The organism is Streptomyces sp. NPDC004788, assembly GCF_053601115.1.
This window is the reverse complement of sequence record NZ_JBSGBF010000021.1, coordinates 1-57,671: the sequence shown is the minus strand read 5'-3', so window position 1 is coordinate 57,671 and position 57,671 is coordinate 1. Positions and strand designations below refer to the sequence as shown.

The window sequence follows — 57,671 nt, the reverse complement described above, 5'->3', positions numbered from 1 at the left end:
CCCGGCACACCTAGCTCACGGCCCGGCCGCATGGAGCGAGCGGCAACTCGCCCGCGCCGGACCGTACCAATCGCCCACCCCGGCTGCCGCGCCCTTCCGACACGCCTCGCGCACGCGGCACACCGGACACCGCACCCCGAAGGACACGTCCATGACGTCTCGCTATCCACCCCTGCCCGAAACCGCTGACCCGCGAGCCATCCGAACCGGTTGAAGGCGCTCGCCGCCGGTATCGGCGCCGTCTTCCTCTCCCCGCTCCTGATCGCCGGCACCGGCATGACGCTGGCCGCCTCCGCCGAAGCCGCGCAGACCACCCGCTCCGTCAGCAACTGCCTGACGGACATCGACGCCGGCAAGGTCGCCGACCAGGTCACCAAGATCCTCGACGGGGCGTCCGGCGAGGATGTCCACGTCGAGGGCCTGGACCTGCCAACCGAGCAAATCCCCCACGCCCAGACGATCGTGGCCACCGGCATCAGCCTCGACGTCCCGAAGAAGGGGCAGATCATCGCGCTCGCCACGGCGATGCAGGAGTCGCGGCTGCGCAACCTCAACTACGGGGACCGCGACTCGCTCGGCCTGTTCCAGCAGCGCCCTTCGCAGGGCTGGGGCACCGCCCAGCAGATCCGTGACCCGGTCTACGCGAGCGAGCGCTTCTACAAGGCTCTTCTCGCCGTGGACGGCTGGCAGCAGATGACCGTCACCCAGGCAGCCCAAGCCGTCCAGAAGTCCGGCTTCCCGGACGCATACGCGCAGTGGGAGCCGTTGGCGACCGCCCTGCAGAAAGCCATCGCCGCCACCTTCCCCGGTAACTCGGAGGGCCCCGGCGACGAGACCGGTGACACCGCCTCCTCGAGCTGCAGCACGCAGGACGGGTCCCAGTACGGGCCGATCCCCGAGGGTGCCGTCCCGAAGGGCTACTCGATCCCGAAGGACGCCGACCCGCGCGCCCGAACAGCGATCGACTGGGCGATGCACCAGCTCGGCACGATGTACCAGTGGGGCGGCTCGTGCACGGCCGCACACGGTCCTGATCCGATGGGCCGCTGCGACTGCTCCAGCCTGATGCAGCAGGCGTACGCCAAGGCCGGCATCCAGCTCACTCGTACCACGTACACGCAGGTCAACGAGGGCAAGGCCGTCTCCGTCAAGGCGCTCAAGCCCGGCGACCTGATTTTCAGCCGCGGCACCGCGGCCCGTCCGGAACACGTCGGCATGTACATGGGCGAGGGGCTCGCGATCGAGGCCCCGCGCACCGGCAAGCCGGTGCGGATCACGCCGCTCAAGGACTGGGACGTCCTCGCCGCCCGCCGCGTCGTCTGACGCCGGCCCCTTCTCACGCCGCTCGCGCGCGCCCCCTCCCCTTTCTCTTCACCTCCGCCCGGGCCCGCTCGGCCTGCGCACGCAAGGAGCCCCGCCACACCCATGCCCCTCCCCCTCGCAGACCACGTCATCCAGCTCGCCTTCGACCCTGGGATCTCGCCCAAGGGCGGCGGCCTGCCCGGACTCTCCGTGCTGAAGAACGTCGTCAACTCGATCAACATGTTCGGGATCATCGCCGTCGTCGGTGCCCTCGCCGTCTCGCTCGGCGTGTGGGCCTGGGGCCACCACACCGGTGGCCACCAGGCCGAGGCCAACGGCAAGAAGGGCGCTGTCGTTGCGGCCGGCGCCGCCCTCGGCCTCGGCGCAGCCAACGGGATCGTGAGCTTCTTCTCGGCCCTCGGGTCGCAGGTCCAGTGATGCAGAAACGATTCCCCTCCCTTTCGCTGTCCTCGTACGGCGCCGGCTGGTCCGCCAACCGGCGCATCGCGATCGTCGCCGCCACCGTCGCCGTCCTCCTGGCTGTCGCCACGGTCGTCGCCTGGCTGTCCGGCGGCAACAACGGCCACCAGGTGCCGGACTCCGCCGCTCCGGCCCCGGCGTCGAGCACGTCCTCCTCGGAGGCCGCCCCGAAGCCCGCGGCCGGATCCGGGTCCGTTCCGCATCCCCCGCGGATCGCCGAGCCGGTCGCCTACGCCAAGGCCGCGGCCCAGATGCTGTGGTCCTACGACACCCGGGCCACCAGCCGCGACCAGCAGCTCGCCGGGATGCGGGCGTGGATGACCAGCGAGACCAAGTACGCCGACTGGGCCTCCGTCCTCGGACAGGTGCCCGATCCGGTGCTGTGGTCGCGGATGGCCGACCAGGACCAGAACGCCACCGGAACGGCCCTCGAAGGCCACTACCCCGGCGCGTTCAAGCAGGCTCTGACCGAGGACCCCTCCGCGATCACGAAGGCGTACATCTACGTCGTCACCGTCAACGGCAAGCAGCAGATCGCCTGGAAGAACGGCGGCGCCGGGGCCGAGGCGCGCGCCGTGACCCTCGCCGTGCAGTGCCGGCCCAGCCACGACTGCTCTCTCGCCGCCATCGCTCCGAGCGTCACGCAGTGACCCGCGCCTGACATAAGAAAGGAGGAGTAACTCCTCGTGGGTTTCTGTGACTTCCCCCTGGCGGACAAGCTGTGCGCCGTCGGCGACGCGGTGGACTTCGCCTCCAACCCCGGCAAGGCGATCGGCGACTGGATGGCGAAGTCGGCAGGCGAGCTCGCCGCTGCTGCCGCCGACCTGGCCGCCGAGGCCGTCGACACCACCACCAAGGTGGACCTGAACGCCGGATGGTTCCGCGACAACTACGAGATGCTGCTGCCGCTGGGCCTGGTCCTGCTGGTCGCCACGTTCTGCGCGCAGCTGGTCCGGGCCGCCGTCCGCCGCGACGGACAAGCCCTGACCCAGGCGTTCACCGGCACCATGGGCGGCGTCCTGTTCGCCTTCTGCGCCATCGCCTTCACCACGGTCGCCGTCGAAGTCGTCGACGCGATCTCCGACGGCCTGTTCAAGGCCGCGAAGCTGGACATCGCCTCAGCCGTGCGGCGCATCGTGAAGGTCAACCAGATCGGCGCCCTCGCCGGACTGGGCTGGCTCGTACCGGTCGTCGCCGGCCTCGGTGCCGCGATCGGCGCGATCCTCTACTGGTGCGTGATGATGGTCCGCAAGGTGGGCATCCTGGTCATGGTCACCCTGGCGATCTTCGCCTCCGCCGGAGGCGGCTGGGAGGTCGCTCGGCGCTGGCGCCGGGGCTGGATCGAGGCCACCGCCACCCTCGTGGTCAGCAAGCTGCTGATGACCGTGATCTTCGTGCTCGGCATCGCCGCCATGGGCCGGACGGAGGCCAAGGACGGTGTGGCCGCTCTCGCCGACGTCATGGCCGGCATCGTCATCATGGTCCTCGTGCTGCTGTGCCCGTACGCCGTTTTCAAGTTCGTGCACTGGGCGGCCGAGGGCACGGACGGCGAGTCCATCCACCGGGCCGGCGGCGCCGGAGCCCAGATCGCCAAGGCACATGCCGAGAAGGCCGCCCGGAAGGCCGCCGCAGCGGCGGCCACCGCCGGAACCGGTGGTGCGGCAGCCGGAGCGAGCGCCGCCCCGCAGGGCCCGTCCGCGGCTGGTGGCGGTGGTTTCCCCGGCGACATCGCCTCCCACCCGACCGGCGCAGGTGGAGAAGGCAAGGAAGGCTCGTCGAGCGGCGGAACGGGCGTCTCGCCCGGTGGTGATGCCATCAAGTCCGGTCTGGAGAAGGCCGTCCAGCCCGCGCCGACGAGCGTGTCCGCCGACACCAGCGGCCAGGTGGGCGGCAGCCCGGGGCAGGGCGGTTCCGGAACGAACCGCGCCTCCGGCCAGGGCGGCGGATGGCAGTCCACTCCGCCGACCACGACCCCACCGCCGCAGGGCGCATCCCCGTCCTTCGGCCCACAGAACGCCACGTACGGCGGGGCGGCCTCACCGCCGCCGCCTCCGGCCGGCCTCTGATCCCCTGCCCGACTACCGGGGGCGGGACGTGCACGCCACCTCCCGCCCCCGGGTTCCACCCGCGTCCCCAGGACCCGTCCCTTGACTGATCTCTCCGTCGCCCCGGTCACGGTGAAGTTCCCGCACCGGTCCCGCCGCGGCATCCTCCTCGGCCTCTCCCTGCCCCAACTGGTCCTCGTCTCCGCCACCCTGGCCCTGCTGCTGATGACGGTGGTCTCCACCGGACTGCTCGGCGCCGTCGCCCTGACTCCCCTGTGGGCGGCCTCCGGTGCGCTCGTCGCGATCCGCCGGCACGGCCGCTCCCTCATCGACTGGATGCCGATCGTCGCCCGCCACGCCCACCGCCGCCGCACCGGCCAGACTCTCTGGCTCGCCCGTCCCGTCACCCGCCCCCGGCAGGACGGCGTCCTGCACCTGCCCGGCAGCGCTGCCTCCCTCAAGGTGGTCACCCCCGGCGACTCCGCCAACGGCGCCGCGGCCGTGCACGACCCCCACCAGCAGACGCTGACCGCCATCGCCCGCGTCACCTCCCGCGCCTTCGCCCTCCTCGACCCCGCCACCCAGAACCACAACGTGACCAGCTGGGGACGCGCGCTGGCGAGCATCGCCCGCAGCGGGCACATCGCCACCGTGCAGGTCCTGGAACGCACCGTCCCCGACAGCGGCGACACCCTCACGCGCCACTGGACCCAGAACGGACAGCCCCAGGCCCCGGTCGCTGGCCAGATCTACTCCGAGCTGGTCGCCTCCGCCGGTCCCGCCGCCGCCCCGCACGAGACGTACCTCGCCATCTCCCTCGACCTGAAGGCCGCCAAGCGGCTCATCGCTCAGGCCGGCGGGGGCTTGCCCGGAGCGTTCACCGTCATGGAGCAGACCACCGCCTCCATCGCCCAGGCCGCCCGCACCGCCGGCCTCCAGGTGACCGGATGGCTCAGCTCGCGGGAGATCGCCGCCGTCATCCGTACCGCCTACGACCCGAAGGCCCTCGGCGCACTCCAGCAGTGGTCCGAGACGGGCCGCGCCGAGGCCGACCCGGCCGCCGCCGGGCCCGTCGTCCAGGTCGAGGAGTACGACCGGATCGCCACCGACAGCGCACGGCATGCGACGTACTGGGTGGAGAACTGGCCGCGCACCGAGATCGGGGCCGGATTCCTGCACGGGCTGATGTTCACGGCCGGCGTGCGGCGCAGCCTCTCCCTTATATACGTGCCGCAGGGGCTCGAGTCCGCGCTGCGGGACGTCCAGCGGAAGAAGGCCGCGATCATCGCCGACGCCAACGAACGCGCCCGCCGGGGACAGGTCGACAGCGAGGAAGACTCCGTCGAGTACGCCGACGTCAAAACCCGCGAACGCCAGCTCATCGCCGGTCACGCCGACGTGGCGCTCACGGGTCTGATCACCGTCACCGCCGAGACCGACGCCCTCCTGGACGCCGCCTGCGCGCAGATCGAAACCCACGCCGTCACCTCGGGCGTCGACCTGCGCCGGCTCAACTACCAGCAGCCGGACGCCTTCGCCCTCAGCGCGCTCCCGCTCGCCCGGACCGCCCTGTGACCCAGGCCCGCCCCGGTCCTGCTGGCCCCCTCCGATCGTCTGCGGCGGACCCCCCGTCGCCACCCCTGCCTTCCGGCAGGAAGGACCACCTTTGACTTCCCCCGCCCACCCGGCCGACGCCCACCCCTATCTCCGCGCCGCGAACGCCGGAGTACGCCACCACACCCGCGCACTGGCACCGTCGGACACGGGCCCGCCCCCGCCGGCGGACCGCCTGCACCTCGACGTGCTCCACGCCCACCTCACCACCGTGCTCCAGCTCCTCGACCGCCTCGCCGAGACCACCCGGCCACCGCACCCGGCAGCCGGCCGTCATCTGGCCGCCGCTCACACCCACCTGTGGCAGTCCGCCAGCGAAGTCCACGCCGCGTTCCACCTGCTGCCCAGCAGCACGACGGCGGGCACCGAGTCGAGCATGTGCCGTCCAGAGCGGCTGCCCGAGGGACCGCCCGTGCTGACCATCTGCCAGCGCCACCTCGCCGCCGGCCACGTCGTCCGGCGCAAGACCACCCCCACCGACCTCCGCGCGCACACCACGGCCTGCGCGCGATGAGCACGACCCGCAGAAACGAGGGCCTCCGATGAGTCACCGGCCCGCCCGCCGCGCCCGCCGCGCCTCCGCCTCTCCTCTGTTCACCCCCCACGGCACCGACCGGGCCAGCCGAAAGGCCGCTCGCCGGCAGCTCGCCGAAGCCGCCGCCAAGGCCCGCGCGGAAGCCAGCGCCCACGAGGCCGAGACCACATCGGCCGACCACGAGACACCGGCCCCGCTCTACCCTCCGGGCGGACGCCCCGGCCCCGCCTCCGCCCGCCACAACCGGCTCAAACTCCCCGCCCACCGCATGACCACCGCCGTGGCCGCCGGCGCGTATCCGTTCCTCGCCGAAGGCGGCCTCGGCGCAGAAGGCATCTACATCGGGCGCGACGTCCACGCCGAGGCGTCCTTCGTCTTCGACCCGTTCGCGCTGTACGGCAAGGTCGAGGGCTTCACCAACCCGAACCTCCTCCTGGCCGGCGTCATCGGCCAGGGCAAGAGCGCGCTGGCCAAGTCCTTCGCGCTGCGCTCGATCGCCTTCGGGTACCGCGTCTACGTCCCGTGTGACCCGAAGGGCGAGTGGACACCGGTGGCAGAGGCCCTCGGCGGACGGTCAGTGGCCCTCGGGCCCGGACTGCCCGGCCGGCTGAACCCGCTCGACGCGGCCCCGCGCCCCGCGGGCGTCTCGGAGGCCGACTGGGTCGGCGAGATCCGCAAGCGGCGCCTGCTCCTGCTCGGCTCCCTCGCCCGAACCGTCCTGGGCCGGGACCTGATGCCCATGGAGCACACCGCCCTGGACATCGCCCTGGACGCCGTCGTCAGCCACGCTGCCGCCACCGGCCGCACCCCGCTCCTAGGCGACATCGCCGCGACCCTCAACGATCCCCGGGCGCTCGACGAGGCCGCCGGGATCATGTCGGGGCAGCTCGGCGACGCGGCCCGAGACCTGGCCCACGCGATGCGGCGCCTGGTCCACGGTGACCTCGCCGGGATGTTCGACGCCCCCTCCACCGTCGCCTTCGACCCGAACGCGCCGATGCTCACCATCGACCTCTCCCGGCTCGGCGGCTCCGGAGACGACACGGCCCTCGTCCTGGCCATGACCTGTGCGTCCGCCTGGATGGAGTCCGCCCTCTCCGACCCGAACGGCGGCCGGCGCTGGATCGTGTACGACGAGGCATGGCGCCTGATGCGGCACGTTGGCCTGCTGCAGCGGATGCAGGCCCAGTGGAAGCTCTCCCGCGGCCTCGGTATCGCCAACGTCCTGGTGATCCACCGGCTCTCCGACCTGCTCACCGCCGGCGACGCCGGATCACAGGGCCGCGCGCTCGCCGAGGGCCTCCTCGCCGACTGCTCCACCCGCATCATCTACCGCCAGGAGAACGACCAGCTCCAGGCCGCGGCCTCCCTGCTCGGCCTCACCTCGGTCGAGATGGACGCCATCGCACACCTGAACCGCGGCCGGGGCCTGTGGAAGGTCGCCGGACGATCATTCATCGTTCAACACCTTCTGCACAGCCACGAGCTGACGCTCTTCGACACCGACGCCCGAATGCACTGAGCCCTCCGCGTGCTCACGCCAGCCGACCAGCACCTTCTGGGCAGCTCGTCCACCGTTCTGGGGATACGTCCTGCGCCCGTCCGGCGTCGAGGTGTTCCCCACGATGTACGCCACGTCCGGCCCCGTCGTCGACTGGGACGCCAACCCTCTCACTGACTTCGGCAACCCCGCCTCCTGGCCCATCGTCACGCCGGCCCGCTCCCCAGCGCCGTCCACAGCCTCCCCCCTTCCCGCAACGCCGGGCACGTCCCGTACGGCCGCCCGTCGCTGACCGCCCCGCCCCCACTCCGAACACAGGAGCCCTTCGCTGTCCGTCCCGCAGATCACCGTCGTCATCGCCACCCAGCTCCGCCCCGAGCGCCTGCCCTACCTGGAGGAGATGCACGCCAGCCTTGCCCGGCAGACCGTGCCGTGGGAAGCCGTCCTCGTCCTTGACGGGGCCGACCCGCAGCTGCTCCCCAGTTCGGTTGCAGCCGACCCGCGCATCCGGCCCCTCGTTCTGCCGCGTCCGGTCGGTGCCGCCTGCGCCCGCAACCTCGGCCTGACCCAGGTCCGTACGGAGTTCGTGAACTGGGCCGATGACGATGACCTCTTCCCCGACTGGAGCCTGGGCCTGCGTCTGGAAGCCTTCACCGACCGGCTCGGGTGGGTCGCGGGATACAGCGAAGACTGGCTGCCGGACGGTACGACTCGCCTGTGGAAGTGCCCCACCCCGCCCGGCTACCACGCGGCCGGCGACGTGATCACTTACTGGCCGCGCCCCGAGGACACCATCCCGATCGGACCGACCACGATCCTCGCCCGCACCCGCCTCGTACGCGCAGCCGGCGGCATGGGCGGACTCGTCCAGGGCGAGGACTACATGGCGGCCGTGGGCACCTCGAACCTCGCTCCCGGAGTCCTGCTCCCGGTCCCCGTGTACCGGTACCGGAAGTGGGGCGGGCAGATGACGGCCCAGCGCGGGTACGACCAGCTGGAGGCGGCGGCCCGCAATCACGCCTGGCAGTACGGCCGCAGCCTTCGCTCCATCCTGGACAGCCGCGCGGATCCGGTCCACGGCTGACACGCGGGACGCCCCGTTGCCCCAGCGGGGCACGGGCGTCGTCGGCATCACCACGGACGAGAGCACCCGGGCGGGGACGGACTTCCTGCCGGACGAAGGCGGCGTCGGACGCCTGTCGACAGGTGTCCGACGAGGCCGCCGTCGTCGCCCTCATCCGCCGTACGGCCCACCGGCAACGAGCCCTCCCTCCGCCATGCCGGCCTGCGCGCGCCATCGTCACCGGCTCTCGCTCCTCCCGCCCCGCTGAGCCCTTCGCGCTGCCCGTTCTGCGCAACAGCCGCTGATCAGCTCCACCACCGACCTGTGAGGAGAATCCCGCCCCTTTGCAACCCGGCACCCACTTCGCCTTCGGTACCCACAAGGACTACGGCTTCGTCGCCTCCTTTACCGCCTCCATGCCCGCGCACCTCGCCCACTGGTTCCTGGAGCGCGAGCAGTTCGAGCCCGTCCCCGGGCAACCGCGGCTGTTCCGGCTCGTCGAACCCGAGAACGACGGCCCCCGCCGCACCCGTCAGGCCGTCCACGACCTGCGGCGACAGGGCTACACAGTGCACGCCGACATCGCTCTCGACCCCGCCGCATCGGCCGGCCCGCCGCGCCCGGTCCACCCGAACGGACTGCAGGAGCGGCGCAGCAGGCTCGCGCAGGCCGCCGCCGGCCGAACCACACAGCGCGCCGCGCCACCCACCACCTCCCCGCCGACCACCCGGCCGATCCCGCCAAGGCCCACCTACGCGCCCACCGTCCACCTGACGGCCGCAGGCGGCGGGCGATCCCGATGACACCCGGAAGCAGCCTCGCCGACGGGGCCCGCAACTTCCGGCTGCGGATGGCGGTCATCGACCGCGAGACCGAGACCGCGCTGGACATGACCCGCGACCGCTACGGACGCACCGTCCACCCAGACGCCGCCGCAGATGTACGGGCCCACCGCGACAAGGCGGCCGTCGAGGCGTACACCACGTACCTTGCGCCGTGCGCCGACGCCCTGCTCGACACTGCCCGCCGTACGCTCGACGAGCTGCCGCCCGCCCGCCACCTGGCGGGGTGGCGGACCGTGCTGGACAGCCTGGCCGCCTCCACTGCCTCGATCCGCCGAGTGATCGACCGGCCGACCGCCCCCGGCCCCGGGGGCGAGCGCGTCCAGTACAAGGCTCTGTGGCCGCACCTCACCGCCTGGGCTGACCACGGCTTCATCGCCAGTCACCTCGCCGACCTCGACCAGCGCCAACAGCACAAGGCCCCGCTGACCGGCGAAGAGCAGCAGATGTGGACCGAGCTGGCCCGAGCAGCGCAGAGGCGGGGCGAACTGCAGCTCACCGAGTCCTGGTACGCCGCGGACGGACAGCCGATCACCCTCGCCTACCTGGTCGAGAACGACGACTCGACGGTGGTCGCGCTGAGAGGCGACCCGGACACACCGGGCTGGCAGGTGATCGGCCACTACGCCCATGAATACGAAGCCGGACAGATCCTGCCCGCCGCAGTTCCGCCCGGTGTACTGCGGGCCGATGTCTCCGAGTTCAACCGGGCCGCGCCCGCGCCCGAGGTGACGCTGCAGGAACTCATCCGGGACATCGTCGAGGCCCAGCACGCCGGTGACGCGTCCAACGCGCTCCTCACCGCCACCCAACGCGGCCACGACGCGGGCCCGATGGCCCGCCTCCAGGAACTCCTGGAAACCGGCGCCCAGTTCGCCGGTGCGCTGGAGACCGTGCAGGGCCGTCAGATCGCCGCCCGGCTCGCCGCACTCGGCCGCCAGGTCGAGTTCCTCACCCGCGAAGTCGAGGAGGCAGCCGAGGACCTCGGCGCGACCGTCGCCGTCCTGCCGCCGCACCGCACTCCCGTACCGCGCTTCCGCCCCGGCCCTGCCGTGGACACCGCACCGCCCACGCCGCCACCTCGCAGCAGCACGGCCGCCCACCACCGCTGAGGCGTCGCCTCCTCCGAGAGAAAGCCCTTCTTGTCCCTGACCGCACCCCCGGCCCCGGCACCGCGCATCACCTACGGCGCGGTGCTGGGCAGCCCGCACGTCGCCCGCCTGCTCGGCGGCACCCTCGTCGGCCGCCTCCCCAACGGCATGGCGCCCGTCGCCATCGTCCTGTGGGCCACTACGAGCGGCGGCAGCATCGCCTTCGGCGGGCTGCTCAGCGCCCTGTACGGGCTCGCGTCCGCGCTGGCCCAGCCGGTCAAGGGGCGCCTCATGGACCGCTTCGGCCAGACCGCGGTACATCTTCCAGCCGCCCTGCTGAACTCGGCTCTCCTGGTGGCCCTCCCGCTGGCCGGACCGTACGGCGGACCGGGCCTGGCCACCGCCATCGTCGTCGCCGGCGGCCTGACCACGCCCGCTTTGGAGGCAGGGCTTCGGGCGCTGTGGCCGAGCGTGCTGCCCGACTCGCGGCTGCGGCACGCCGCGCTCGCCCTCGACACCGGCACGCAGGGCCTGCTGTACATCGCCGGCCCCCTGCTCGTCGCCGCGCTCGCCGCTTCGTACACCCCGCCCATCGCGCTTGCCGTCACCGCCGCCCTCGGTCTGGTCGGCACCGTCGTGGTCGCCTTCGCGCCGCCGTCCCGGCGCTGGCGTCCGACACCGTCCGCGCAGGCACAGACCGGGGTGGCACACCGGTTGGCCAGCCCCGGCCTGGTGATGCTGTTCGTCTCCCTCACCGGCATCGGGTTCGCGATCGGGGCCATGAACGTGTGGGCGGTCGCCATGGCCGAGCGCCACGGGCAGGAGCTGCTCTCCGGGATCCTGCCCGCCGCGTTCTCGACCGGCAGCTTCCTCGGCGGCCTCCTCTACGGACGCCGCCGCTGGAGAAGTACCACCACGGATCGGCTGATCGGCGGCGGAGCCTTCTTCCTGGCCGGCTGGCTCCCGCTCGTCGCTCTCCCCGGCCCGTACGCGACTCCCGCCGCGGTAGCCGTGCCCGGTGTGTTCCTGACCGTCGTGGTCGCGTGCGCCTACGTGACCACCGACGCCCTGACCCCCGCCGGTCGCACAAGCGAGGCGTACGCGTGGCTGATCCTGTCGATCGGCGCCGGGCAGTCCGCCGGCACCGCCCTGGCCGGGCGCCTCGCCGAGCAGCCCCTCACCACCGCCGTGCTCCCTGCCGCCGGCGCGGCCTTCGCGCTCGTCGTCCTGCTCGCCGCACGCCGACGCCTCGGCCACGCCGGACACCAGGACCGCCGCGGCCGGCACCGCCGCCCGCCCGGAGGCCGGCACAAGACGCCCTGATCCAGCACCGATAGGAGATCCTCCATGCCCGAAGCACCAGCAGAGCCGTTCATGACGATCCGGCACACCATCACCGGCGAGATCACCACTACCAGCTACAACGCCGCCGCCCGGCGGATCCTGCTCCAGGACGGCTTCGAAGAGGCACCAGTCTGCGCCTGCCGCGCGACGGAACCTGGTACGGAGCGGACGCACGGACCTGCTCGGCAGCCGGCGCACTGCTCGTCGCCGGACACCCCGTGCACCTGGACTCAGTCCTCGGTCGGCCGGTGAGCGCCGACGGTACGCCCCGGTCGGCCCGGTCCCCGATGGCGGCACAGTCCGTGATCACGTCCCGGATCGGTCAGCCTCTCCAGCGCATCGCCAACCCCACCCGCACCTGTTGAAGGAATCTCGTTTTGACCACACCCGTAACGCCTACGCGCACCAAGGGCGGCGAGCTGCGGGCCAAGGTGGCCCGGTTGCTGGCCGACCGGCCGGCGGACGCGCTCACCATCGGGGAGATGGCCAGGCAGCTGGGCCACTCCCACGGCGCCGTCCGCAACGCGGCCCTGACCTTGGTGACACGCGGGGAGGCCGACCAAGGCGGAACCGGACAACCGGAGTTCCGAGCAAACGCGAAGACCGCCGCAGCCGCGCAGACCGCTGTGATCAGTCCGCCGGGCACCCACTCTCCCCGCGCCCAGGCGGCCACGGCCCGCACGACCATTCTCGCGGCAGCCACGCCCAGGCAGACCGGCCCGATCCGCCGTGCGGGGGGCCAGCTCTACCACCCCCGGGAGCTGGCCGATCTGCCCGACGTCGAGGCGTTGAATCGCTTGCGCGATGCCGACGTGCCGGTGCTGCTCTACGGCCCTCCGGGCACCGGCAAGACGTCGCTGGTGGAGGCGGCGTTCCCGGACCTGCTCACCGTCGCCGGTGACGGCGACACCACGGTCGGCGACTTGATCGGCGAGTACACACAGGATGACGGCGGCAACTACGTCTTCCAGTACGGTCCGCTGGTCACGGCGATGACCGAGGGCCGCGCCCTGCTGATCGACGATGCCACCTTGATCTCGCCGAAGGTCCTGGCGGCGCTGTATCCCGCGATGGACGGGCGCAGGCAGATCCAGGTCAAGGCCCACAAGGGCGAGACCATCAAGGCCGAGCCGGGCTTCTACGTGGTGGCGGGCCACAATCCCGGCGTCCACGGCGCGGTGTTGACGGAGGCGCTCGCGAGCCGGTTCAGCGTGCAGATCCAGATCGGCACGGACTACGACCTCGCCCTGGCGCTGAAGATCGATGCCCGGGTGGTCCGGGTCGCCCGGCACCTCGCCCGCCAGGTCGAACTCGGCGAGCTGGGCTGGGCCCCCCAGCTGCGGGAGCTGCTGAGCTACCAGAAGACCGAGGCCGTCCTCGGCACCAAGGCCGCGCTCGCGAACCTGGTCGGCATCGCTCCTGTGGAGGATCGCGACGCCGTCGCCGCCGCCATCATCAAGGCTGTCGGCGTCAAGGAGGTCGCGCCCCTCACCCTCGGCAAGCAGCTGTCCGCCTCGGCCGTCCGGCAGCCCCCGGGCAGCGCCGGCTCCGCGCACCGGGGCCGCTCGCGATGAGCGCCCACCGCCACGTCCAGGCCCCCGCCACTACGCCGGATGACGACGCCGACCTCGCGCGATGGGACGACGACGGCGCCCCGCCCGCGCAGCCCCGTTCCTCCCCGGCCGCATGGCTGCGCGTAGGAGCCGAACTCGGCGATCGGCTGGTCACCCTCTCCGGCCGCCAGGACCTCCTCGTCACCTGCCGCCCCGGCACGCGCAGCGGCGCACCGGCCGCCTACTTCCCGACTCTGGGCGAGGTCGAGTTCGACGCCGGCCTGTTCGCCCCGCTTAAGCCCCACGAGATCCATCCGCGGATCGTGGGCGACGAGGAGCGGTATCCCGCCGCCTGGGGCGTGTTCGTCCACGAGGCCGCACACGCGGCCCACTCCGTCTGGACGGCGCCTGCCGGAGCGAACCCCCGCGTCGTCGAGGCCGCGCTCCTGCTGGAGGAGAGCCGTGTCGAAGGCGCACACCTGATCACGCGGCCCACGGACCGCACGTACCTGCGCACCAGTGCCCGAACCCTGGTCATGCCCGACATCGCCCAGCCGACCCTCCAAGGCATCGAGCACGCCGCCGCCGTGGCGGCCCTGATCCTCGGCCGCCGTGACGTCGGCATCCTGGACGCCGGCGAGACCCAGGCCGTCGCCGATCTGTGCGAAAAGGTGCTGGGCGCAGACCTGCTGGCCACGCTCATCCGCATCTGGACCGCAGCCCACCAGTGCGCCGACCACGACGCCACGACCATGCTCGCGCACGCTCAAGAATGGTGCGACGCTCTGGACACTGCGGCCCCCGCCCTGCCCGTGCCGGAGAACCTCACCGATCTGCTGTCCGGCGCCGTGGGGGTCGTCATGGACAGCACGGCAGCCACCGACACCGCCGACCTCGCGGCACAGGCCGCAGCGGCCAACGCCATGGCCGCCCGGTCCAAGGCGCAGGCTCAGGACCGCGCCCAGCGGGCCGGCCAACGGCGCAAAGCCGCCGCCACCGCCAAGTCGGTCTTCAACCCCCGTGGCACCACCGTCGCCCCCGACGGCACACCGGCGCCCTACAGCAACCCGGTCACCGGCACCCGCAGGCCCACCGCCGCCGAGCAGAGTGCCGCCGCACGCCTGAGCCGCGCCCTGCGTGCCGCCGCCTACCGCGAGCGGACCGAGGAACGGACCACCAGCCCCACCCCGCCCGGCCGCCTCAACATGCGCGCGGCCCTCGCCCGCGACGCCCAGCGCGCGGCCGGGTCGGTCCCCACCGCGGAGCCGTTCAGCCACACCCGCCGCCGGAACTCCCCCACCCCACCGCTGCGCGTGGGTATCGCCGTCGACGTCTCCGGCTCCATGCGTGCCGCCTGCGCGCCCGTCGCGTCCGCTGCCTGGATCGTGGCACGCGCAGCAGCCCTGACCGACCCCGACTCCCGTACCGCCACCATCGCCTATGACAGGCACCTGACCGCACTGACCCGACCCACCCACAGAGCACCAGAGCGCGTGACGACGTTCGATGCCACCGGCGGCCACCACAACCTCGGCGACGCCATCGACGCACTCGACCACGGCCTCGAACTCAGCCGCCCCGGCGCCGGCCGCCTCCTCGTGATCGTCACCGACGCCCACTACGGCAGCGACGAAACCGCTCAAGCCGTCACCCGCGTCAAGCGGCTCACGACCGCCGGCTGCGCCGTACTCCAGCTCACCCTCACCGCAGAGTCCCGCCACTTGCCGGGGACCACCTTGCTGCACCTGCCCCGGCCCTCCAGCGCTCCCGCCGCCATCGCCACGGCGGCCACAGACGCCATCCGCAGGACGCGCTGAGACGACGCAGAAGGCGGAAGCGTCCCCGAGACCACCACCAGGCGTTCCGGACCTACTCCGTTCGCCGCATGAATCGCGCATCTGATGCACGACCCTCCGCAGCGACGCAGGTCATCACCCCAACCGCCAACGAAAGGAACTCGATTTGAAGCCCCAGACCAGCAGCCCGACCTCGAACGTAACGCCCATCAAGCGGAACTCGCCGGGGGTACCCACGTCCTTCGAGGTCCTCCACAACTGTGGACACACCGTCACCCACGATCTGTCCAACCGGTCGGCCGACCGGCGGGCCGGCTTCGCCCGCTGGCTCGCCGGCCGGGACTGCACCGACTGCTGGAAGGCGGCCCGTGACGCCGACACGCAGTCCAAGGAGGAGTGGCTCGCAGCCAAGCGAGCTGCGGAACAGGAGGCTGCCGCCGCGTGGGCGAAGCAGTTCGACATGCCGCAGCTGGAGGGACCGGAGAAGGCTCTGGACTGGGGCGAGCGATCCCGCCACCAGCTGATGACCTCGGCCTACGCCGCCCTGGTCGTCGAGGGTTCCTGGGACGAGGCGGACTGGGCAGAGTTGGAAGAGAAGGCCCGCTCGATCACCCGCGCCGGGTGGTGGATCGACCAGCGTGAAGCCGAGGGCTCTGACCTGCTCGAACTCCTGGATGCCGCCGGTGAGGGCGACCGCGGGACAGAGAACCCGTTCCGCTGACGGCGGCCAGCACACAGTCGGGCTCGTACGTCAGGCAGGCCCTCCTGCGTACAGGCCACCGTCACGTTGCCTCGCCCTCTGGGATCGGCTCCATCACCTGCCCGAGGCGGGTTCGTACGACCCTCATGCGCGACGGCGGGGGCGGCTTCGGCCAACCTTCCTCACGGGCCTTCTCTACGCGGCTCGAAATCCAGCCACGCCAGAGATAGACCGGATCGTTCTTCCCGAGAAACCAATAGCGGTCAAGGAACCAGTCCCTGCGCGCCTCGTCGTCCAACTCCGACTTGACCCCCTCGACGCGAGCCATGACCTCGTCGAATTCGCGCTCGATTCTCTCCCGCATCCACCACAGGCCCTTGTCCCCGTATGGCCAGGTGCTGGCTTCCGCCCTGTAGCGCTGATACGTCAGCTCAGCAACCCACGCCAACAGTCCCTTTGCGCTCTTGCCCTGGTTGCACGGCTCACAGGCCGGGACCAGATTGGACCAGTGGTCCCGGCCCCCGTGCTTCACAGGAATGACGTGGTCGATCTCCTGTGATTCTGCGAAATCGCAGTAGACGCAGCGCCCCATGTTGGTGAACAGCACCATCAGCCTGATCCACATGTCCTGCTTCTTGCGGCCCAATGCGCCCTCCCCGCGCTCGGGAGGAACTTAGCGGGCACCGCTGACAACGGGTGGCGGACTGGTGCAAGGTCGACCGCGTCAGCGAGTTACAGGCGCCCCGTCGCCTACCACCGGATCGGTCGATGCGTTCAGGTTCGGCGCCGATCCGTTTGTTCGCGGCGCAACATAGCCGACGATCGCCGGTTAGCCAAACCGGCGATCCTCCGGACCATTGTTCCTCCCACCGCATCCGCCCCGCGTGGAAGGAATCGCATGTCCCAGCTCCCGCCCGACCCCGTGGTCGCGCTCACTCCCGACCCGCTCACTCCCGACCGGGACGTCACCCACGCCCACTTCCAGGCCGGTGACACGGTCGTCGTCCTGAAGGGCGTAGCCGGTGGCGAGCTGTGGGGCGACGCGATGCGCGTGGTCGCACCGTCCTGGCATCTGCCGACCGACGAGGACGGCTGGCGCCTGCGCGACGCGACCGGCGGGCAACAGTCCTACGTCACCGCCCACCCCCGCTACCTCGTGCATCTCTCGCGCCGCTGCCCGGACTGCCTGATCCACCTGCGGGCCATGGAGGACGCCCTCCTGCCGAAGTACCGCGGCGACGACGCCCTGATCGACTGCGGCTGGTACACCACCACCGCCGTGGGCCAGCTCGTGCACGTCGCCGACGTCCGGGCCGGCCGGTGATCCCGCGTCTGCACGAGCGGACCCCTACTCCGTACGGTCCGCTCTCCAAGGCACTCGGACGCCCGGTCTCACCCCACGAGAGCCTGCCCGAGCACACGGTCGTCGCTCACTGGCCGGGACTGGACGGCTACACGTCCGGTGACGAGCAGAAGACCTGGACCACCATCCAGTGGGCCGCGCATCTCGAAGACCCTTACCTGGAGCACTTGTTCAGCGTCAGTCCGGACGACGACCGGCGGGCGATCCTCCACCTCGATGTCCGGCTCCATCCCGACGACCGGGATCTGACCGGCCCCGAGTGGACCGAGGTCGCCCACCGACTCGCCCGCGCCGCGGGCATCGAGATCCCGGGCAAGGGGCACGGCTGCCGGTGGATCGCCGTCCACGCCCAGCCCCGGCGTCTGGACCTCATCGCCAACCTGATCCACCTCGACGGTGCATGGCACGCCCCGCCCGCCAATGTCCTGCGGCGGCTCGCGGCAGAAGCCCGCCGCATCGAACAGGACCTGCTGCTGATCCCGGTACCGGCCGCAGCGTCCGCGCGGGCCGACTCCCGGCTCGCGCAGACGGCGTCGGCTCAGCTCGCGAGCGTGCTCGCGCAGCTCGCCGACGAGCAGGCCGGCGCCCTGGCGGTGGTCCGCAAACTCGTCGAGCACGTCGCGTACCTGATCGCCTCCCCGCCCGGCAGCGACACCGCGCACCGCCTGGAGCTGATTGCGCGCCGCCTGCACACCATCCAGCAGGACCTGGACGCCACCGCCGACCACCTGGTCCAGCCCCGGGCCGCCACCTTTCCCTGCACCGTCCAGCGCCCCGTCCACCGAACCTTGTAGGAGAAACGTCTTTTTGCCCCTTGTCGCCCGCTTCCTGAACATCCGCCGACGAAGTCCTCGCGGGTGGCGGTGACCCCGAAGCGCACAGCCTCCTCCAGCGCGCCGGGTTCGTTGCCGTCGTCCGTCTCCACGAGACCTACCACCGTGCCCCCACGGCCTGGCCGAGCCACACGAGAACCGCCTCGCCAGCGACGCCGTCGCACGGCTTCGCGCCGCCGGGTACCACGTCGACTGTCACGAGGACTTCGACTCCGACTCCCGTCCTGCGAGTTACCTACCGCTGGGCTCCTCCGTCACTCACCTCGCCCAGAGAATCCGCGAACCACCACGACCGACGAAGTGGCCGATGCTCTGACCGAGCTGACCGCCGCTCGCGACGGCATCGTGACCGCTCTGGGTGAGGTGCTGGTTGCCACCGCCGACTTCCATGACGGGCTCGGCCAGGCGTCCGACCCGTACACCGCCCGGCGGCTGCGCTACCTCGCCGACGAGCACCTCCGCGTCCTCCGCAGCGACCTCACCCACAGCCGCGACGCGCCCGCCGACCGGCACGCCCCTCACCCCGGCCGCAGCACCTGCACCGAAGAGGTCCCCGCCACCGAACGCGAACGCTCCGCCGTGTGTGCCTGCCCGCCCCCCGCCACGCACGCTTCCGGCGCCGCCGCCCCCGGTCGCCGCCGGCCTGCGCCGTTGACCCTCACCTCGCCCAAGGACACCATGCACGACCATGACACCTCCGAGCGGCTCGCCTCGTACGCCGACGTCCTCGCCGGAGAACTTCCCGATACCTGGACCAGCTCCTACGTCCCGCCGGACGCCAAGGACGATCTCGCCGAACTCGCTGATCGCATCTGGGACCTGGACCTGGTCGCCGCCTCCCTCACCGAGCATCCTCTGCGGCAGGCAGCCGTCCTGAGCCGCCCGGACGGCGCCCAGCTCGTCCTCCTTGAGCGGCATGACGAGCGCGACGGCTTCCTCGTCGCCGCCGTCGCCCCGCCCGCCCTGCCCGACGAGGCGTACCGCGCCGTCCCCGAGCCCAACGGCATCGCCCTGGCGGACGACCCGTTCCTGGGTGCCGAGCAGGTCGCCAGCGACCTCCTTGTCCGTTACGACAGCGCCCTCGCCCAGGTCCGGGACAACGCCCTGGGCGGCATCCAGCCCTCCCAGCCGGACCGTCTCGTCCTGACCTGGCAGCCGGACGGCAGCGTCGCCACCGCCCCTATCGGCGACCGGGCTGGTGCCGTCCTGGAAGCGAACGGCTTCATGCAGGATCCGCGCAGCGGTGTCTACCGCCTCGGCGCGGACGACACCCAGGCGCAGGCCCGTGCCCTGCGCGCACTCGGACCGCAGCTCGAAGCGCTCGGCATCGGCACGGCGCTCCAGCATCCGGCAGGCCGGACCGTGCCCACCTCGGCCCCGGCGTCCGTGCCCCCGGTCACGGCCGGCACCCGAGCCCCGGCCGTCCGGGCTCGATGAGCCCGAAGGCACCAGCCCAACGCACCCCGTAAGACCGTTCGGGCGGCCCCGGCCTCGGCTGGGGCCGCCTGCCCCGCCCCGCTCGACCTCCGGAGAAACCCGTAGCACCCCGTACACCCACACCGATCACCGCCCTGCTCAAGCCCCGTCTCGCGACGGCCCTGTTCCGCCGCTATCTGCGCGCCTGCATCCCGACCGGCCCCGACCAGGTCTCCCCGCTGGCCGGCGCCCGCCCGGAGGCGGTCCTCGCCGAGACCCAGCGCGTACACCACCAGCACCACTGACCGCCCACCGACCCGGAGGAGCATGTCCCACCCCGCCCCCCACCCCGTGCGACTGGCCGACGAGATCGCCCGGATGCTCGGCCTGCTGACCGACCACCTCGCCCAGCTCCCTCCCCACGAAGCGGTGCAGGTCATCGCTCACGTACTCGACCCGGAGGACGGCCTGCTCGACGGCGTCACCGGCCTCGTGTCCGTCAGCAGCACGTTCGCGAAGGCGCAGGCCGAGAGGGGCGTGCTGCCAGCCGAGGTGTGGCTCGCTCTCGGCCGGGCCGCCAACGACCTCGACGCCATCGGCGGAGACCTGGACGAGCACCGTGCCACCCTCCGGCGGGTCGGTGCCCAGCCCGCCGCAACAGCGGCGAAGCCGCCGGTGCCCGCCCCGCTCGTCATCCGGCGGCACCGATGAAGAGGACGTGGCAGGGCTGGGGGCCGGGCGAACAGGCCGAGCAGCACTACCTCGTCCATCCCCGCGGCCTCGCCGGCGGCGGCGACGTCCGCCACGTCTCCGAGTTCCTGCGGGCCTCAGGATGGCGGGACCACTCCAAGACCGGCGGTCCCCTGGCCATGGAGAGCCCGGACCGCACGGTCCGCATCTCTTACGACCCCTACGTCCTGCCCGGCGGATGGACCGTCCACGGCGCTGCGAGCGCTCACGGCGACGAGTGGTCGGCGCACCTGGGCCGGCAGACCCCGGTGGAGATCGTCGCCGGCCTCACCGACGCCCTCACCCGGCCGCGCTCCGCGCACGCCCCCAACGTCTGGGCGCCGCTGCAGGAGCAGAACTGGCACACGCGGTTCGAGGGCGAGCACTACACCGCGACCAGTCCCGACGGCACTGCGTGGATGCAGTATCACCAGGGCCCCGGAGGCGAGGCGATGTGGTGGATCGGGGCGAAGGACCGCCAGGGCAACGGCTGGACCGCGAACTTCTCGCCGAGCACGCCGATGCACCTGGTGCAAGCCTTCTCGGCCGAACTCGCCAACCCCGACCCCGTGATGCGTCCGCGCGGACGCGTTCCGCTGAGCGCGCAGATCCGCACCTGGTCGGTCTCCGTCAAGCCCTCCCAGCTCAGCGCGTGGCAGCAGGCCCGGATCACGGCCGCCCGCGCCGCCACCTGGGCCCGTAACAGCGCCCGCACTTCCCGGCCGCGCGCCACCGCCCGCCCTTACACCCCCGCCGGCGGCGCCCGGACCCGCCGCTGACCCCGACACCTACCGTCCCGAGGACCCCATGCCCCCGCTCACCCCGGACACCGTCCGCACCGCGACCGAAACCCTCTCCCGCCTCACCGACTACCTCCGCGAGAACCCGGACCTGGAAGAGGCGTTCGCGCTCGCCGAGCCCCTCCTGGATGAGTACACCGGCCTGCCCGTCCAGTTCGCCGACACCCTGCGCGCTCTCGCCCGCGCCCTCCAGAACCACCCGGACGCCCCGCGGACCCTGGCCGGCGACCTGCTGATCAACGAGCTGCGCACCGCCGCATGGGAGCAGGCCGACCAGCACTCCCTCCACGGCGTACTCGACGGCCTCCGTGAGCTGTACGGCAGTGCCGCCGAGGGCGGGCAGGGGTGCGGCCGGTGCCGCTGAGCGAACGGCAGCTCGCCGCGTTCGCCGATCAGCACCTGGCATATCCCGTTCGACACCAGCCCGCAGCCGCTGACCACCGCCTTCGACACAAGGAAACACCCTGACCACACCGTCCACCACCTTCCCGTCCGACCGGCACGCCCTCCTGCTGCGGCGGCTGGAGGTGTTCCTGGCCGAGAGCGAGGCGATCCTCGCCGCCTGGGACGCCTACTCCGACGAGCACACCGACGCCGACGGCTGGCCGTACGACGAGGTGTCGTACGGCTGGCGCATGGTCCAGCGGGACTCCGAGACCTGGAGAGCGTTCCAGGAGGTCCGCAACGCGGCCCGCGAGCTGCTCGCCACGGCCGCCGTCCAGCTCCAGCACATCAACGCCGTAGACATCGAGCCCCGCTGGGCGTGGCAGCTCGCCGAGCTCGCCCGCGCCATGGAGAAGCTGGAGACGCTCCGGCGCGGACATGCCGAAGTCCGCGAAGCCCGGAGGGACTTGCCACCGGTGTCGCAGGAGGAGTTCGTCGACTCTCTTGCCGAGCGCAACGAGGAGGCATGGGACTCCCTGGACACCTGGGCCACCCAGGGCCGGGCCCTCCTCGACATCCACGCCGTCGCCCTCAAGGCACCGACACGGATCCTGGGTGCCGTACCGGCGCCGGCGGCGTCGCCGGTACGGCGCCCGGCGGGGAGGCGCGGGTGAACGTCAAGGTCGAGCAGGCGCTCATCTCCCCCCGCTACCTCGCCGGCCCCGGCGACCCGGCCTGGGTCACCGCCGCCCTGCACGCCGGCGCCGGGTGGAGCCACGGCCACGACCCGCTCATGCCCCGGGTCATCCTGACCAGCCCCGACCAGAAGTCGATGCTCCGCCTCGAGCCACATCCGAACGAGCCGTGGTGGCACCTCTCGCATCGCGACGGCCGCACCGGATCGGTCTGGAACGCCTCCTTCGACGGCGGGACGCCCGTCGAGCTGATCGCCTCGGTCACCGACGCGCTCACCGACTCCGGCTACAACGCGCGAGCGATATCCGCCCCGTACCAGCCGCTGTGGGACGCCGGATGGAACTCCATTCGCAACGGGGAGTTCCGCTCGCCGGACGGCCGTGTGAGGGGCGAGCGCTTCAATCTCTCCGGCAGCCGCAACTGGCGTATCACGGCCAGCCTCGACGAGGACGACCCCGTGTGGAAAGCCTGGTTCAGCAGCGGCACGCCCCGAGTCCTCGTGGCCGCGTTCATGCAGGCACTCGCCGATCCGGAGCCGGTACGCCGCTCCCACGAGCAGACCGTCGGCCTCTCCCGCCGAAGGATCACCCTGCACTGGCAGGAGTGGCCGGCCGAGAGCGTCGCCCGCACGCTGCCGGAGCGGATCGAGCGCCTCGCCGCCCGCCGCGTCAGCCCGCCACCGCCCGCGCCTCCCACCCCGCCGCCGGCGCCCCGCCGCGCCCGCTGACGCTCCTCGCCCCACCAAGGGTCCGCACCGTTCAAGGAACCACCGCTTGCGCTCCGCTCCCTCCTCCAGTTCCGACGGCTACGACATAGCCCTGAAGGTCCTCCTCGGCGCCTTCGCCGTCGGCCTTCCCCTCGCCTCCGTCGCCTGGCTCGGCGGCAACCTCGCCGCCTGGGCCACTGGCACCGGCACCTGGGCTCCCTACCGGCCGGCCGATGCTCTCCTGCGCCCCGAGCAGCTGTGGCCGCAGGCCGGAGAAACGTTTCTGCTCCTGACCACCCGCGTCATCCCCGTGCTGGTGACGCTGCTGCTCGCCGCCGCTGGCGGAGCCGTGTGGCTGCGGTACAAGAACCGAGGTGGCGGCCGGAAGAAGAAGGTCGACGGGATGGCCAAGGCCCGCGACATCGAGCCGTTGCTCGCCAAGGCCATCGAGTCGAAGGCGCGCTCGCTGCGGCCGAGCCTGAAGGCCGCCAAGCACATCGAGCCGCGCGACGCCGGCGTCCTCCTCGGCAACCTCGCCGGGACCCGTCACGAGGTCCGCATGGGCTTCGAGGATGTGGCCGTCGCGATCATGGCCCCGCGCTCCGGTAAGACCACCAGCCTGGCGATCCCCTCCATCCTCGCCGCGCCCGGCCCGGTCCTGCTGACTTCGAACAAGGCGGCCGGCGACGCCTACACCGCGTGCCTCGACGCGCGCGCCGCCGTGGGACGGGTGTGGTCGATGGACCCGCAGCAGATCGCCCACGCCGAGCGGACCATGTGGTGGAACCCGCTCGCCGACGCCAAGACCCTCGACGGCGCCGGACGGCTCGCCGGGCACTTCCTCGCCGCGAGCGTCGATGCCTCCCAGCAGGGCGACTTCTGGTCGAAGGCCGGCAGCAACGTCCTGTCCCAGCTGCTCCTGGCCGCAGCCCTGGACGAGCGGCCGATCACCGACATCATGCAGTGGCTGGCCTTCCCGGCCGACCGTACCCCGCTCGACATCCTCCGCGATCACGGCTTCGCCGCAGTCGCAGCCCAGCTCAAGGGCACCGTCGAGGGGCCGCCCGAGACGCGCGACGGCATCTACGAGACCGCCCGCCAGTACGCCTCCGCCCTCCTCAACAGCGAGGTCGCCGCCTGGGTCACCCCGCAGAAGGACGTACCCGAGTTCCGGCCGACCGACTTCGTGACCTCCACGGACACCCTGTTCCTTCTGTCAAAGGACGGCGGAGGCGGCGCGAGCGCGCTGATCGCGGCGTGCGCGGACTCCGTGATGCGGGCCGCGACCGCCCAGGCCGAACGCGCCAGCGGACGACTCGACCCGCCGATGCTCGCGATCCTCGACGAGGCCGCCAACGTGTGCAAGATCAGCGACCTGCCCGACCTGTACTCCCACCTCGGCAGCCGCGGCATCATCCCGATCACCATCCTGCAGAGCTACCGCCAGGGCCAGAAAGTCTGGGGCGACGCCGGCATGGACGCCATGTGGTCCGCGGCCACGGTGAAGGTGATCGGCTCCGGCATCGACGACCCGGACTTCGCCGACAAGCTCTCGCGGATGATCGGCGACCACGACGTGGAAACCACCTCCACCTCGGTCTCCGAGTCCGGCAAGTCGACCTCGATCAGCATGCGGCAGGAGCGGATCCTGCCCGCCGACGCCATCCGCGCCCTGCCCAAGGGCAGCGCGTTGTGCCTGGCCACCGGCATGCGCGTCGCCATGCTCGACCTGCGCCCCTGGTACGCCGAGCCCGGTGCCGAAGAGCTCGCCGCCGCCTCCGCCCGCGCCTCACAGGCCATCACCGCCCGCGCCGTCGCCAAACAGCGACCGTCCAAGGGCGACTTCGAGCAGACCGCGTAACGGCCCTCTTCCCACGCGACCCGCGCGTACGCGCCGGTGACGCCCCTGCCCGCGCTCGCGGCGCAGCCCAATAGGGCCCGTGTCCGCTGAACTCCGAGGAACACCCCATGCACCCCTTTCACCTGTTCGCTCACCAGGCCGCCGAACGCCTCCCCGGCACCTGGGCGGCGCAGCCGCGGTCCTACGACCGTCGTCTCGACCAGTCCATGGACACCGGCCGCATCTGGACCCCCTGGGACGACCGCCCGGGTCTCGCGCCCCGCCTGCGCGCAGCGCTCCTTCTGGGGGCCGACGGTCTGCTGCTCTACCTCGTCGAGCACCGCCAAGACCGCGCTCTGGTCTGCCCGGTCGTGCCGCTCGATCTGCACGAGGACATCACCGACCACCTCCCCGCGCCGCCGTCCGTCGCCGTCCCGCTCGATCCGATCCGCGCCGCCTGGCGGATCACCGACCGCGTCCTTCCCCACTACACCGCCGCCGTGGCCGACGCCCGCGAGGCCGCCGCCTACCTGGCCGCCCGCCGCGCCCACAGCCCCGCACCGCTCCCGGCCCCGCTCCCGTCGCCGCCGGCACGCACCCGCTGAAGCCGGCCCTCGCCGCCCAGGCCAGAAAGCCCTTCCGATGACCCCAAACCTGCCCCAGGCACCGCACTTCACCATCTGCCTGCGGACGCTGTCCCTCGCGACCGTGTACACGCGGTGCCTCGACGCGCTCAACGACCCCACCCTCGGCACGCCGGAGGCGACCGAACGGATCAACCGCCTGCGCACCACGATCGAATCGCTCGTCGAGACGACCGCCGAAGTACGTGCGTCCCACCAAGACCTGCCGATGTCCCTCATCGACCACACCGACCGCACCGTCCGCTCCAGGCTCGCGCAGCTCCAGGTCGTCACCCGGGCTGCGGTCGACGCGCTCACCGGGGCCGTCGAGGAGTTCGACCCCGCCTCGTTCGCTTCGGTCGACGTCAGGCAGGCCAGCGTGGATGAAGCCCGGTACTTGCTCGCCACCGCCGCCACCGACCTCGTCGCCGTCGCTGAGCGGGTCGCCGCCGAGATGCACCGGTACAGCAGCGCCTACTCGATACCGGAGGTCGGCGTCCACGTCGCTCTCACAGCCGAGCATCACCAGGTCTTGCGGCTCGTCGCCGCAGGAGCGGTCGCGGTCGACGAGGACGGCCACATCTGGGTCGGCCTGAATAAGGACTCCGTCGATCGGGGCGTCCTCCTCCATCTCGACCGACTGGGCCTGATCACCGAGGAGCCGTCCGTCTCCTGGGTCGCCGAGATCCGCGTCGCGTCCACCCCGATGGGCCGACTGGTCCTCGCGGCGACGATGAGCCGGCCCGAGCCTCGTGCTGTTGAAGGCACGTCGGCGCCCGCGCCGGCGGCATCGGCGCCACGCCGGCCCGGCCAGACTGGCCGAAGGACGGGCCGGTGAACGACGTGATCGGAATCCCGGGGCCTTCTGCGGACAGTGCTGCCCCACCGCGAGCATCCACGTCTCAAGACCGTCGTACCGACCGCTACAAGTGGGAGCTGGCCCGCGGGTCGATCACCGCGTTCGGCGAGGCCAAGACGCTGTCCGCATGGGCCCAGGACCCGCGATGCGCGGTCAACCGCGAGGCACTGCGGACACGGCTCGCCCTGGGGTGGCTGCCCGAGGACGCCATCACGGGAGCGCCACGACAAGCCCGTCCTGGAATTCACCTACCAAGGACGGACTCTGACGCTCCGCGGCTGGGCAGAGCAGTCGGGCATCAAGTACGCGACCCTTCACCAGCGCATCACGAAGGGGGGCATGACGTTCGAGGAGGCCCTTCTCAAGGGCTCTGACGGACCCCACTTCACCCTGCCCGTCACGGCGTTCGGCGAGACGAAGCCCCTGACCCACTGGGCCGTCGACCCGCGTGCCGGCTGCTCCGTCATCACGATGCGGCGCCGTATCGCCGCGGGGTGGGATCCCGAGCAGGCCATTACCGAGGAGCCGCAGAACCGCTCGACACTGGGCAGCGGCGTTCCCCACCGCGCTTTCGGGCTCAGCATGGGGCTGGAGGACTGGGCCCGGCATAGGCAGATCCCCGCCGGCACGCTGCGCCACGTCATGGGCTCCCACGGCATCCCACTGGAGTCCACCCTGACCGCCCTGGGCTGGAGCCCGCGCGCCGAGTCCGGCACTGTGCACGACCTGGTCGCGATACCAGCCGAACTGCTCCGCCCAGGAGACCGGATAGTCGGCGTCTCGACCGACCAGGGCCCCGAGCCCGTCCTCACCGTCCGCAGGTCCTACCCGCCACCAAGCCCGCCGTACACCTCCACCACGCCGCCGGCTTCACCCACGCCGACTCCCCCGGCGCCGCCTCCCACTCCCCGCGCCCCCACCCGGCGCTCACCGAGGCACCCGCACAAGGAGACCGTCCTGCCCAACTTCCCTCATGCACTCTCCCTCTACGACATGGCCGGCCAGATCGACCGCCTCCGGTTCCAGCTGCGGACCCTGCCGCCGGCACCTTCGATCCCGGCCGTGGACAGCGTCTCCGCCCGCGTCGAGGACCTGATCGGCATCACCACAGCCGTGAGCGCCCAGATCAAGCACTGCCTGTCCGACCTCATGTCCGGAGAGCCGACGAAGGCGGCGCTCCAGGCGTACAGCAACGCCCTCGCGCCGCTGGGTGAGGCGTTGACAGAGCTCGGCCGCATGCACGCGGAGGTCGCGCACTACAACTTCACCACCCACCCTGCGCACCGTGGCAGCCCGTCGGACCTGGAGCTTCCCCGCCAGGAGGTCAACGAGACGGTGTCCGGGTGCTGCGAGGCGGCCGACGAGATCCTCGAGGTAGCGGCCATCGAACTCCGGGATGCTGCCGTCAAGTTGATGCCCTCGCCCTCTCGCCTCCAGCCCGGCCCTCCCGGCCGCGCTCTCCGGGCCGGCTCCGCTCTGCCCTCCCTTCCCCCCGTGCTTCCCGCCGTCACGCCCCGCGTGGCGAAGAGCCGCTGAGGCGTCTACACCTTCGCGACGCTCCCTTTCACCCCGCCCAAGGAATTCACATTTCACATCCCCCCTCCCCCTCCCCTCAGTACCGCGCCCTTTCTCTCGGAGCCGGAGTGCAGTCCAGCGCACTCCTCGCACTCTCGGCAGAAGGAATTCTCCCCAAGGTCGACTATGCGATCTTCGCCGACACGGGATGGGAACCCGAAGCCGTCTACCGCCATCTCGAACGCCTTGAGCGGGAGATAGCAGAACCTGCCGGAATACCGATCCTCCGGGTCTCCTCGGGAAATATTCGCGATGACGCCCTGAACCCGGACCACCGCTTCGCCTCCATGCCCCTCTACATCCTGAACAGAGACGGCCGACCTGGGATGACGAGGCGCCAGTGCACCGGGGAATATAAGGTAAAGCCGATCAAAAGGAAGATCCGCGACATTCTCGGCTACCCCTATCCGACTCCGGTTCCGAAGGGTGTTTTCGTCGAGCAATGGATCGGCATATCCACCGACGAGTTCCATCGCGCCAAGGATGCCGACGTGAAGTACATGCAAAACCGGCATCCACTGATCGACATGAGCTGGTCGCGTTCCGATTGCGTCCGTTATCTCACCTCACTCGGCCTGGCCGAGACCCCGAAATCCTCGTGCCTCGGCTGTCCTTATCACGGAAATTCCCAGTGGCGAACAATCCGCGATACCTCGCCCTCGGAGTGGGAGGACGTGGTCGAGTTCGACGCGGCCATCCGCAAGGGCAACGCCCGCGCCAACGCCACCGGGAACACCCTGCTGGGCGAGGCGTTCCTGCACCGCTCGCGCGTCCCGCTCGGCGAGGCCCCGATCGACCACGTCACCAGGGCCGAGCGCGCCGCCCTTGACGACGCCGAAGCCGAGGCCGCCGAGCTGGGCGTGCTGAACGGCTGCTCCCCCTGGAGCTGCCGCGGCGACGCCGAGCAGGACGACTTCGGTCTGGCGTCGTGATCCCGCCGAAGGGGCTCGTGCTCGACCTGTTCGCCGGCCCCGGCGGCTGGAGCGTTCCCCTACACCGCTTCGGGATCCGCGACGTCGGGCTGGAATGGGACGAATGGGCCTGCAAGACGAGGGCGGCGGCCGGCCTGCTGACGATCCGCACCGATGTGGCGATGTACCCGGCATGGATCTTCGCCGGCAGGGTCCGGGGGTTCATCGCTTCGCCTCCGTGCCAGGCATGGTCCATGGCGGGCAAGCGTCTCGGCCTGGTGGACCAGCCACTCGTCCACCAGGCGGTCGCCGATCTCGCCGCCGGCCTCGACACCCGCACCAAGCTCCTGGCCGCCTGTCGCGACGAACGCTCCCTGCTCGCGGCCGAGCCGATGCGCTACCTGCACGCCCTGAACGCCGTCGGCGAGCCGGAGTGGGTGGCCATGGAGGAGGTCCCTGACGTGCTGCCGCTGTGGAAGCAGTACGCGCAGATCCTGAGGTCCTGGGGCTTCTCCGTGTGGTGCGGCATCCTCAACTCCGCGGACTACGGGGTGCCGCAGACCCGGCGGCGGGCGATCCTGCTCGCCTCCCGCGTCCGTACCGCCGAACCCCCGACGCCGACCCACGCCCAGGTCGCCGAACCCGAGAGCCTGTTCGGGCCGGGCCGCGCCCGCTGGGTGTCCATGGCCGAGGCCCTCGGCTGGGGAGCGACCGACCGCCCCGTCCCGACCGTCTGCGCCGGCGGCGGGCCGGGCGGCGGACCCGAACCGTTCCCGTCAGGTTCCCGCAAGACCCTCAGCGACGCGCGGGAGCGCGGCACCTGGATGCCGCATCCGGACGGAGTGATCCTGAACTCCCGCCGCGAAGGCGCAGGGTGGACTGCCCGGCACGGCACCCGCGAGAACCGTGCCGCCACCGCCCCGGCGCCGACGTTCACCGCCGAGGCGCATCGCTGGTCGTGGTCTCTCCGCAGCAACAACCAGGCCAACGCCACCGTCCGGTCCATCGAGGAGCCGGCAGGCACGCTGTTCTTCGGACACCGCGCCAACGAGTGCACCTGGGTCGCCGAACCGGTCCCGACGTCGCCGCAGGACGGGGACGTGCCCGCGGTGCCGGAACCGATCCGGATCACCGCTCGCGAGGCCGGCCTGCTGCAGACCTTCCCCGGCGACTACCCGTGGGCCGGTAACAAAGGCCAGCAGTTCTCGCAGATCGGCAACGCGGTCCCCCCGCGTCTGGCCGCTCACCTCCTCGCCCCGCACCTCGGCGTCACCCTCGACCCGACCGACTTCGCCCTGGCCGCTTGATGCCCCACAGCCCCGAACCCGACGAGGACGACCTCGACCCGACCCCGGCGCCGCCGCCGGTGTTCCACGCCGAGCAAGCCCTCCTCGGCGCCCTTCTTCTCGATCCGCAACGTCTCGGCGACGTGACCGGGATCTGCGCCGACTCGTTCTCCACCGCCCCACACGCCGGCCTGTTCGCCGCGATCAACGCCCTGCCGCCGCCCGACCCGGACGAGCACGCGAAGAACATCACGTGGCTCAACAAGGTGCTCGCCTCGGGCCGGGAGCAGGCCCGCGGCTTGACCGCCTCCTACCTGCACACCCTCATCCAGGTCTGTCCCTGGCCGAGGCACGCGGCGGCCTACGCACGGATGATCGAGACCGAACACGCCCGCCGCCGGCTACGCGCCGCCGCCGAGCACCTCCTCCATACCGCCCACGACGACACCCTCCCGCACCCCGTCCCGACGGTGCTCGCCGAGGCCGACGCGCTCGCCGCGGTCGTGGACGACATCGCCACACGCTTCCCGCCACGCGCCGGCGCCCTGCCCCGCACGCCTGTGTCCCCGCCGGCCATCGTGCCCAACCACACCGAGGCGGCGGAGGAGGAGCAGTTGCTGCTCGCGACCGCCACCGCCCGCCCCGCCGACATCGAGTCCGTACGGTGGCTGCTGCCCGAGGACTTCACCCAGCCCCTGCACGCCGGCCTGTGGCAATGCCTCACCACCCTCGTCCGCCGCCACGAGCCCGTCGACCCCGTCACCGTCCTGTGGGAAGCCCAACAGCGCGGCCTCCTGCACGACAGAAGCGAGCCGAGCGACGTACTGCGTCTACTCGCCGAACCCGCAGGCTCCGTCGAGCACTGGAGCCAACGCGCCCTCACCCGCTCCCTCCTGACAACGGTGGACGACGCCGCCCGCCGCATCCAGGCGTACTCCGACGACCCGATGAACACACCTTTCCAGCTCGTCGCCGGTGCCCGCCGAGCCCTCGCCGACATCGGCGCCGTCCGTACCCGCTGGCAGCACGCCACCGGCCGCCCGCTGCCCCAGCGAGCGCGGGCCGCGCCCACCACACGCGCCGGACCCTCGACGCGCCGCACCCCCGTCGCCTCGCCGCCGTCCGCGCGGCCCGCCGCACGGGCCGCCGCCGGCCGAACCCCTTGACTCACCGAAGGACCCGATGCCGTACGCCCCCGCCGACGCCCACATCCGCTTCGCCCTCCACCCCGACCACCAGCCCGCCGTCATCGCCACCACGACGGGCCCCACGGCCGACGCCGCCCGCTCCCACCTGCACGACGCTGGCTTCCGCAGCACCGGCCCGGCCACGATGGTCCTGGCCCGCATCGACCGCGAGGAGCCCCACTACACCGCCCAGGCCGCCGAACAGCTCCGGCGGTACGGCTTCACCACCGAGATCGACCCCGCCCTCCAGCAGGAGATCGACACGGAGTGGACCTGGGCGAACTACTCCATGCCCTGGTGTTCCCGTGCGGAGATCCGCGAGGTCGGCGCCGCGGCCCAGCGCATCCACGACGACATCGCCGAAGGCCGCCTGACCATCCACCTGCACGCCGACGACGGTCACACCACCGTGGCAGTCGCCTCGTACACAACCGGCGTACGCCGGCACGTCCACCTTCACGGGGAGAACCACCTCCGGCAGGTCTCCACCTCGTACGACACCGAAGCCGAGGCCGTCGCCGAGTTCCACCGGCTCTACTCCGTCGCGGTCCGCCCCGGCCCCGCCCCGCTCACCGACCTCGAACAGGCCATCCGCCGACTCCTCGCGGGCACGACCCCGTCCACCTCCGAGGAGACCTCCGCGCCCGCCACCGAGCCTCCGGTCGCGGAGCCCGGCGAGCACGAGGCTTTGCTTGCCGCCCTGTTCGACGAGGAGCGCCAATGGGAGAGGTACCGCCCCATCGACGAGACGACCATCGCCTCGCACGAATCCCTCACCCTGCGAGTGGAGTTCGACCACGAGGCCCGCCACCGCAGCGACGTCGCGTGGACGGTGGCCGAGTACGACGGCCCTGTCGGCGAGCGTCTCTGGCACGCCACCCTCAGTGCCGGTACCCCCGTCCCCCTCATCCTCGCGATCCTGCAGTACCTCGACGCTCCGCCCCTCACCACCGCGGGACGCCCAGAAGAAGTCCTCCACGCCGCTGCCTGGCAGCCGGCGAGGCACCTCGGCCGCACCACCTGGACCACGCCGGACCGAACCATCGCCTTCGAGTCCTCCCCGCACGCCGTGGCAGACCGATGGATGCTGTACGGCGGAGAGGACCTCGACCGAGCGGCGTGGACCATCCGTCTGTCCTCCGGCGTTCCCCACAATCTCGTGGCCCAGCTCGCCGGCACCGCCGCCAACCTGTTGCCGTCACCCACACGGCCGACCCCGAGGCCGCTCCCGGCGCCCGCTCCCGGGCTCCCCCCAACCGTGCCCGCCCCGCGCCCCCGCAGCCGGTAACCGGACCCGGCCCGGCCGCCGCCGACACTCAGCAGCTGCCTCACCCGCCCTGACCTGCACGGATGCTGCTCCATGTCGACCAGCAGGCTCCAGCGAGCTAGCTTTCGACGGGCCGAGAAGTTAGATTACGAGCGAGCGCAAATCACGGCGCGCCCAAAAGAGGCACCAGATTCACCCGCTTAAACAAGCTCCCAAACCGATTAGCAGCGAGACTAAATTCAATTGCGACGCGAGCGCAGATTAGCAATGTTGCTCGCGGCGCAGATTTGAAATCTTGTCGCTGCAAAAGTTTGGGGCCGACGTGAACTTCCACGCCGGCCCCACCCGAACTGCCGTCCGGGGTCGGTTCCGACGACCCCGGGCGGCGTCAGGCCCTGAGGATGGCCACAGCGCTGGCCGCAATGGACATCACCGACGCCACGATGGCGCAGATGACCTTCACCCTCCGAAGCCCCTTGGAGGGGCTATCACCTGACGGACGTTCGGGCTCCTGCCGCACTGAACCGCACATGGGTCCACCTTCCTGTGAGGGGCACGCCGGTTGCGTGCTCCGGACGGGTGGCTCGGCACACCGAGCCACCCCGCGCAGAGCACGAGCCAGGCCCCCGTAAGGAACGGGCGACAGGGCCCCAACCATAGCCGCTCGGGAACCCTCCGCGCGACCTTCCTGATAAACGCCGGAAAGGAAAGTCTCGGTGTGCGTACGCACACCACCAGAACGCGGCCGACTTCCGCTCCGTTGCCTATTCTCCTTTCAATGTGTACTTTTATCGACAGGCGCCCATGGGGGGGCTCTCCTGCACTATCGTGTTGCAGCATGAAAGTGCTGATCATCGGCGCCAGCGGGTTCCTCGGGACCGAGCTTGTGCGGCAGGCGAGCGCCGCAGGCCGGACCACCGCCGCGACGTTCAACTCCCGCCCCGGCGACGCAGCCCGTACCTCCTGGCACCAGCTGGACCTGCGCGATGCCGGTCGCCTCGCCGCCGTCCTCGACGCCGTGACCCCGACCGTGGTGATCAACGCGTCAAGCGGCGATGCCGACTGGGCGGTCACCGCCGACGGTCCCGTCCGCCTCGCCGCGGCGACGGCGAGCAGGGGCACCCGCCTGGTGCACGTGTCCAGTGACGCGATCTTCTCCGGGGCCGACGTGCACTACGACGAGACGGCCCTCCCAGACCCCGTCACCCCCTACGGGGCCGCCAAAGCCGCCGCGGAGACGGCCGTACGCCTCCTGCATCCCGACGCGGTCGTCGCACGCACCTCGCTGATCATCGGCGACCGCGGGTCCGAGCACGAACGCATCGTCCACGAGCTCGCCGCCGGCACGAGGGAAGGCGCGCTGTGGACGGACGACATCCGCTGCCCCGTCCACGTCGCCGACCTCGCGGCTGCCCTGTGGGAGCTCGCGGCGGGCGACGCGACTGGTGTCTTCCATCTGGCCGGCCCCGACGCTGTCAGCCGCTTCACCCTCGGTGTCCTCGTCGCGCGCCGGGACGGTATCGACCCCGGTCTTCTGCCCGCCGGCCGCCGGGCAGACAGCCGCCTGCCCGGGGCCCTCGACGTTCGCCTCGACAGCCGCGCCACGCAGAGCCGGCTGAACACCCGGCTCCGCGGCGTACGAGAGTTCTTGGGGAAGGGCTGACGAGAGACGGCCTTCCCTGACCGGCGTCGACACCGCCTGCCCGTGGGCGCGGCACCCGGCGCCTGTCTACCGGCGGTTGCCCGTCCAGACGATCCGCCTGGCGAAGCATCCTCGCTCGTCGGCCTTCGCGGCGCGCAGCGCCTCCAGCTGCTCCGGGGTGATGCCGAGTTCGGCGGCGAGCGCGAGCAGCACCTCCACTACGTCCGCGAGCTCGCCGGGCGCCTCCTCCTCGTCCGCGTCCAGGAACTCGGCGACCTCCTCCCGCAACTTCTCCCGCAGCCGGGCCCGATACTCCTCGGGGGCCGCGATGTAGGTGACCGGCTCGGCTCCATCGTTCCGGATGATCTCTGGGATCCGGTCACGTACTAGCTTGCCGATCCTGGGGGCCGCCTCGGCATTCGACACAGGTCTTGCTCCGCTCGTTGCGTTGAGGCCGAAACTCTGCCCGATGGAGGTGCGTAACACACTCCACGGGCCTCGTTGTTCCACATCGCTGCCCGGGGCCGCAGGGCTCACGCGGATCCGCGAGGTCTGGCCGAAGCTCTCCACGCGCGTGCACCGGCCATGTCGCCGGGGAAGCCCGGTGGAGGTGTACGGCTGCGGGCCACCGCGTCGGTCGCCCGGCATGGTCGGAGCCGGAGCTGCGTACCGCTCGCGCTGGCTGGGTAGGGTCGCGCCGTTCTTTCGAAGCTGCTTGTCGCCAGGGGGCGCAATGGACGTGCGGATCGTCGTGCAGAACCTCGGACTGGGGGCTCTGCGTAACGGCAATGGTGATCCAGAGGACCGGTGGCCTGCCCTCGCCGAGCGAATCCTGAGCACCGGCCCCCCCGATTTCGTCTGTCTCCAGGAAGCCCTGGGATGGGGAGAGTTCGGGCACCGGCAGCTCGCTCGGGCTTCATACGACCTGGACATGGACCCGCTACCGCTCCCGCCCTCCAGTTCGGGCATCGTGCCGGCGCTGTTCTACCGCCGTGAGACGCTCGGCCGCTGGACCCACTGGAACACGGACTTCGCCGACCAGACCCTGCACGGCTTCGGCGCCGCCGTCTTCGACGTGGGCCTCCCCGCCCCGCTCACCGTCATCAGCGCCCACCTGGACCCGTTCGTCCCGGACCGGGCCCGGCACGAGGCCAAGCTGCTGGCGACCCGGGCCCTGCGGTACGGGCCGTACGGCATCGTCGCCGGCGACATCAACTACCCGCCTGCGGACCCGAAGCACCCGGCTCCGGACTACGTCGAGATGCGCCCGTACAACCGCGCCGCCCGCACGAGGCTCCCCTCCGAGAGCGGGGGCCGGATCACGCCGGAGCGGCGGATCGCCGAGACGTTGTCCTACACCGGGTTCGTAGACGCGGCGTGGGAGCTGTACGAGCGGACCGGCGACGAAACCCTGCTCCGCCGCACGTGCGCCGACGAACGCATCGATCAGCTGTGGGCGTCGGCGCCGCTGCGCGATGCGATCACCGACTACCAGCTGCTGAACTCTCCACCGGAAGCCTCTGATCACCACGGCCTCGCCGTGGTGCTCGACCTTGCCCGGGCTGCGACCGATAACGTCTGGGAGTACCGCTGAGCCAAACTCCCTGCCAGCCGGGACTGATGCCTGGCCCGCACGGGGCGAGTGTCGATCACCACCAGCGAGGATCATCAATCACGCCGTGGAGTTGCTCGAAGACGTCGTCCCGTCAGATGGCTGGATGCCTCGATGCCTGCAGGAACACGTTGTCCCGATACGGGTCGCTGTGGCGGGGCAGGTCGGTTGTGACGATCAGCAGGTCCTGGAGTTCGCGCTTCCCTTGCACGGATGGCCGTGCGCCTGTGGCACGGGCCACCGCCATCCGCACCCGCGCGGGCTCCAGGGCCCAGTGCCCGGCAACATGGCCTTGCCCGCACTCTGTGACCACGTCGCGGCCGTCGACCCGCACCGTGCGCACGTCGTGGTTTCGGGGACAGCGCAGCGGCATGATGCTGCCGGCGGTCACGAGCTGGATCCGGTCCGACTCGATGGTGAGGGGGCCGGACTCCACCGCCGGTGTGGCTGCCGGCTCGCGGGGCGGGACCGACGTGTCGGCGAAGAACTGGGCGAGCCGCCGGGCTGCGCCCCGCATGGGCGACGGGCCAGGAAAGGGGGGCTCGATGTCATCGGCCAGCGCGCTCGCCCCGAGCCGGCCCGCGTACTGGTTCCGGGCAGCGTTGAAGAGATCCCACAGCGGCGTGCCCCGCCCGGCAGCTCGGTCGTAGCCCTGCCCGGTGGCGGTCAGCGCCCGGTCGATCTCGTCGATGATCCGCGGTTCCCGGTCCACCGGGCCGTCCAGTGCTTCGCGCAGTTCGGTGACCGGTATCTCTGCGGGGGCACGGTCGCCGGTGTACGTGCGCGCGAACAGGAGCAGGGCCAGCGTGGTCAGGTCGTCGGCGGCCCGCCCGCCGGCCTCCCACGGAAGGCCAGCGAGATGACGAGCTGCTTCGTGGACCGCAGCAGCCCAGGAGGGCGGCGCGGAGGAGGGGAGGAGGAGGCTCATCTCCAGGTCGAGGTCGTATGCGCTCTGGTCGGACATGGTGCCCATCCTGCCGAGCAGCCAGCCGCCGCGGGCGAGGATCGGGAAACCAGATCCCGGCGCCCGGCTCGTCCGATCGCCTCCTCCGCGACGTGCAGCGCCCCTGCCGGCTGACGCCGAGACCGGCAGCGAGCGCGAGCCGCACCTCCGCGTCCGCGAACTCGCGTGGCACCGCCAGTGCACCCAATCGGGGAAATCCGGTCTCTTAAGGGCAGGGCGCCGGTACACAATGCCCGGCATGACCTATGTGAGCCCGTTTGGCGACATGGACACGGACCACGAGTGGCCCCGTGCCCTGTGCCTGTCCCGCACGCACTGCTCGAACGCTGTCGAGGAGACCCTGACAGAGTTCTACCAGTGCGCGGTCGCGGCCATCGGCGCGGAGCCCCCGTGCCCCCAGCCGGCCTTCTTCCTCGCCCGGCACTTGGCCGAGCTCTCTCTGAAGGCGCTCGTCGGGCCTGTTCCGAAGAGGTTCAACCACGACCTCGGCAAGCTGCTGGCGCATCTACAGGAGAGCGGCGACGACCTTTTCGCCGGGGGCGAGGAGCAGCACCTGATCGTCGAGTTCGTCCGGGACCTGTACGCCCGCGACCCAGGCGGCGACGAGGGGCGCTATGCGACCACCAAGGGCGGGACTCCCGCACTGGCCACGGTCTGCTGCGCGAACCCCCTGCTCTTCCGCCGGTACATCGACCTCCTCTTCGACTACACGCAGGAACGGCTCAACCGCGTCGGCCAGAAGGTCTGAGGCGCGGAGCCGCACGGCGTCCGGCTCCTTGCCGGAGTCGGCGGAGTGACCGGCGAGCGAGCCCTGGACCGGCGGCGGTCCAGGGCTCGCTGGCTTCCCGGACCGGCCTGAACCGCCGGGCGGCCGGGTGGAGCAACGGGCGGGTACGGGTTGTGCGTCAGGTGGCAACGAACCTGTGTGCGGGGCCGGTGAGCAGGCAGTGTGCGTGGATGGACAAGTTGATCGAGTCGCTCGGCTCGCTCATTTCGGGTGGCCTCGTCGCCCTTCTGACGTGGTGGCTGACCACCCGCGCGCGCAACCGCCAGGACCAGGAGCGGGAGCGGGAAGCGCTGCGTGGGCACGCCGACGCGCTGATTGTTGCGGTGTCGGACCTGCGGGCGGCGGGCACCGCCAACCAGATGCTGTGGGAGACGCTTGCCGAGCGCGGCCGGACCGTGCTGCTGGCGGGGCTCGCCTGCATGGGCGGCGCGGCCCGGGCCCGGATCGCCGGCGGCACCGACGTGCAGAGCGGTCTGGCGGGCCTCGGCCGCGGGGCGGAACTGCTAGCGCAGGAGAGGATCGTGAGCAAGCAGGCCGCCGCCGCGCTGCGCGAGCCCTTCACCCGGATCGCCGCCGCAGCCGCCCCGCTGCTGCGCTGCCCCGACCCGGCCGTCGTCACCGCCACCGAAGAGCTGATGAGCGCCGCCGGGAACCTCGAGGACACCGCGCGTCTGGAGGAGAAGCTCGCGGCGTTCGGCCGGGCCGCCCAGGCAGCCACCGCACCGCCAGCGAACTGGCGGGAACGCCGCCGTGCCCGGCGGGCCGCCCGACCGTAGGATGCCGCTGCCGCCCCGCTACCTTCGTCCATTCATCCGCGCGGGTGAACGGGTGGCGGCCCGGACCGCTTCTCGGCCACGATGCCCGCATGCAGGACAATGAACCGCTGGAGGAGTGGGCGCGTCGGCGAGCTGAGCGGCAGGCCGCTTCGAAGGGCAGGCTTCGGGCCGTGCCGCTCGGAAACGGCCCGCACTGCGGGGGCCACGTCGACCCGGCCGCGCCGAGAGCGCTCGAAGAGTGGACGGGCACGGAGTGGGCGGTCGTCGGCATCGCCGAAAGCCTGGCCGCTGCGAAGGCCGTGCTGTATCCGCCGCCGGTGCAGGAGAAGCCCGCCAAGTGGGACCGGCCAGCCATGGGCAAGGGGCGCGGCCGGCACCGGAAGCCGTCCCCGACTGAGGGCCGGGCCCAGTAGGCCAGAGCTGCCGGGAGGCCCGCTGGCATCGTTCCTTCCATTCATCGAACGACGGGCGCCGACTCCCGCTCGCCCTGCTCACCCGTCCATGTCCAGCCTCACATCCGGGTTGCACTGGTGGCACGCCTTGACGCCGTTCACCAGGAGCTCGCGCGCGTTCTGGTCGTCGATGAGCCGGGCGCGCTTGGGCCCCGGCCGCGGCGCGAAGACGCAGTCCGCCGCATGGACGACGTAGGGGACGGCGCCCTCCGGCGTACGTCGCCATTCGATCGCCCAGCCTTCCGCCGGCAGCACCGCGCCCTCACGGCTCGACAGGCCACGCTGCTTCTCCAGAGGCGGTGCGTCGCCCGCCGGGTCCGCGTGTTTCAGGCGCTCACCGACGAGGCCGATCTGGATGTCCAGGTAGGTCCTGATGATGTCCACCTCGGCCCGCTGCCGCTCCAAGAACCCCTTGATCACCTGGAGGCGCTCTTCATCGGGCGGGAGCGGATCGAACATATGCGCGATATTACTCGGATGGGTGCCGCCCCGACTCGCGTGGATCCGTGTGACTTAGATGGCGGGTGAGCGCTCGAGTTGCCGGGCTGAGCGTTTCAGGTGGCGAGGAGAGGCGGCCGTCGTGACACTCGGCCCATGCACGCCTTCATCTCCCACGGTCACAGGGACAAGCCGTGGGTCACTCCGTTCGTGGCCAAGATGCGTTTGTCTGGCGCCGACATTTGGTTGGACGAGTGGGAGATCCGGCCGGGCGACTCCATCCCGGGCAAGGTCAACCAAGCCCTCGATCTTGTCGACACCGTGATTCTCTTCTGGTCAGCCGATGCAGCGGGGTCAGCTTGGGTCAACACAGAGATGGAATCTGCGCTGACTCGGAAGCTCACCGAAGACGGGTTTCGGATCATCCCCGTAAAGCTCGACGGCACTCCCCTGCCCCCGCTACTCCGCCCTCTGATGTACGTGTCCCTTGAAACCGGCGAGGAGGATCTTGCTTTGCGCCAGATTCTCGGCATTGGTTCAGAAGCAGAGCTGCTCAGGACAATGCAGCAGACAATCCAGGAAGCCGGTCTGGAGTACAGATACTTCCCTGGCCTGGGCGTGATGGTCGCATGTCCTAAGTGCGGTGCGCCCAGCTCGGGGCTGCGAGCCATCCAGGACGTCGACTACGCCAGAGATGACATCTACCAAGGTGCCGAGTGCACACGGTGTGGCTGGTCCGACGCCAGTGAGGTGTAGCCGGGCTGAGCACCTCAGTTGGAGGTGCCTGCCAGCTGAAGCGCCCAGTCACAATCCGCGGCGCGCGTCCCGTATGAGGGACGCCGTGGCCGACTCGCCGCACCCAGCTCGCGGCAGCCGGGCCGGAGACGTAGACAGGAAGTGCAGCACCGACGACAGGACCGGACAGGCTGCACCCCTGGTCGGGAGCCGTGCCATCCCGTTTTTCCCCCAAGCGGCACGGCTTCCACCGGCAGCTGGGAGCGAGGACGAGTGCTGAAGGCACCGGTGGAGCCGATGCTCGCGCAGGCCCGGGAGACCGTGCCCAGCCCTGGCACCCTGGGGTCGAGGCTCGCCTTCGAGGCGAAGTTCGACGGGTACCGGTGTCTCCTGTTCACCCCCGCCGAGCCGGGCGGTCCGGTGCTCCTGCAGTCCCGGCGGGGCAGCCTGATCCAGGAGCGCTTCCCTGATCTCGTACGCGCCGCCGCGCAGCTGCCCGCCGACCTCGTTCTCGACGGCGAGCTCGTGGTGTGGCACGAAGGGAGGCTGAGCTTCGAGGCCCTCCAGCGGCGCGCGGCAGCCGGCCGGCGCACCACCGAGATGCTGGCAGCCGAGTGCCCCGCCCATTTCGTGGCCTTCGACGTGCTCCAGGCCGACGGGGAAGAGCTGCTGGCCCAGCCGTACGAGCGCCGACGCGCCACTCTGGAGGCGCTCTTCGTCGACTGTGGGCTGGTGGCGCCGTGGACGTTGTGCCCGATGACGACCGATCCCGCCGTCGCGCAGGAGTGGCTGACCGCGTGGACGGACGTCCCTGGTGTCGAGGGCATCGTGATCAAGGGACAGGGACAGCGGTACCTACCCGGCACGCGGGGGTGGTTCAAGGTCCGCCGGCGGCACACCACCGAAGCCATCGTGGGGGCCGTCACCGGCAGCCTCACCCGACCGCAGATCCTCGTCCTGGGCCGGTACGACGACCACGGTGCCCTGCGCCCCATCGGCCGGACCGTACCGCTGTCACCGGATGCCGCCCGCCAGGTCGCCTGCCACCTCCGCCCGGCCCCGTCCGGCCACCTGTGGGCGGGAGTGCGGTTCTCCTCGTCCTGGGGCTCCCGCCAGCCCCTGGACGTGGTCCTCGTCGCGCCGGAACTGGTCGCGGAGGTGGATGCCGACACCGCCATCGACCGCGGGACATGGCGCCACCCCCTGCGGTTCGTCCGCCCACGGCTGGACGTTGCCGTCGATGACGCGCCCCGCTTCGGCGAAGGAACCGTCGCCGGATGACGCAAGGCGCTCCGGACCCGAACCGCACCGGGCCGTGATCGGAGGGCGCCGTCAGTTCAGGGCCGCGAGGAGAGGCGGGGCTGGCTGGCGCCGTTCCCACGTAAGGGCTCACGACTCGGGATTCTCATCAGGCGCCGCTCCAGCGGCCCGTCGGCCGGCCTTGATCTGCCCCGGACCCGGCCGGGTCACGAGCAGAACATGGCCGTGGAACATAGCTCGGTATCGCCGGTTGGCCAAACCGGCGATACCACGGAGTATTGATGGTCCACCGCCACGCCCTGTCCGTCCGTCGAAGGGAACAGACGACGACCACAGACCACCCACGACGCGCGCACGGTCAACAGGCGGCACGATCACGCCGCCGCGTAGCTCGCCCGGAAGAGATCCTGCGCCCGTTCCACGTCCCTCGGCGTACGGAGCTGCACCTCCAGATCACCCGTCCCGTGGTGTCCGAGACCGGACACGTCCCGGGTGAAGCCCGGAACAAGATCGACATCCTTCGGGTCGACCTTCAGATAGACCAGGAGCTTGCTCCGCTGCGGCGGACACACGCAGGCGAAGTTCCGCAGCCGCTGGTACGCCCGGTACATCTTGCGCTCGACGCGGTTCACACCGTCACCGAGACCGAGCAGTGCCTCGTCGACCGCGCTCGCCAACTCCGCCATCGACGCGCCCTGGACGTCGGCTGCCGCCCGAGCGACCGCCTGCCGGCGAGTCTGGCGGGCCACGCGCGTACCGCTGCTGCCGGACGCCACGGTCTCAAGCCCGAGCAGATCGCTGCCGAAGAGTCGGTAGCGAACCAGGTCGATCGCGCGCCGGTGCTCGCGCACGGCGTGCACGTCGTAGCGGGTGAAGTCGCCGGCTATGCAGATCAAGCGCGGACCGCTCCACAACACCTGGGACGCGGCCGTCACCCCGAGCCGGTCGCGGACCAGGTGCTCGAACTCGGCTCGGTGGTCCACCAACCAGCTGAGATAGAACAATCCCTGGTTGATGACGCCGGCATCGACCCCACGCTTGTACTCGACGATGACCGGCGATCCGTTCTCGTCCAGCCCGAGCGAGTCGATCCGGCCGCCGTGGACCGGCCCGGTGGTGTACTCGCTCGCCAGGAATCGAACGCCCAACAGCGTCTCCATGTGAGCCTCGACGAGACCCTGCACATCTACCTCGACCTCAGCCAGGCGCGACATGACCTCGGTCACTTCGTCTTTCGTGTTGAACAGCCTCAGCCCCGACACCGTCCCTTCTCCGATTACGGGGATGCAACGCCGGACGGTGATCGAATTGTTTCCGTATGGGTCTTCGGAGCCGTGAAGATTCCGTGAGGCCCTACGTACGGCCCGGCGGGGCGCTCGCGTCCCACAGCTCCCCAGGGGTCTGCTGCCTCCACATACGTCCCACAGGCCGCCGGGACGAGCGCCTGAGCACTGCGTTTTCGCAGGTCAGCCCTCGTAGCTCAGTGGATAGAGCAGGCGCCTTCTAAGTACTTGGCGCATCTCGCACAACTCCGAGAGCCAGTCACCGCACCCACCCCACAGCAAGCCGTTGCCGAGTAAATCCGACAGGGAAAGGAAGGATGCCGGACCTCCGGCCGAAATGGATCGCTTTCACGTTCGATTCTGAGGCATTGTCAGTGCCGTGTCCTAGCGTGAATTCCCTGTCGAGGGAATGGTGTTGGGAGGGCTCTCAGTGTTCTTTGGCGAGTCATCTGCGGCGTACGAGAGCATCACGTCGCGGATGAAGGCGCTGGCCGTGGTGCGGCCGCTATTGGCGCTCGACGACAGTCCGGCGAAGAGGGAGCGAGGCTGGGAGCGGTACCGGCTGGCCGAACTCGCCCTGGTGGCCATTGACTTCGTGACGCTGCGGATAGGGGCGCGGACGGCAGTTCGACAGGAAGCCGTCGTGGAACGGGTAGCTGAGTCTGCGGCGCTCCAGGTTCCCGGGCGGGCGGGTACCGAGTATCGGGAAGTCGCGCGCTGGCTGGTGGAACGCCTGATCAACACCGAGAGACACGACCGGTGCTTTCGTCACGAGATCGGCAGCGTGACGGGCGACGGCTTCGTCGTCAGGGAGTTTCCGTTCCAGATCCTCAAAGACGTGCCGGACGAAGCCGGGCAGGCTGCGCTGACCGTTACTGATGCGGCCATCACGGTGCTCGTCCATGCGGTCGATGTGGACATCGCGTCCGAGCAGATCGCGGCGGAGGCCAAGTTAGCCGCGTTGCTAAAGCGCGCGCGGATCGGTGAGGCGTGGCAGGCCGCCCGCGCCGCCCATGTCCAGAGCATCCGGTACGCGAAGGAGCTGCTGGACCGCATGGAGGAGATGAAACGTAACGTTCGGACCGTCGACTGGGAAGCGGATCTTGAGGGCCCGCTGAAGGAGGCGCAGGAGCACGTTGAGGAGAGGTCTCGGGCGGAGACTCAGCTGAAGGCGCAGGTGGCGCAACTGCTCGAGGTCACGGAAGAGGAACACAAGCGGCAGCAGCTAGAAGCACTGGATGCGCTGATCGAGGATTGTCTGCAGCGGCACTTGATGCTCATCGACATGCTGCTCAGGGTGGTTCCTGAGTTCCGGCGCCAGCAGGACCGGCAGATCTTCGTACCACCCGTGGTCAATACACGGGTGCATCTGCGCAGCCAGCTCCTGGAGCCGGCGCTCGAGCTCAGCATCGAGGACAGCGAGCGGCCCCTGGAGACGTTCGTGCGCGGGGTGCTGGGTCCGGTCCGCCCGAGGGTTATGTACCTGCCGGACTACTTCGAGGCCCTCACGCGGATGCCGGAACCGGCCGAGGTTGAGCTGGTCGCAGTGGGCGCATCGGACGACTGGGAAAACACGTCCGATCCACCGAGGTTCGACGACGCGCAGCATGCATGGGTGGACAGGCTGCTTTCGGTTGTCCCCGGGGAGGGCGTGCGGCTGTCTCGGCTGCTCGAGCGTGCCCGCCAATGGGGCGACGGCAGAGGGCCAGGTGACGACACTGACCATCTGCTGGCTATGGAGACCGCGCATCGTTTTCGGCATGTCCCCGTCGCCGAGCTGGCGCGCGGTAGAGAAGCCATCGTTGTCGTGGATGACGGGACTGAGTTGGACGATCCGGTTTTCGGTGGAAGCGACTTCCTGCTGTTGCCGGCCGTGGGTAGACCGGTCTCCGACAGCGCTGATGCGGCCCCGAACACGCAACCGCCCCATTCACCAGAGTTTGTTCCCCGCACCACGAGCGACGATCTGGAGCCGAGTGCATGACGCAGTACGACGATGTTGCCGCAGCAGCCAGGATGGTGGCTCTGGCTTTGACACGCGGCAAGTCCCCAGCACGTTCTGGAGAGTACGCCCAGCTCGTGCGGCGGTTCGAAACGGAACCGGACTTCGCCCAGCTGGTGCGGAAGGTCGCGCAGGGTTTTGACCTCACGGTCCGGGAGGTGCACCCGCAGGCGGGACTGGTCCTGGCAACCACGACCGAGACGGCTTTCGCCGTCTCGATCAGCGACCTCGTGCCGAATGCGGAGAACCGGCCGCTGTACCTGCTCGCTCACCTGGCCATCGCGTCGCGAGCCTTCCCTCGTCCGGAGGACTTGGACGACGACGAGCACGTCGCCCGGGTATCGGTGCAGAAGGTCGACGAAGACGTCAGGGCCTATGCGACCGTCCTTGAGCGCCGTGCTGCAGCCGCCGACGAGGACACCGACCCGCCAGCCGGCAGCCCTGGGCTGGAGGGATTGTGGCGGGCCTACCTGCGTCGAAACCCCACCGGTCGTACGGACAAGGACAGGACTCCCCGCTCGGCGACCTACGCGCTGGTGAGGAGGGCGTTCGCGCATCTCGAGCAGCGCGGATTCGTCCGCGCGACCAGTGAGGAAGAGGGCGGCACCTACGCCACCAACGTCCTGTACAGGCTGCACATCCGTGACCAGGCAGCCCGGGAAATGCTCCAGGAACTGGCCGCCCTGGGCATGGCTGCCTTGCCGCACCACGATGCGCCACTCCCATCCGAGGCTCCGAAGCAGCCTGACGCTACCGACCACGGCATGCTCCCGGACTCCGCCCCAGCCACCTGACGCCATCGCGATGTAAGGACCCCTCTCCATGTACGAGTTGAACCGCATCCTGCTGCGCAACTTCGGGCCGCTCGATGCCCGCTACGAAGACGTGAACCTGGACTTCTCTGGCGTGGGCCCCCTGGTTGAGACAGCATCCCTGATGCCGACGCCCGGACACGTCACGCAGCGGCCCTCGCCGGCCAGTCTGGTCATGCTCCAGAACGGCGGCGGCAAGGGTGTGCTGCTGACCGGCATCACCTGCACCACGATCCCGCTGCGTCACCATGACCCGGAGGAGCTGCGGAGCTTCGTCGTTTCTCCGGCTCAGCCCTCCCATATCGTCCTGGAGTGGGCTGATGCCCGGACTGGCAGGCTCTTGGTCACCGCGCAGATCCTCGCGCCCGAGGGCGATGGCAAGCTCAAGCGCCGCTTCTACAACTTCCACCCAGGTGCCGCCCTGTCCGCGGACGATCTCCCTTTCCACCGTGATGGTCACTGGCTGCCGTTCGACCACTACTGCAACGAGCTGAGCGAACTGCAGGCCACGGTCGAGGCGTTGGAGCTTCAGATCGTGGACGGGCAGGAGAAGTGGGAGAAACATCAGGCCGGTCTGGGTCTCGAACCTGGCCTCTTCGATGTCCAGCGCAAGATGAACGCCACCGAGAGCGGGGCGGCCGAGGCGTTCACCACCTCCAGTGCGGCAGCGTTCGTCCAGTGGCTCCTGGAGAAGGCCAACGACGACGACAAGTACACCAGCCTCGGCAGTACCTTCGAGACCTATGCCGGCGCCCACGACCAGCGCGAGAAACTGGTCAAGGAGCGGGAGTTCGCGCTGACCATGGAGGAGATCTGCGCCCGTGTGGCCGAGCGGTACCACGAGCACACCAACCAGCAGCGCGAGGCTGGGCAGGCCAAGGTCGGCCTCGCCGCACTTGCCGCAGGGCTGATGCGTCGGCATCAGATCCTCACCGCCGCGGCACAGGCCACCACAGGCACCGTTAGTGCTGCGTACCAGGCATATGAAGCAGCCAAGCAGGAACTGGACCTCGCAAATGCACGTATGGCGCATGTGCGTTGGGCCACCTGCGGTATCGAGCTGGACGAATCAGCCGAGGAACAGAAGCGAGTCGCCGCGACAACGCAACGGCTGGAAGACCGCCTTGCGGGCTGGCGCAGTGTCCCGGTCGCTGTGCGTCACGCGGCTGCCCAGGAGCGCCACGGCCGCATGCAGCGGTCCCTCTCCGAAGCCGAGGAAACAGCCGCCCCCTATTTGCAGGCGTGTGATACCGCCGCGGCAGCGCTGCGGGCTGGCTATGCGGCGGCTGAAACGCAGGCACGCGCCGTGGCCGGCAATCTGGAGAGGGAGATCTCCGAGTCTCGCAGCAAGATCCAGCAGTGGCGCGAGCGAAGCGACTCGCTTCACAGGGATGCCGGTACGGCTGAGGGAGAGCAGCGCCAGTTGCGCCGTCAGGTGCAGGACTTCGAAGAGCAGCTGCGCACCGCACGGGACGAAGGACAGGTGCAACCCGGCGAAAGCGCCGCGGACGCCGCCTCCCGGATGGACGGCGAAGCTGATCACCACGGCCAGCTCCGTGTAGAGGCCAAGAAGGCACAGGATGAGGCCCGCAGCCGCCGGACACAGGCATATCAGCAGCTGCCTGCACTGCAGGAGCGGGCTCTCGATGACCGCCGCGCAGCAGAAGCGGGCGAAGCGGAGACCGACCGGCTACGCGTCCGCGCCGAGTCCGTGCGCCGCCACCCCGTGACTGCGGAACTGCTTGAGCTCGGCCTCGAAGATCTGCAAGACGGCGATGCCCTGACCTGGCTCGCCGACCACTGCGCTGCCCTGCAGAGCTCGATCGAGCGGAAGATCACCGCTCTGGACGGTGCGCTCAGGCGGACACAGCTCCAGCACAGCGCGGATGAAGAACTCCTCGCCGCCCTGGACACCAGCGACGGCCTCCTGCCCGCCACCAAGGAGGTCCGCACCCTGTGCGCCGACCTCTGTGCCCAGGGCATCGACGCCGTCCCCGGCTGGCAGTGGCTGCGCGACAACGTCCCACCGGACGATCACCAGCGCCTCATCAACGACCACCCGGACCTGGTCGGCGGCATCATCGTAGGCGGCGGCTCCGCAGCGCTGGATCAGGCGCAGCGTCATCTGGAGCACACCCGTCCCCTGCCCACGGCGGCCGTCGCGGTAGGAACCGGGGAACGAATGCTGACGCCGGTACCCGACACAGGCGGCCGGATGGTGCCCGAGCCGACCCCGGCCCTGCATGACGAACAGGCTGCGGCACTCGAACGAGCCGAGGTTGAAGCACGCCTGGCGGCCTCCACGCAGGCAGTGGATGAGCTCGGTGAACGCATCGGTGTCACCCGCGACCTGGGCAACAAGATCACGTACTGGCTGGACGATATCGGCCCCGTGAGCGTAGAGGTCCGGCTCGAACGGCTCCAGGAGCTCCGGACGGCAGCGCAGGCATCCCAGGCCAGCCTTGAGGTCGCGCGCGCCAGCGCCGCACAGCATGACGATGCCGTCACCGCTGCCGAGGAGGTCTACACACAACAGGAAACGGCTCACCGCGAGGCCGCCGAGGCCGCGCAGGCGATGCGCCGCCTCACAGAAGCCGAGGCGAAAGCCAGCCAGGCACGCGACCGGATCACCGCGCTCGAGGAAGAAGCTCAGCAGCGCCAGCGCGAACTCGAGGAGCTGGGCGAGAAAGAGGAGACCGCCCACAGCGACATCGCACGCATGACCCAGGCGGTGGAAGCCGCCGTCCAGCAGGCTCAGAGCCATGCCCAGGCGCGAAAGAAGGTCACCGCCACGCCCGAGGCCGAGCAGGCTCAGCACACCAGGGGAGCGCCCCGCGAAGCGCTCACTGTCCTCCAGCACCGCTACGAGCAGGCAGTCGAGGACCTGCGCAGTGTGGACATCGGAGAAGACCAGCGTCAGCGTGCTAAGGAAGCAGAAGACGCCCTGCGCGCCTGCCAGGACGAATGGGCGCAGGTCCCTGACCGGGTCAAGCCCTTTGCCCAGGAATACAGCCGTTCTCCCGCCGCGGCGGATGACGTCCAGCGCGACGCCGTACAGCGCGATCTAGGCCAACAGCTCATCAGCCTCCAGGACCAGCTACGGCGCCTTCGGGACAAGGAGAGCCGTCTCAAGGAACGACACCGCACGCTCGCCACCACAGCACAAGACATCAGCGCTCAAGACGTCGCCGAGTGGACCCCACACTCCCTCGAAGAGGCTTACGACCTGACCGCCCGTGCCGAACACGCCCAGGCGGAGGCCCAGCAGGCCGAACGCGGCTTTGACGAGGAGTACAACGCGGCCCGCAGGCAGCAGAGCCAGCACACTCGCGAACTCGACGCCTTCGGTCACGTCCTAGCACGCTTGGATGCCACGATCGAACAGCTCGGCATTCAACCCGCGGCGGACCCCTACGAAGGCACCGCCGATGCGGCCGAACCCGCCGTACGGCAAGCCACCGCCCGCTACGAAGACGCCCGGAGCAAGCTCACTAGCACCGAGCGCCGCGTCGAAGACAGCGTGTCCTTGCTCAAGGACCAGGCCGGCGACGTCCGCTTCGAACAACTCGACATCCCTCTGCGCAACCAGATCTCGGCTCTCGACCGGCGGCACATCCCCGCCGCCGCCCGAGAGTGGACTACGGCGTTGCACCACGCTGCCGCAGCCCTGACGACCCAGCTCGAAGGCATGACCAAGGCGCGCGAGGCCCTTGTGTCCCAGCTCAGCGGCTTCGTCACCGATCTTCTCCAGCAAGTGGACCAAGCAAGCCGGTTCTCCCTCTTCCCCGACGGTCCCACGCCCTGGGCAGGGGAACGCTTCCTCACCATCCGCTACAGGAAGCCTGAGCCCTCCGTGCTCACCGCCCATATGCGCGAAACCATCGACAACCTCGCCGCCAACCCGCGCACCCGCAAGCTCAAAGGCACCGAGGTGGTCATGCGCTGCCTGCACGCAGCCGTCCCCCGCTTCACCGCCGAGGTCATGAAACCCAACGCCACCCAACGGATCGAACGCGTGCCCGTCGAGAAGATGGGCAAGATCTTCTCCGGTGGTCAGGAACTGACTGGCGCCATCCTGCTCTACTGCGCCCTCGCCGCGCTGCGTACTTCCCCCGGCCCCCGCAGCCGCACCCGCCACGGCGGACTGCTCCTCCTGGACAATCCCATCGGCCGCGCTAATGCCCCTTACCTCGTCGACATCCAAACCCAGATGGCGGCAGCGCTGGGCATCCAGCTCATCTACACCACCGGCCTGAGCGACGAAGCCGTCACAGCCCGATTCCCCGCCACCATCCAGCTGCGCAACGACGCAGAAGCCCGCACTGGCCTCTCCCGCATCCGCCTCGACGACCACGTCCGCAACGCCCTCATCCCCACCCCTCGGACCGCCCCGGACACCCATGGGCCCGAAGCAAACGGATACCTCAGCTCCGCACGCCTGTACACCAAGGGGGATACGAACCGGTGACGACGCCCACCCCCGAGCAGCTTCCTGGCCTCTCACCAGGCGCCGCTCGCCTCAGTGCCGCACTGCACGCTCGCGCCGAGAAGGCCACCGTGCCGCGCGCCACGGTGATGGAAGCCTTCACCGCGGCACTCCCCGGCACCGCCCGCGGTGAGGACTCCCGCACCGCACTGGCCACCTTGCTCGAAGAACTCTCCGACGCCGGCACCCTGCGACTCCCCCACGGTCAGAGACACAAATGGGACGCAGGCCGTCCCGCCCTGCCCGAACAGATCCGGTTGCCCGCAGTCGCCCCGCGCAAGCCTGCGTCTGTCACCACACGGCGCTCCTACCGCCCTGAACTCGACTGGGTCCACACGGCGTACCTCACCTCCGCCCACCACGAAGACCTAGCCCTCATCAACCGATGGTTCCGCGACACCAGCAATCGTCCTGAACTTCGCGTACCGATCCCCCTGCGCGAACGCTCGTACGAGATCTTTCAGGACGAAAAGCGCCTCGATGGTCTCCTCTCCGGTGCACTCTTCGCCCCCGGCCGCCTTACCTTGGAACAGCTCGGCACCTTTCGCGAGCCACCACCCCTCGCCTACCGACTGCTCGGCGACGGAGACACCCTCCTGGTCGCCGAGAACAGCGACACCTACGCCACACTCCGAGACCTGCTCACCCCGAATCCCGGGCGCACCAGAGCCGTGGCCTTCGGCTCTGGACGAGCCTTCGAAGCCTCCATCGAAACGGTCAAAGAGATCCATGGAATCCAACGGATCGCCTACTACGGCGACCTGGACGCTGAAGGGCTGTCGATTCCCGCCCGTGCCTCAGTAACAGCCACCCAGTGCGGGCTGCCCTCGGTCGAACCCGCCTCCGCGTTGTACGACCTCCTCCTAAGCCACGCCTCCACTCCGAGTCAGATGGTTTCCGATGAGCGCGCCCACACGCTTACGGCCTGGCTGCCGCCCAGACTGCGACAGAGGACTCATGAGGTACTAGTGTCGGGCCGCCGTATTGCACAGGAAGCCACCAACCGTAACCAGCTGGCCGGCGACGCCACCTGGTGCCCTTGAGTTCGTCGGGAGACCGTGAGCGTCTCCAGGCCCGACAAAGCGTGGATCAGCTGGGCAGCGGCCACCATCCAGCGCCGCGACCAGCTGAGCTCACCACCCCGGTTGCCCGACATTCCCGAACAGCGAGCCGACGACCTACAGATCGTGGGGGTCTCGCTTGTTTCCCTGGATACGCAGCATGATCACGGTGCGGGGTCTTGGGTCGCCAGCAGGGCCTGGGACGGTGCGGACGTGGACGCAGGCGGGTACTGAGGCCAGTCCGTCGGGTTTGTCTGTGAGGTCCAGGACAACGAGGAAGTTCAGGGGCGGGCCGTTGACCTGGTAGGAGATCGCCTGTGGGAGGAAGGCTTTGGTGTAGGCGTCCCAGGAGGGGTTGGCCCAGTCTCGCTTGAGTTCGAGCGTGATCAGCTCGTCGTGGGGGCGCCAGGCGATGTCGACGCGTCCAGCGCCGATGTTGTTGACTTCCAGTTCAACGCGCAGGCCCTGGCCGCGGAGAAAATCGCGGAGGTCTCTACCCATCTCCTTTTCCAGGGGCTTGACTTCGTCCTTCTTGAGGCGGCGGAGGTACTTGCGGGCGTCGCCGCCGAATTTCTGCGTCTCGTTGAGCCGCAGGTCCAAGAAGCGGAGCAGGTAGAGCAGCATGCGGTCGATATCGGTGGCAAACTGGCCGGTGTAGCCGTCGGGACACTGCTGTCGGAGATCGGTGCGGGTCTTGCGGTAGGCGGCGGCGATCGCGGGGATCTCATCGACGGGTTCTCGAGCCTGGCGTGCCTGCCACATGTCGGACAGCCGGGCGGCGAGTTCGGGTGCTGCGGCGAGGAAGCCGGACAGGCGGTCGGCGTCGTCGGGCGGGAGGGGGAGCCCGGCAAGGACGGTTGCCGGGCCTTCAGGTTTTGGGCGGGGGTCCTGCCCTCCGGCTGACAGGGCTTCGCGGAGAGCGGTGGCCTGTTCCCGGACGACCGGGGTCGTGGGGTCCTGGTCGAACTCGGACGCACTGCCGAGTTCGGCGAGCCACTGGTCGAGCAGGGCTAGGCCGCCTTCGTGGGCGAGCAGAGTCTGCTCGACACGCGGGGCCAGTAGGGCGTGCAGGCCCGGCGCCGAGACGGAGGCACCGGGTGTACCTGCCGGTGATAGGGAACCGTCGGTAGGGGTGAGCAGGTCAAGACTGCGGTGGGCTGCGTAGACGTCGACCAAGCTGGTGATGACCGCGGCGGCGTGCAGCCACGACCCTTCTCGGTCGGCGCCTTGGGCGTGGACGAGGGTGTCAAGGAGCTGCTGCCAGGTGGCTAGGGTGTCCAGGCGGGGAACGCGCCAGCCGGGTGGCAGGCCGAGAAGGTTCAGGCGGATGTCCAAGATCGCGTCCTGGAGCCGGCGAACGGTGTCGTCGGAGATGGTGGCGCCTGTCGTGTAGGCGAGGACGGCGTCCAAGGCTGCGCCGAAGCCGACTGCGTCCGGGCGTTCCTCCATGCAAGATGCGTCGCTCAGGTATTCGCGGGCTTTGAGGAGCTGGGGGCGAGCCTCGTCCACGGAAGCGGCAGTGAAGGCTTGGCGCAGCGTGAGCATGCCCAGCTCGAAGGCCGCGTCATCAGCGACGTCGTCGTGGTCGAGGAGATGCTCCAACAGCGGTGGGATTTCCGGGGCCGGAAACTGCTCGGCGAGCGCGCCAGCTACACGGACGGCGCGGGCTGCGAAGTCCTCGTCGATACGTGCCAGTTCCCTGCGCATGCGGCGCAGTCTGTCCACAAGGCCGTGGTGGCTCGCGACGCCAGCCAGTACGAGGCGGGCGCAGGCTTCCAAAGCGATACCGCCCATAAGATCCAGGCGGGTGCGGCTCGCGTCCAGCCAGACGTCGGCGAGATCCTCCCCGAGCACCCGGACGGCATCGCGATGGGTGAGCAGGGCCGTGACGACATCTTCGAGAAGGAGCGGGTCGTCGGGGGCCTCGGCTGCGGCGAGAAGGAAGTCCTGGCCGGCTGGGCTGGTCAGTGTGATGCTTTCGCTGCAGAGGACTGACACCAAAGCGGGCAGGTCGTCGTGGTCTAGCAGTTCGTCCCGGGCCTCGGTCAGGAGCACCGGACCGCCAAGTTCGGCCAGGGTAGGTGGGGGCGCGCCGGAACGACGTGCTTCGGCCAGCAGGCGCAGAGGATCGGTGGCAGGGCCTGTCATCGTTGTGCCTCCTTCCTGCTGCCGGACCGGTGTGCGCCTTGGACTCTATGCCGGACGCCGCCGGCGGGCGCTCGAGCCGGGCGGGGCTGGCAGCCTCACCACAGGCGTTGTCCTGGCGGAGCGAGCCGCAGCTGGCCTTCGGGGATGAGGGAGGCCACGTCCTGGCCGCGAGCGGTGGCGATGATGACCTGCAGTTCCGGCGCCATGTCAGTGAGCTTGACCAGGTCCTGCACCATTAGCCGCAGGTCCTTGCTGTCGACTTCCTCGGCTCCAGGCGAATCTACGATCAGAAGTCCCGGGTGCCGGCCGACACCACTGCGGATACCGTGCCGCAGCAGCCCCGTCGTGGTGACGATCTTCAGCCGCAGCTGTTCGCCTTCGGTAAGGGAGCCATAGGGGTGCTGCTGGCCGCCCTTCCACACCGTCAGGGTGGCGCCGGTGCCCAGTTCGACACGTTGGAGCATCTCCAGCCCGAGAGCACGGCCCATGGTGACGATGTCCTGCTCAACATCCTTCAGGACTTGCTTCAACGCTGCGGTCCGGCGGGTGTGCGCGGCCTTCTCAGCCGCCTTGAGGACCGCGTTGGCCACTTCCAGGGGAGTAATGTCGACGGCGGCGTCCAGATGGGTGAAGCGGCCCTTTCGCTCGGCGACCGCTCCCTCCAGACGGGCCACGGCCAGCTCGACGGCCCGCCGTTCGCCGGTGCCAGGGTCCTTAAGCGCCTCGTTGAGGGCGGCGTCCGCCCGGTTGACGGCGTCGGCCGCGGCCGACGCCCGCGCCTGAGTCGTGGCCAGGGCGCTGGCGGCTTCTTCCACCTCCTGCTGGACGCCGGCCAATGCCTGCCGAAGGGTTTCCGGTGTGTCCTCCTCTTCCTCTCCGTGAGTGTCACCGTGGTCGGAGGGGTCTGGCAGTCGGGAGTCGCACAGCGAGCAGTGCCCCTCCTGCTCGCGGGCCCACTGATCCTTGGAAACCTTCGTGTCGCAGCGAGGGCAGATCGTCGGCGTCAGGGTGTGAAAGAACGCATGGGCCAGCACCGCTTCCTGGGCGGTCTGCACGACCTGAGCGAGACTGTGCCGCTGCTCCTCCAAGGTGTCGTGACGCAGACGGGCCGCCGCGAGTTGGCGCTGTGCCTCGCTGGCTGCCGTCGTGGCGTCGGCCAGCGTTCGGTAGGCCACGCCCAGGTCAGCGGCGGCCTGACCGTGATCGGGCAACGCCTCCAGGCGGGCGCGCTCGGCGTCCAGCTGCCGGGTCAGCTCGCCTAGCTGGGCCCGCCTTGCCTCGGCGTCGGCCGCCGCGCGCTGGCGAGCGGCGGACAGCTGAGCAGCCACCACCTTCTGGGCCACCGAGGCGGCGACCATGGTCGCCGCCCACGGAGCGCCCAGGAACAGCTCCAGCAACCGGGTTGGCAGCGCATTCTTCGAGTCGTTGCCCAGCAGATGGCCCAGGCCCTTGCGATTGATGTACAGGCCGCTGGCGTAGGAAGGCCACGACAGTTCACCGGTGACGGGCAGCGCTTCCACGTCTCCACGGGCCCTTTGCTGGGTACGCAGGGGCTCCAGTCCCAGACGGTCCAGCATGAAGGCGTCCATCGACTCCTCGAACGCCTTGACTCCGTCGAACGAGATCAGGACGACCCCGGTCTGCTGGGAGACCACCCGGCCGACGGGTATGCCGTCGGTCACCGTCATCTCCACCTCGAGCGGCTCGGCATCCAGAACGAACTCGCAGCGCACGTGGCGCAGCCAGCTGCGCACATCGCGCTGCAGGCCCGCTCGGCCTCGCAGACACCACAGGATGATCTCAAGGACGCTGGACTTGCCTGCCTCGTTCTTCCCTGTGGAAGCCAGACACCAGACACCGGGCCCCGGCTGCCACTCGAAACGGAAGGGGATGTCGGTCTCGTCCTGCTGCTGGCCGTCCGGAGCCGGCCGGACTCCCTCGAACTCCACAGCCGTCACCAGGATCCGGTGCGGACGTGGCAGCGCCGTATGAGCCCTTACCCCGTGCTCAACAAGTACCTCACGCACGACGTCGACCGGCTGCCGGGACGCCTTGGCGATTTCCGCCAGCCACGCTTCAACCGGGCCCGACGCATGGTCCTCGACTTGTGAAATGCTCTGACTCACGCCGCCAGCCCCTCCCGTTCGAGTGCGGCCTCCAGGCGCTGTCTCACCCGGGCGGTGATGCCGCCGATGAGCCGCCCTTCCGGAGTGCCCGCATACTCCTCGTGCCCGTACTGCAGTGACTTCAGCTGCCCCCCGGACATGCCCTGCGCTGCAATGGACACATACGCGGCCTGCTGGTCGTACCAAGCCAGCAGCGGCTCCGCGGTCCGCAGCTCCTGCGCCCGGACTGCCCCGGCTTCGAGCAGGTAGTAGTCCCGGCGCCGCACGTTCTCGTCGGATACCCGCCCCGCTCGCCGGATGGCAATCAGGTCCAGATGCCGCAACACACTCAACGCGTTGTTCAACTGCTCAAACGCACCGTGCCGTCCACGCAACATCCGGTACGTGTGCAGCTCCGGCTCCCGCTCCTTCAGCACCGCTCGCGCGTCGAGGAGCCGCTTCCCGGGCAAGCGGCCCTCTTCCCATCCGGAGATGATCAAGTTGGCGAGGTAGTCCGGGTTGCGGATGAGGAAGTCCAGCTTCTGCAGCTTCCGCTCGGACTGGATCACCTTGACCGCCAACGGCGGCACGTCTCCGCCGGCATCGCACTCATCACCGAGCCGGTCCAGGATGAAAAGCATGCGCACCGCTGTCTGCCCATTGGTCGGAGCGACGATCCCGAACACCCCCTGATCCAAGCCATCGCCATACGTCACGCACCGGATCCGATTCGCCACCGGGCGCATACGTGCAGTGACCATACAGGCTGAACATCGACATTGGGAGATGTTCAACATGGGCTGCCTTGAACGACGCGAGGTCTACCGGGGGACTACGCCGGCACCTGGTGGTTACTCGGCTTCTCCGACTCTCTCTACCTACCTGGGATGCGGCTCCGCTCGGTCCGAGCGGACTTCAAGTCAAAGACTCGCGTCCGCCTTGAGGCATAGGGCGCCGTCTTCAAGCCCTTGCCGGCGCTAGCCCAGAAGCCGGCGGAGCGTCGGACTGATCGAGTACAGACTGCTCGAGTTGCCCATGTGGCGGCGATAAGACAGCTGCCCTTGATCCTGAAGATCGTTCAGAATCTGCTCCACCACCAAGGACGGTGTCTCTGTGCGTGCTGCGAGATCGTTAATAACCGTGCTACCGGTCGGCTGGTCGTTGACAAGCTCCGCGATGACCGCTCGGCGGTGCTCCTCGACTTTCGGTAGCACAGTGGAGATCCCGGCACGGTAGCCCTTACGAGTCAGGTGAAAGTCATGGGCGCCACCGGCCCGAATTGCCACATCAACGTAGTCCTGCTCGGCGAGCATGTGCAGGCTCTCCTCCACCTGCTCGTTGCTGAGACCGGCATCGCTGGCCCGAAACTTCACCGCAGCCCAGCTGAGCAGCGTCATTGTATTAGTCCTGAGTGCCTCCCGGATGGTCTCGGCGAGCAGGACTGTGTCCGCTGCGTTCAGGCCCGGTGCGACGGCTGTGACCCGGGCGTATGCAGGCAAGGGTCCGACAGCCGGCCGAGGGTCGTAGCCGTGCAGAGCGTCCGCGATCTGCTGCGCAGTGTGTACGACGCCCTCCGAGGTGCGATCAGCAGTGATCCACACGATGTGTCTGAGGGGTGCGGGCATCGGTACTTCGTCGAGCCGGACTGGAATCAGGAGGGATTCCCCGTTGACTCGGGCCACTGCTGCCGCGTCGAGTTCTTCGCGCACCCACGGCTTGTTCACCGAATGCTGCGAAACGACGGCCACAACAGCATCAGCCATCGCGATTCCCTCATCAAACAAGCGCCGCACAAGGCTGTCCCCGGGGCGGATTTCCCACCTGTCAAGCCATGCCGCCACCCCGCGGCTGCGAAGTTCGCGAGCGACAGGCTCGACGAAGTCGAGCTTGTCCTCACTCGCGTGGGAGAGAAACGCTCCGGGCCGCTCTGCATCGTCGGGCTCCATGAGTCCAGGATGCGCGGCCCACCAGTCGTCTGCGCGCCGAGCTCGCCGTAGGGCCGTACGACGAACAGGCAGGGGGACTGAGCAGCAACAATGAGGACGGCAAGCCTCGAGACTGCCCTACAGACGGTCACTCAGGATCCCCTTAACGACACCTCCGATGGGATGACGTCCCATGCCGCCACGGCCCGCCGCAGCCGCACTTCCTGGGGAGAATCTGGGGAGTGCCGACGGCTCTGGGGAGCACGTGGGGAGAATCGACCGCGTAACGCGGCCCGACCCTGAAAGATGCTGAAATACTTATCCGTGCAGGTCAGGGGTGGCTTCGCCCGCATCAACGCAGGTCAGCGCCACCCCCTAGACACCTTCATGACGTACGTGCCGAGATCGTCGGCCTCGACGATCCCGGGGAGCGAGCCGCCCTCACGTAGGGGCGTGACATAGCGGGTCGCTACGACCTCTTGCAACACTTTCCCAGGCCACCCATCTCTTCAGCCTTACAATCCACGGACGACTTCTCCGGAGCGCAGAGGCAGGAAACCACGGGTCGACGGTGCCGGGGAGGATCCGGGGAGTTTCGGCCGGCGAGCCGGTCTCCCCGCTTCCGGGCAGACCGTCGATGGTGCCGCGCCCCTCGCTGCCGGCTTCCGGCATGAAGTGAGCATAGTAACCGAGGGTGATCGCCGACGAGGAGTGCGAGCCGTCAGGCCGGGGTGTGCACCGCCTAGTTGTATTGGCCCGCAGCGTTGTTGACGCGGCTGATGGGCGGGTGTCCGTCGAGTGCGGTGTGGCAGCGGTGGTGGTTGTAGGTGTGGAGGAAGTCT

At 70.1% G+C, this 57,671-nt stretch carries 51 protein-coding genes and 2 pseudogenes; 42 read left to right on the top strand and 11 right to left on the bottom strand.

Annotation, left to right across the window (positions count from 1 at the left end):
* The first annotated feature begins 210 nt into the window (after positions 1-210).
* The 15 genes from ACWEJX_RS12415 (at position 211) to ACWEJX_RS12345 (ending at position 15,887) form a co-directional block, all read left to right on the top strand.
* A complete protein-coding gene (locus ACWEJX_RS12415) occupies positions 211-1,323 on the top strand; it encodes a C40 family peptidase (protein WP_451607419.1) in 1,113 nt (370 codons plus the stop codon).
* A gap of 102 nt (positions 1,324-1,425) precedes the next feature.
* Positions 1,426-1,740: a DUF6112 family protein gene (locus ACWEJX_RS12410; RefSeq protein WP_190044102.1), complete on the top strand. Its 315-nt coding sequence runs from the start codon at positions 1,426-1,428 to the stop codon at positions 1,738-1,740.
* A complete protein-coding gene (locus ACWEJX_RS12405) occupies positions 1,740-2,432 on the top strand; it encodes a hypothetical protein (RefSeq protein ID WP_451607418.1) in 693 nt (230 codons plus the stop codon). Before ACWEJX_RS12410 ends, ACWEJX_RS12405 begins: the two co-directional genes overlap by 1 nt.
* A 36-nt stretch (positions 2,433-2,468) precedes the next feature.
* Positions 2,469-3,848 carry an SCO6881 family protein gene (locus tag ACWEJX_RS12400; protein ID WP_331452126.1) on the top strand — a complete coding sequence of 460 codons (1,380 nt, stop codon included), beginning with the start codon at positions 2,469-2,471 and terminating at the stop codon, positions 3,846-3,848.
* Between the two features lie 81 nt (positions 3,849-3,929).
* The gene (locus ACWEJX_RS12395; protein WP_451607417.1) at positions 3,930-5,402 is read left to right on the top strand and encodes an SCO6880 family protein; all 1,473 of its coding nucleotides are present in this window, start codon (positions 3,930-3,932) and stop codon (positions 5,400-5,402) included.
* A 91-nt stretch (positions 5,403-5,493) separates the two neighbouring features.
* Complete coding sequence (locus ACWEJX_RS12390) at positions 5,494-5,955, top strand: DUF6238 family protein (protein ID WP_451607416.1); 462 nt, start codon at positions 5,494-5,496, stop codon at positions 5,953-5,955.
* 28 nt (positions 5,956-5,983) lie between these two features.
* Positions 5,984-7,498, top strand: coding sequence for a VirB4 family type IV secretion system protein (locus ACWEJX_RS12385; RefSeq protein ID WP_451607415.1), 1,515 nt, complete (start codon positions 5,984-5,986; stop codon positions 7,496-7,498).
* A 322-nt stretch (positions 7,499-7,820) separates the two neighbouring features.
* Positions 7,821-8,561: a glycosyltransferase family 2 protein gene (locus ACWEJX_RS12380; protein WP_331453932.1), complete on the top strand. Its 741-nt coding sequence runs from the start codon at positions 7,821-7,823 to the stop codon at positions 8,559-8,561.
* Positions 8,562-8,884: 323 nt separating this feature from the next.
* Entirely contained in the window at positions 8,885-9,343 is a 459-nt protein-coding gene (locus tag ACWEJX_RS12375) for a hypothetical protein (RefSeq protein WP_451607414.1), read from the top strand.
* Positions 9,340-10,494 carry a hypothetical protein gene (locus ACWEJX_RS12370; RefSeq protein ID WP_331452131.1) on the top strand — a complete coding sequence of 385 codons (1,155 nt, stop codon included), beginning with the start codon at positions 9,340-9,342 and terminating at the stop codon, positions 10,492-10,494. The genes ACWEJX_RS12375 and ACWEJX_RS12370 overlap by 4 nt, the downstream gene beginning before the upstream one ends.
* Before the next feature lie 30 nt (positions 10,495-10,524).
* Positions 10,525-11,796 (top strand): MFS transporter, encoded by a 1,272-nt coding sequence (locus tag ACWEJX_RS12365; protein ID WP_451607413.1) that lies wholly within the window; start codon positions 10,525-10,527, stop codon positions 11,794-11,796.
* Positions 11,797-11,847: 51 nt separating this feature from the next.
* Positions 11,848-12,069 carry a hypothetical protein gene (locus ACWEJX_RS12360; protein ID WP_331453933.1) on the top strand — a complete coding sequence of 74 codons (222 nt, stop codon included), beginning with the start codon at positions 11,848-11,850 and terminating at the stop codon, positions 12,067-12,069.
* A 179-nt stretch (positions 12,070-12,248) separates the two neighbouring features.
* Complete coding sequence (locus ACWEJX_RS12355) at positions 12,249-13,391, top strand: AAA family ATPase (protein ID WP_331453934.1); 1,143 nt, start codon at positions 12,249-12,251, stop codon at positions 13,389-13,391.
* The gene (locus ACWEJX_RS12350) at positions 13,388-15,187 is read left to right on the top strand and encodes a hypothetical protein (protein ID WP_451607412.1); all 1,800 of its coding nucleotides are present in this window, start codon (positions 13,388-13,390) and stop codon (positions 15,185-15,187) included. The genes ACWEJX_RS12355 and ACWEJX_RS12350 overlap by 4 nt, the downstream gene beginning before the upstream one ends.
* 262 nt (positions 15,188-15,449) lie before the next feature.
* Positions 15,450-15,887, top strand: a complete 438-nt coding sequence (locus ACWEJX_RS12345; protein ID WP_451607438.1) for a hypothetical protein — start codon at positions 15,450-15,452, stop codon at positions 15,885-15,887.
* Between the two features lie 61 nt (positions 15,888-15,948).
* Here ACWEJX_RS12345 and ACWEJX_RS12340 read toward each other — a convergent pair whose 3' ends face one another.
* Positions 15,949-16,512 carry an HNH endonuclease gene (locus ACWEJX_RS12340; protein WP_451607411.1) on the bottom strand — a complete coding sequence of 188 codons (564 nt, stop codon included), beginning with the start codon at positions 16,510-16,512 and terminating at the stop codon, positions 15,949-15,951.
* Positions 16,513-16,764: 252 nt separating this feature from the next.
* Here ACWEJX_RS12340 and ACWEJX_RS12335 point away from each other — a divergent pair, with 252 nt between their 5' ends.
* From ACWEJX_RS12335 to ACWEJX_RS12255, 17 genes are all read left to right on the top strand, one after another.
* Entirely contained in the window at positions 16,765-17,190 is a 426-nt protein-coding gene (locus ACWEJX_RS12335; protein WP_331452135.1) for a hypothetical protein, read from the top strand.
* On the top strand, positions 17,187-18,023 hold the full coding sequence (locus tag ACWEJX_RS12330) for a relaxase/mobilization nuclease (protein WP_451607410.1): 837 nt from the start codon (positions 17,187-17,189) through the stop codon (positions 18,021-18,023). The genes ACWEJX_RS12335 and ACWEJX_RS12330 overlap by 4 nt, the downstream gene beginning before the upstream one ends.
* A 717-nt stretch (positions 18,024-18,740) precedes the next feature.
* Positions 18,741-19,499, top strand: coding sequence for a hypothetical protein (locus ACWEJX_RS12325; protein ID WP_451607437.1), 759 nt, complete (start codon positions 18,741-18,743; stop codon positions 19,497-19,499).
* Positions 19,500-19,805: 306 nt separating this feature from the next.
* A complete protein-coding gene (locus ACWEJX_RS12320) occupies positions 19,806-20,189 on the top strand; it encodes a hypothetical protein (protein WP_331452137.1) in 384 nt (127 codons plus the stop codon).
* Positions 20,186-20,986, top strand: a complete 801-nt coding sequence (locus ACWEJX_RS12315) for a DUF317 domain-containing protein (RefSeq protein ID WP_331452138.1) — start codon at positions 20,186-20,188, stop codon at positions 20,984-20,986. The genes ACWEJX_RS12320 and ACWEJX_RS12315 overlap by 4 nt, the downstream gene beginning before the upstream one ends.
* 28 nt (positions 20,987-21,014) lie before the next feature.
* On the top strand, positions 21,015-21,371 hold the full coding sequence (locus ACWEJX_RS12310) for a hypothetical protein (RefSeq protein ID WP_331452139.1): 357 nt from the start codon (positions 21,015-21,017) through the stop codon (positions 21,369-21,371).
* Positions 21,372-21,534: 163 nt separating this feature from the next.
* Positions 21,535-22,065 carry a hypothetical protein gene (locus ACWEJX_RS12305; protein ID WP_451607409.1) on the top strand — a complete coding sequence of 177 codons (531 nt, stop codon included), beginning with the start codon at positions 21,535-21,537 and terminating at the stop codon, positions 22,063-22,065.
* Positions 22,062-22,814 carry a DUF317 domain-containing protein gene (locus ACWEJX_RS12300; protein ID WP_331452141.1) on the top strand — a complete coding sequence of 251 codons (753 nt, stop codon included), beginning with the start codon at positions 22,062-22,064 and terminating at the stop codon, positions 22,812-22,814. Before ACWEJX_RS12305 ends, ACWEJX_RS12300 begins: the two co-directional genes overlap by 4 nt.
* 46 nt (positions 22,815-22,860) lie before the next feature.
* Entirely contained in the window at positions 22,861-24,654 is a 1,794-nt protein-coding gene (locus tag ACWEJX_RS12295; RefSeq protein ID WP_451607408.1) for a type IV secretory system conjugative DNA transfer family protein, read from the top strand.
* A 107-nt stretch (positions 24,655-24,761) separates the two neighbouring features.
* Positions 24,762-25,238, top strand: coding sequence for a hypothetical protein (locus tag ACWEJX_RS12290; protein ID WP_331452143.1), 477 nt, complete (start codon positions 24,762-24,764; stop codon positions 25,236-25,238).
* Between the two features lie 37 nt (positions 25,239-25,275).
* On the top strand, positions 25,276-26,094 hold the full coding sequence (locus tag ACWEJX_RS12285) for a hypothetical protein (RefSeq protein ID WP_451607407.1): 819 nt from the start codon (positions 25,276-25,278) through the stop codon (positions 26,092-26,094).
* A 360-nt stretch (positions 26,095-26,454) separates the two neighbouring features.
* Positions 26,455-27,651: a hypothetical protein gene (locus ACWEJX_RS12280; RefSeq protein WP_451607406.1), complete on the top strand. Its 1,197-nt coding sequence runs from the start codon at positions 26,455-26,457 to the stop codon at positions 27,649-27,651.
* 107 nt (positions 27,652-27,758) lie between these two features.
* Complete coding sequence (locus ACWEJX_RS12275; protein WP_451607405.1) at positions 27,759-28,622, top strand: hypothetical protein; 864 nt, start codon at positions 27,759-27,761, stop codon at positions 28,620-28,622.
* Positions 28,619-29,908 carry a DNA cytosine methyltransferase gene (locus ACWEJX_RS12270; RefSeq protein ID WP_331452147.1) on the top strand — a complete coding sequence of 430 codons (1,290 nt, stop codon included), beginning with the start codon at positions 28,619-28,621 and terminating at the stop codon, positions 29,906-29,908. The genes ACWEJX_RS12275 and ACWEJX_RS12270 overlap by 4 nt, the downstream gene beginning before the upstream one ends.
* Positions 29,908-31,053, top strand: coding sequence for a DnaB-like helicase N-terminal domain-containing protein (locus tag ACWEJX_RS12265; protein WP_451607436.1), 1,146 nt, complete (start codon positions 29,908-29,910; stop codon positions 31,051-31,053). The genes ACWEJX_RS12270 and ACWEJX_RS12265 overlap by 1 nt, the downstream gene beginning before the upstream one ends.
* Before the next feature lie 16 nt (positions 31,054-31,069).
* A complete protein-coding gene (locus ACWEJX_RS12260; RefSeq protein ID WP_451607404.1) occupies positions 31,070-32,362 on the top strand; it encodes a DUF317 domain-containing protein in 1,293 nt (430 codons plus the stop codon).
* A gap of 817 nt (positions 32,363-33,179) precedes the next feature.
* Positions 33,180-34,004 (top strand): SDR family oxidoreductase, encoded by an 825-nt coding sequence (locus tag ACWEJX_RS12255; protein WP_451607403.1) that lies wholly within the window; start codon positions 33,180-33,182, stop codon positions 34,002-34,004.
* A 66-nt stretch (positions 34,005-34,070) separates the two neighbouring features.
* On the opposite strand, the gene ACWEJX_RS12250 is transcribed toward ACWEJX_RS12255, so the two are convergent.
* Positions 34,071-34,409: a nucleoside triphosphate pyrophosphohydrolase gene (locus ACWEJX_RS12250; RefSeq protein ID WP_331452150.1), complete on the bottom strand. Its 339-nt coding sequence runs from the start codon at positions 34,407-34,409 to the stop codon at positions 34,071-34,073.
* Between ACWEJX_RS12250 and ACWEJX_RS12245 the strand changes: the two genes are divergently transcribed.
* Positions 34,345-35,577, top strand: coding sequence for an endonuclease/exonuclease/phosphatase family protein (locus ACWEJX_RS12245; protein ID WP_451607402.1), 1,233 nt, complete (start codon positions 34,345-34,347; stop codon positions 35,575-35,577). The genes ACWEJX_RS12250 and ACWEJX_RS12245 overlap by 65 nt on opposite strands.
* A 112-nt stretch (positions 35,578-35,689) precedes the next feature.
* On the opposite strand, the gene ACWEJX_RS12240 is transcribed toward ACWEJX_RS12245, so the two are convergent.
* Positions 35,690-36,568 carry a hypothetical protein gene (locus tag ACWEJX_RS12240; protein ID WP_451607401.1) on the bottom strand — a complete coding sequence of 293 codons (879 nt, stop codon included), beginning with the start codon at positions 36,566-36,568 and terminating at the stop codon, positions 35,690-35,692.
* A 229-nt stretch (positions 36,569-36,797) separates the two neighbouring features.
* Between ACWEJX_RS12240 and ACWEJX_RS12235 the strand changes: the two genes are divergently transcribed.
* The 3 genes from ACWEJX_RS12235 to ACWEJX_RS12225 all read left to right on the top strand — a co-directional run bounded on the left by ACWEJX_RS12235 (position 36,798) and on the right by ACWEJX_RS12225 (position 38,535).
* Positions 36,798-37,307, top strand: a complete 510-nt coding sequence (locus ACWEJX_RS12235; RefSeq protein ID WP_331452153.1) for a hypothetical protein — start codon at positions 36,798-36,800, stop codon at positions 37,305-37,307.
* Between the two features lie 209 nt (positions 37,308-37,516).
* On the top strand, positions 37,517-38,122 hold the full coding sequence (locus tag ACWEJX_RS12230; protein ID WP_331452154.1) for a hypothetical protein: 606 nt from the start codon (positions 37,517-37,519) through the stop codon (positions 38,120-38,122).
* An 89-nt stretch (positions 38,123-38,211) separates the two neighbouring features.
* The gene (locus tag ACWEJX_RS12225; protein ID WP_451607400.1) at positions 38,212-38,535 is read left to right on the top strand and encodes a DUF6087 family protein; all 324 of its coding nucleotides are present in this window, start codon (positions 38,212-38,214) and stop codon (positions 38,533-38,535) included.
* A 78-nt stretch (positions 38,536-38,613) separates the two neighbouring features.
* On the opposite strand, the gene ACWEJX_RS12220 is transcribed toward ACWEJX_RS12225, so the two are convergent.
* Complete coding sequence (locus ACWEJX_RS12220; protein ID WP_451607399.1) at positions 38,614-39,033, bottom strand: DUF6233 domain-containing protein; 420 nt, start codon at positions 39,031-39,033, stop codon at positions 38,614-38,616.
* A 135-nt stretch (positions 39,034-39,168) separates the two neighbouring features.
* On the opposite strand from ACWEJX_RS12220, the gene ACWEJX_RS12215 reads away from it, so the two are divergent.
* Both ACWEJX_RS12215 and ACWEJX_RS12210 read left to right on the top strand, forming a co-directional pair.
* Entirely contained in the window at positions 39,169-39,768 is a 600-nt protein-coding gene (locus ACWEJX_RS12215) for a toll/interleukin-1 receptor domain-containing protein (RefSeq protein ID WP_451607398.1), read from the top strand.
* A gap of 252 nt (positions 39,769-40,020) precedes the next feature.
* Entirely contained in the window at positions 40,021-41,028 is a 1,008-nt protein-coding gene (locus ACWEJX_RS12210; protein ID WP_451607397.1) for an ATP-dependent DNA ligase, read from the top strand.
* A gap of 353 nt (positions 41,029-41,381) precedes the next feature.
* Here ACWEJX_RS12210 and ACWEJX_RS12205 read toward each other — a convergent pair whose 3' ends face one another.
* On the bottom strand, positions 41,382-42,269 hold the full coding sequence (locus ACWEJX_RS12205; protein ID WP_451607396.1) for a DUF5655 domain-containing protein: 888 nt from the start codon (positions 42,267-42,269) through the stop codon (positions 41,382-41,384).
* Between the two features lie 499 nt (positions 42,270-42,768).
* Between ACWEJX_RS12205 and ACWEJX_RS12200 the strand changes: the two genes are divergently transcribed.
* The 4 genes from ACWEJX_RS12200 to ACWEJX_RS12185 are packed head-to-tail and all read left to right on the top strand — an operon-like array spanning position 42,769 to position 50,633.
* On the top strand, positions 42,769-44,274 hold the full coding sequence (locus ACWEJX_RS12200; protein ID WP_451607395.1) for a hypothetical protein: 1,506 nt from the start codon (positions 42,769-42,771) through the stop codon (positions 44,272-44,274).
* Positions 44,271-45,086, top strand: coding sequence for a hypothetical protein (locus ACWEJX_RS12195; RefSeq protein ID WP_451607394.1), 816 nt, complete (start codon positions 44,271-44,273; stop codon positions 45,084-45,086). The genes ACWEJX_RS12200 and ACWEJX_RS12195 overlap by 4 nt, the downstream gene beginning before the upstream one ends.
* A 28-nt stretch (positions 45,087-45,114) precedes the next feature.
* Complete coding sequence (locus tag ACWEJX_RS12190; RefSeq protein WP_451607393.1) at positions 45,115-49,572, top strand: hypothetical protein; 4,458 nt, start codon at positions 45,115-45,117, stop codon at positions 49,570-49,572.
* On the top strand, positions 49,569-50,633 hold the full coding sequence (locus ACWEJX_RS12185) for a Wadjet anti-phage system protein JetD domain-containing protein (protein ID WP_331452162.1): 1,065 nt from the start codon (positions 49,569-49,571) through the stop codon (positions 50,631-50,633). Before ACWEJX_RS12190 ends, ACWEJX_RS12185 begins: the two co-directional genes overlap by 4 nt.
* 135 nt (positions 50,634-50,768) lie before the next feature.
* Here ACWEJX_RS12185 and ACWEJX_RS12180 read toward each other — a convergent pair whose 3' ends face one another.
* From ACWEJX_RS12180 to ACWEJX_RS12155, 6 genes and pseudogenes are all read right to left on the bottom strand, one after another.
* On the bottom strand, positions 50,769-52,799 hold the full coding sequence (locus ACWEJX_RS12180; protein ID WP_451607392.1) for a hypothetical protein: 2,031 nt from the start codon (positions 52,797-52,799) through the stop codon (positions 50,769-50,771).
* Between the two features lie 95 nt (positions 52,800-52,894).
* The gene (locus ACWEJX_RS12175; protein ID WP_331452164.1) at positions 52,895-54,925 is read right to left on the bottom strand and encodes a hypothetical protein; all 2,031 of its coding nucleotides are present in this window, start codon (positions 54,923-54,925) and stop codon (positions 52,895-52,897) included.
* The gene (locus ACWEJX_RS12170) at positions 54,922-55,590 is read right to left on the bottom strand and encodes a hypothetical protein (protein ID WP_331452165.1); all 669 of its coding nucleotides are present in this window, start codon (positions 55,588-55,590) and stop codon (positions 54,922-54,924) included. Before ACWEJX_RS12170 ends, ACWEJX_RS12175 begins: the two co-directional genes overlap by 4 nt.
* A gap of 291 nt (positions 55,591-55,881) precedes the next feature.
* Positions 55,882-56,850 carry a toll/interleukin-1 receptor domain-containing protein gene (locus ACWEJX_RS12165; RefSeq protein WP_331452166.1) on the bottom strand — a complete coding sequence of 323 codons (969 nt, stop codon included), beginning with the start codon at positions 56,848-56,850 and terminating at the stop codon, positions 55,882-55,884.
* Between the two features lie 362 nt (positions 56,851-57,212).
* Positions 57,213-57,317, bottom strand: a pseudogene (locus ACWEJX_RS12160) (HipA family kinase); the annotation flags it as partial.
* A gap of 254 nt (positions 57,318-57,571) precedes the next feature.
* Positions 57,572-57,671 (bottom strand): annotated as a pseudogene (locus ACWEJX_RS12155) (IS481 family transposase); the annotation flags it as partial.

What these genes read in the sequence shown, in the direction of transcription:
- ACWEJX_RS12410 (WP_190044102.1), top strand. Translation starts at nt 1,426, where the DNA reads ATGCCCCTCCCCCTCGCAGACCACGTCATCCAGCTCGCCTTCGACCCT.
- ACWEJX_RS12405 (WP_451607418.1), top strand. Translation starts at nt 1,740, where the DNA reads ATGCAGAAACGATTCCCCTCCCTTTCGCTGTCCTCGTACGGCGCCGGC.
- ACWEJX_RS12385 (WP_451607415.1), top strand. Translation starts at nt 5,984, where the DNA reads ATGAGTCACCGGCCCGCCCGCCGCGCCCGCCGCGCCTCCGCCTCTCCT.
- ACWEJX_RS12370 (WP_331452131.1), top strand. Translation starts at nt 9,340, where the DNA reads ATGACACCCGGAAGCAGCCTCGCCGACGGGGCCCGCAACTTCCGGCTG.
- ACWEJX_RS12360 (WP_331453933.1), top strand. Translation starts at nt 11,848, where the DNA reads ATGACGATCCGGCACACCATCACCGGCGAGATCACCACTACCAGCTAC.
- ACWEJX_RS12350 (WP_451607412.1), top strand. Translation starts at nt 13,388, where the DNA reads ATGAGCGCCCACCGCCACGTCCAGGCCCCCGCCACTACGCCGGATGAC.
- ACWEJX_RS12335 (WP_331452135.1), top strand. Translation starts at nt 16,765, where the DNA reads ATGTCCCAGCTCCCGCCCGACCCCGTGGTCGCGCTCACTCCCGACCCG.
- ACWEJX_RS12325 (WP_451607437.1), top strand. Translation starts at nt 18,741, where the DNA reads ATGCACGACCATGACACCTCCGAGCGGCTCGCCTCGTACGCCGACGTC.
- ACWEJX_RS12320 (WP_331452137.1), top strand. Translation starts at nt 19,806, where the DNA reads ATGTCCCACCCCGCCCCCCACCCCGTGCGACTGGCCGACGAGATCGCC.
- ACWEJX_RS12315 (WP_331452138.1), top strand. Translation starts at nt 20,186, where the DNA reads ATGAAGAGGACGTGGCAGGGCTGGGGGCCGGGCGAACAGGCCGAGCAG.
- ACWEJX_RS12310 (WP_331452139.1), top strand. Translation starts at nt 21,015, where the DNA reads ATGCCCCCGCTCACCCCGGACACCGTCCGCACCGCGACCGAAACCCTC.
- ACWEJX_RS12290 (WP_331452143.1), top strand. Translation starts at nt 24,762, where the DNA reads ATGCACCCCTTTCACCTGTTCGCTCACCAGGCCGCCGAACGCCTCCCC.
- ACWEJX_RS12285 (WP_451607407.1), top strand. Translation starts at nt 25,276, where the DNA reads ATGACCCCAAACCTGCCCCAGGCACCGCACTTCACCATCTGCCTGCGG.
- ACWEJX_RS12280 (WP_451607406.1), top strand. Translation starts at nt 26,455, where the DNA reads ATGACGTTCGAGGAGGCCCTTCTCAAGGGCTCTGACGGACCCCACTTC.
- ACWEJX_RS12265 (WP_451607436.1), top strand. Translation starts at nt 29,908, where the DNA reads ATGCCCCACAGCCCCGAACCCGACGAGGACGACCTCGACCCGACCCCG.
- ACWEJX_RS12260 (WP_451607404.1), top strand. Translation starts at nt 31,070, where the DNA reads ATGCCGTACGCCCCCGCCGACGCCCACATCCGCTTCGCCCTCCACCCC.
- ACWEJX_RS12255 (WP_451607403.1), top strand. Translation starts at nt 33,180, where the DNA reads ATGAAAGTGCTGATCATCGGCGCCAGCGGGTTCCTCGGGACCGAGCTT.
- ACWEJX_RS12245 (WP_451607402.1), top strand. Translation starts at nt 34,345, where the DNA reads ATGATCTCTGGGATCCGGTCACGTACTAGCTTGCCGATCCTGGGGGCC.
- ACWEJX_RS12240 (WP_451607401.1), bottom strand. Translation starts at nt 36,568, where the DNA reads ATGGGCACCATGTCCGACCAGAGCGCATACGACCTCGACCTGGAGATG.
- ACWEJX_RS12235 (WP_331452153.1), top strand. Translation starts at nt 36,798, where the DNA reads ATGACCTATGTGAGCCCGTTTGGCGACATGGACACGGACCACGAGTGG.
- ACWEJX_RS12230 (WP_331452154.1), top strand. Translation starts at nt 37,517, where the DNA reads ATGGACAAGTTGATCGAGTCGCTCGGCTCGCTCATTTCGGGTGGCCTC.
- ACWEJX_RS12225 (WP_451607400.1), top strand. Translation starts at nt 38,212, where the DNA reads ATGCAGGACAATGAACCGCTGGAGGAGTGGGCGCGTCGGCGAGCTGAG.
- ACWEJX_RS12220 (WP_451607399.1), bottom strand. Translation starts at nt 39,033, where the DNA reads ATGTTCGATCCGCTCCCGCCCGATGAAGAGCGCCTCCAGGTGATCAAG.
- ACWEJX_RS12215 (WP_451607398.1), top strand. Translation starts at nt 39,169, where the DNA reads ATGCACGCCTTCATCTCCCACGGTCACAGGGACAAGCCGTGGGTCACT.
- ACWEJX_RS12200 (WP_451607395.1), top strand. Translation starts at nt 42,769, where the DNA reads ATGAAGGCGCTGGCCGTGGTGCGGCCGCTATTGGCGCTCGACGACAGT.
- ACWEJX_RS12195 (WP_451607394.1), top strand. Translation starts at nt 44,271, where the DNA reads ATGACGCAGTACGACGATGTTGCCGCAGCAGCCAGGATGGTGGCTCTG.
- ACWEJX_RS12190 (WP_451607393.1), top strand. Translation starts at nt 45,115, where the DNA reads ATGTACGAGTTGAACCGCATCCTGCTGCGCAACTTCGGGCCGCTCGAT.
- ACWEJX_RS12180 (WP_451607392.1), bottom strand. Translation starts at nt 52,799, where the DNA reads ATGACAGGCCCTGCCACCGATCCTCTGCGCCTGCTGGCCGAAGCACGT.
- ACWEJX_RS12165 (WP_331452166.1), bottom strand. Translation starts at nt 56,850, where the DNA reads ATGGAGCCCGACGATGCAGAGCGGCCCGGAGCGTTTCTCTCCCACGCG.